Origin of the sequence: Kineosporia sp. R_H_3, assembly GCF_002198675.1 — a bacterium.
Classification (GTDB): Bacteria; Actinomycetota; Actinomycetes; order Actinomycetales; family Kineosporiaceae; genus R-H-3.
Map to the genome: position 1 here is coordinate 57672 of NZ_MWLL01000187.1, position 57671 is coordinate 115342.

Sequence of the window (57671 nt, forward strand, 5' to 3'; positions counted from 1 at the left end):
CGACCCTGGGGTCGTCCGCGGGGAGCGCGACGGTGGCGTGCCGCGCGGCGTAGTCGAACGACCGGAGCATCCCGGCGACGTCGCGCAGCGCGAGGTCGGGGGCGAGCCGCTCGGCGAGCGGCCGCAGCGGCTCGCCCTCGAAGTCGAGCAGCACCCAGCCGCGGGCGGGGGAGTGCAGCACCTGGCCCAGGTGGTAGTCGCCGTGCACCTGCTGGAGGAGAAGGCCGGGACGGGCCTGCCGGACGCCGTCCACCGCGGCCCGGGCCGCGGCCGCGTACGGCGCGAGGGCCGGTGCCTGGGCGACCGCCCAGTCGACCCTGGCCCGCAGCCCGTCGGCGAGCCCGGCGAGCAGCTCGGGGGTCGCGGGCCGGGTGGGGAGCACCTCCGCGAGCGTCGTGTGCACCTCGGCGGTCGCGGCGCCGAGCGCGCGCGCCTCCGCCTCGAAGCCGGCGCCCGCGTCGACGGCGCGGCAGGCGACCCGCCACGCGTCCTCGCTCCCGGCGAGGAACTCCGACGCGAAGGCGAGGTGCCCGTGCACCGGGGCGTTGCTGTCGGGAGTGCCGTCCGTGGCCCACCAGGTGCCCTCGATCCGGCCGACCGGCCGCGGCACCCGCTCGCAGCCCGCGGCGGCGAGCGCCGACTGGACGACGACGTCGGGGTTCTCGCCCGGCGCGAGCACGCGGAACAGCTTGACGATCGCCGGGGCCGGTCCGCCGGCGTCGACGACGACCGAGGTGTTCGACTGCTCGCCGGAGAGCACCTTCGCGGGGGCGTCCGGGTCGAGCGGCGCACCGCCGGGCTGCCGGACGCCGTGCACGACGGTGCCGTCCGCACCGGTCGCCGTCCCGCCGTCCGCGAGCAGCCGCAGCCAGGCGCGCACGAGCGCGGGATCGCGCAGCCCGTCGTAGACCCACCGGCCCCCGGGGCCGTCGCCGATCCGCCCGACGAGCGCCGCGGCGAGCGCGGGGTCCTCGACCGCGCGCAGCGACAGCGGCACCTGGTAGAGCGTCGCCGTGCCGTCCGCCGACGCGACCTCGACGAGCTCGACGGTCATGCCCGCACCGAGCACGGCGCGGCCGACCGGCCGGGGGACGACGGGCGCGCCGTCCCCCTTGGCCGCGAACCAGCGTTGCTGCGGCATCCATGCCGCGAGCACCCCGGCGAGCTCCGCCGGGTCGGCGTCCTGCCCGTGTCGCGTGCTCACGCCGGGGCGGTGCCCAGAGTGAGCCAGAAGAAGTCCCGGGAGCCGAGCGTGACCGGCAGCAGGCCGTCCGCCGGGACCGCCTCGAACCCGGTGCCGCCGAAGATGTCGGTGACGACGCTGCCCGCGTGCTCCGGCAGCGACAGCCGGGTGCCCTGCGGGGACCCCGAGAGGTTGTTCACGCAGAGCACCGTCTCCGGGGCCTCGCCGGGGACGTCGTCGCCGAGCACCCGCAGGAACGCCAGCACGTGCGGGTTGTCGGCCTCGACCGGCACGAACTCGCCGAGCCCGAAGACCGGGTGCCGGCGTCGGACGCCGAGCATCGCCCGGGTCCAGTGCAGGAGCGAGGCGGACGTCGCGAGCTGGGCCTCGACGTTGACCGCGGCGTAGTGGTTCGCGAGCGACTGGACGACCGGCAGGTAGAGCTTGCCGGGGTCGGCCGTCGAGAAGCCGGCGTTGCGGTCCGGCGTCCACTGCATGGGCGTGCGGACGGCGTCCCGGTCGGCGAGCCAGATGTTGTCGCCCATGCCGATCTCGTCGCCGTAGTACATGTACGGGCTGCCCGGCAGCGAGAGCAGGAGGGCGTTGATGAGCTCGAGCTCGGCGCGGCTGTTGTCGAGCAGCGTCGCGAGCCGGCGGCGGATGCCCACGTTGGCGCGCATCCGGGCGTCCGGCGCGTACCAGCCGTACATCGCGGCGCGTTCCTCGGTCGTCACCATCTCGAGGGTCAGCTCGTCGTGGTTGCGCAGGAACGTGCCCCACTGGGCGCCGGCGGGGATCTGCGGGGTCTCGCGGAGGATGTCGACGATGGGGGCCGCCTTCTCCTCGCGCAGCGCGTAGTAGATCCGCGGCATGACCGGGAAGTGGAACGCCATGTGGCACTCGGGCTCGGTCTCGGAGCCGAAGTACTCGACGACGTCCTTGGGCCACTGGTTGGCCTCGGCGAGCAGGATCCGCCCGGGGTACTTGTCGTCGACGAGGCGGCGGACCCGGCGGATGAAGTCGTGCGTCTGCGGCAGGTTCTCGCAGTTCGTCCCCTCCTCCTCGAAGAGGTAGGGGATCGCGTCGAGCCGGATGCCGTCGATGCCGAGGTCCATCCAGAACGTGATGACGTCGAGGATCGCCTCCTGCACGTCCGGGTTCTCGAAGTTGAGGTCCGGCTGGTGGCCGAAGAACCGGTGCCAGTAGTACTGGCGGCGCACCGGGTCGAACGTCCAGTTGCTCGTCTCGGTGTCGACGAAGATGATCCGCGCGTCGGCGTACCGGTCGTCGGTGTCGGACCACACGTAGAAGTCGCCGTAGGGCCCGTCGGGATCGCTGCGGCTGGCCTGGAACCACGGGTGCTGGTCGCTCGTGTGGTTCACGGCGAGGTCGGTGATGACCCGCAGGCCGCGCGCGTGCGCCTGCGTGACGAGCTCCTGGAAGTCCGGCAGCGTGCCGAACTCCGGGAGCACCGCGCAGTAGTCGCTGATGTCGTAGCCGCCGTCCTTGAGCGGCGAGGCGTAGAACGGCGGCACCCAGATGCAGTCGACGCCGAGCCACTGGATGTAGTCCAGCTTCGAGATGAGCCCGGTGAAGTCACCCGAGCCCGACCCGTTCGAGTCTGCGAAGGCGCGGACGAGCACCTCGTAGAAGACGGCCTTGCGGTACCAGTTGGGGTCGTTCTTGAGCCCCGGCCCGGTCAGCTCCAAGCCCTGCACCTAGATCCTCCTGAGGTGGAACACGTGGGCGGGCTGGATGTGCGGGTCCAGCCTCACGTAGTTGTACTCGCCCCACCGGAACGTGTCGCCGGTCATGAGGTCGTGGACCGTGAACGTGTCGCCGTAGTCCATCCCGAGCGCCGGCATGTCGATCTTCACCGTCGTCTCGCGGGCGCCGTGCGGGTCGAGGTTGACGACGACGACGAGGCAGTCCTCGCGCCCGTTCGGCGAGACGTCGGCGGTGAGCCGGCGGGAGTAGACGAGCGTGTGGTCGTCGTGGGCCTCGTGGAACGTCGTCCCGCGCAGCTGCTGCAGGGCGGGGTGGTCGCGCCGGGCCTGGTTGAGCCGCGTGATGTACCCGGCGATGGAGCGTCCCTCGTTGGCGCCGCCGTGCTCGTAGCTGGCCCAGTCCCGCGGCCGGTACTGGTACTTCTCGCTGTCGAGGTACTCCTCGCTGCCGTGCCGGACGGCGACGTGCTCGCACAGCTCGTACCCCGAGTACATGCCCCAGCAGGGCGACAGGGTCGAGGCGAGGACGGCGCGCAGCTTGAACGCGGCCGGCCCGCCGTACTGGAGGAACTCGTGGAGGATGTCCGGGGTGTTCGGCCAGAAGTTCGGCCGCATGTAGGCCGCGGACTCGCCCTGGAGCTCCTCGACGTACTCGGCGATCTCGGTCTTCGACGTCCGCCACGTGAAGTACGTGTACGACTGCTGGAAGCCGATCTTCCCGAGCGTGTGCATCATCGCCGGCCGGGTGAAGGCCTCCGCGAGGAACATGACGTCCGGGTGCCGGTCGTTGACGATCCCGATGAGCCACTCCCAGAACTCGACGGGCTTGGTGTGCGGGTTGTCCACCCGGAACACCTGCACGCCGTGCGAGATCCAGTACTCGACGACCCGCAGGATCTCCTCGCGGATGCCCACCGGGTCGTTGTCGAAGTTCAGCGGGTAGATGTCCTGGTACTTCTTCGGCGGGTTCTCGGCGTAGGCGATCGAGCCGTCGGCGCGCGTGGTGAACCACTCGGGGTGCTCACGGGCCCAGGGGTGATCCGGGGCGCACTGCAGGGCGAGGTCGAGGGCGACCTCGAGCCCGTTCTCCCGCGCGGTCGCGACGAAGTGGTCGAAGTCGTCGATCGTGCCGAGGTCCGGGTGGACGGCGTCGTGCCCGCCCTCGTCGGAGCCGATCGCCCACGGCACGCCCGGGTCCTGCGGGCCGGGGTTCAGGGTGTTGTTCGGGCCCTTGCGGTTGACCCGGCCCACGGGGTGGATCGGGGGCAGGTAGACGATGTCGAAGCCCATCGAGGCGATGACGGGCAGCCGCGCCTCGGCCTCGCGGAAGGTGCCCGAGTGCCAGGTCTGGGTCTCCTCGTCGAAGCGGGCGCCCTCGGAGCGGGGGAACAGCTCGTACCAGGAGGAGAAGAGCGCGAGCCGCCGCTCGACGCGCAGCGTGTACGTCGCGGACGCCGACACGAGGTCGCGCAGCGGGCTGCGGGTCAGCGCGAGCTCCACCTCGGGGGAGGTCCCGGCGGCGAGGCGGGCCTGCGCCGGGCGGTCGGTGTCGCGCAGCGCCGTGATGGCGTCCCGCAGGACGCGGGCGTCGCCGATCGCCGGGCCGGCCTCGTCGAGCGCGCGCTCGAGGACGCGGGCGCCCTCCTCGAGCATGAGCTCGACGTCCTGCTCGGCGGCGACCTTGATGACGGCGTTGTGCTCCCACGTGGCGTAGGGGTCGCTCCAGCCCTCGACGCGGAACGTCCAGACGCCCTGCCGGTCGGGGACGACGGTCGCGCCCCAGCGGTCGGTGCCCGGGGCGAGCGGGACCATCCGCACCCGGGCCGCCTCGGCGCCGTCCGGGTCGACGAGGACCGCCGTCGCGGCGACCGCGTCGTGGCCCTCGCGGAAGACCGTGGCCTCGACGGGGACCGGCTCGCCGACGACGGCCTTGGCCGGCCAGCGGCCGCCGTCCACGACGGGCGTCACCGCGAGCACGGGGATCCGGCCGACGACCGGGGTGCCGGGTGCGGTCGGGCGGACCGGGGACGCGACGGGGGCGGTCACGGGCGACGGCGCCGCGGTGCCCGACGTGGCCACGACGGGAGCGACCGTCCCCTGCATGCTCGCTACTGCCTCGGTCATGTCTCAACCTCACCACTGCTGTCGGCGGGGTGCAGCCGCACCCGCGCGTCGTCCTGCGGCCGTCGGGGCCGTCGCCGGAAACACTCGACACGTCCGGCCCGGAACTTCACCTGTCGCCCGGGCGGAGTCTTGACACCGCCGGGACGGGGTGCCCGACGCGGGGGCGTCGGGACCGGGATGGTCGTGGTGGAGAGGTCGGACGACAGCGAATTACGTTCCGTCGAAGTCTTCGATACTGATAGTCACGGATTGCGGTCGAGCACTCCTCGGGGCAGGGCCGTTCGGGGGCTCTCGACGCGCACCGTCACCGTCCCGAAACGTACCGGGTCCTGCGGTGTGGGCAAACGCTTACAGACAGCGAGTCTGAGGGGGGTCCGCGCGGTGCTCCCGGGGTGGCTCCGCCGGGCTCGTCGCGCTCCGTTCGCGGGCGTCACCTCCCGTACGCTGCGTGCCGTGAGAGCCATCCGTCGCTTCACCGTCCGTACCGTGCTGCCCGGGCCCATCGCCGCGCTCGGGGACCTCGCGAGCAACCTGCGCTGGTCCTGGCACCCGCCGACGTGCGACCTCTTCGCGTCGCTCGACCCGCAGCGGTGGGAGTCCTCGGAGCACGACCCGGTCGCGCTGCTCGGTGCGCTCTCGCCGGAGGAGCTCGACGCCCTCGCCGCCGACCCGCAGTTCGTCGCCCGGGTCGCCGCGGCCGCGCAGGACCTGCAGACCTACCTCACCGAGCCGCGCTGGTACCAGCGCCTCGGTGACGGCGTGCCGGCGTCCGTCGCCTACTTCTCGCCCGAGTTCGGCATCACCGCCGTCCTGCCGCAGTACTCCGGCGGTCTCGGCATCCTCGCCGGGGACCACCTCAAGACCGCGAGCGACCTCGGCGTCCCGGTCGTCGGCGTCGGCCTGCTCTACCGGCACGGCTACTTCGAGCAGTCGCTGTCCCGCGAGGGCTGGCAGACCGAGACCTACCCGGTGCTGGACCCGGACGAGCTGCCGCTCGCGCTGCTGCGCGAGGCGGACGGCAGCCCGTGCCACGTGACCGTGGGGCTGCCGGGCGGCCGGGTGCTCACCGCGCACGTCTGGAAGGCGCAGGTCGGCCGGGTGCCGCTGCTCCTGCTCGACTCGAACGTCGAGGAGAACGACGAGGCCGCGCGCGGCATCACCGACCGGCTCTACGGCGGCGGCGGGGAGCACCGGCTCCAGCAGGAGATGCTGCTCGGCATCGGCGGCGTGCGCGCCGTCCGGGTGTGGCAGCGGCTCACCGGGGCCCCGGCCCCGGCGGTCTACCACACGAACGAGGGGCACGCGGGCTTCCTCGGCCTGGAGCGGATCCGCGAGCTCGTCGGGTCCGGGCTGACCTTCGACGAGGCCGTCGAGGCCGTCCGCGCGGGCACCGTCTTCACGACCCACACCCCGGTGCCCGCGGGCATCGACCGGTTCGGCCGCGACCAGATGGAGATCTTCTTCGGCGGCGACAACTCGGTGCCGGGCGTGCCCGTCGACCGGATCCTCGCGCTCGGCGCCGAGGACTACCCCGGCGGCGACGCCGGCGTGTTCAACATGGCGGTCATGGGCCTGCGGCTCGCGCAGCGCGCCAACGGGGTGAGCCGGCTGCACGGCGTCGTGAGCCGCGAGATGTTCGACGGCCTGTGGCCGGGCTTCGACCCGGCCGAGGTGCCGATCGCGTCGATCACGAACGGCGTCCACGCCCCGACCTGGGTCGACCGCCGCGTCGTCGAGCTCGGCGAGAAGTTCATCGGGCCGCAGATCACCCAGGACGCGCGCGGCTGGGAGGGCGTCGACCAGGTGCCGGACGAGGAGATCTGGTCGGTGCGCCGGCAGCTGCGCTCCTCGCTCGTCGACGAGGCGCGGTCGCGCGTGCGGTCCTCGTGGCTGCGGCGCGGGGCGAGCCCGGCCGAGCTCGGCTGGGTCGACCAGGTGCTCGACCCCGACGTCCTGACGATCGGCTTCGCCCGCCGGGTGCCGACGTACAAGCGCCTGACGCTCATGCTGCGCGACCCCGACCGGCTGCGCCGCCTGCTGCTGCACCCGGACCGCCCCGTCCAGCTCGTCATCGCCGGCAAGTCCCACCCCGCGGACGACCACGGAAAGCGGCTCATCCAGCAGATGGTCCGCTTCGCCGACGACCCGGCCGTGCGGCACCGGATCGCCTTCCTCCCGAACTACGACATCGCCATGGCCCAGTCGCTCTACCCGGGCTGCGACGTGTGGCTCAACAACCCGCTGCGCCCGTTCGAGGCCTGCGGGACGTCGGGGATGAAGTCCGCGCTCAACGGCGGCCTCAACCTGTCGATCCTCGACGGCTGGTGGGACGAGTGGTACGACGGCGAGAACGGCTGGGCGATCCCCACCGCCGACGGCGTCGACGACCCGGAGCACCGCGACGACCTCGAGGCCGCCGCGCTCTACGACATCATCGAGGGCTCGGTCGCGCCGCGGTTCTACGACCGCGACGACCGCGGCATGCCGACCCGCTGGCTCGAGATGGTCCGGCACACGCTCGCCTCGCTCGGCCCGAAGGTGCTCGCGAGCCGGATGGTCGCCGACTACGTGACCCAGCTCTACGTGCCCGCTGCGGACGCCGCGCGCGCCACGACCCCCGAGGCCGCGAAGGCGCTGGCCGGCTTCAAGTCGCGGGTCCGGCAGCACTGGCCGTCGGTCCGGGTCGACCACGTCGAGTCGGACGGCGTGAGCGACAGCCCGCAGGTCGGTGACGCGGTCGTCGTCCGCGCCTTCGTCTCGCTCGGCGAGCTCACGCCGGACGACGTCGAGGTCCAGGTCGTCCACGGCCGCGTCACGCCGTCCGACACCCTCGTCGACACGGTCACCGCGACCCTGCGGCACGCCGAGACGTACGAGGCCGGCCGGCACCGCTTCGACGGGGCGCTCACGCTGCGCCGCACGGGCCCGTTCGGCTACACGGTCCGCGTGCTCCCGCGCACCGACCTGCTCGCCGGCCCGGCCGAGCTGGGCCTGGTGACGAACGCGGGCTGACCCGGGGCCTCAGCCCTGGCGCAGGTGGCGGTGCGAGGCGTAGACCCGCATGCTGCTCGCGCCGACGGTGACCGTGCTGCCGCCGAGGACCTCCGCGCCCTGCTCGGCCGCCGGCTGCGGGCGCTCGGTCGCGCTGTCCCACAGCAGGCGGTAGCGGCGGGCCCAGGGCCGGCCCGGGAGGACGACGTCGACCGGTTCGGGGGCGCCCTGGACGACGACGAGCAGCGAGCCGTCGGTGTGCTCGCCGAAGCCGTCGGGGACGACGGCGTGCAGGTACATGAGGAGCACCCGCTGGTCGGGGTCGTGCCAGCGCTCGTGCTCCATCTCGGTGCCGTCCGCGGCGAACCAGGCGAGGTCCTTGGTGCCCCAGGCGTGCACCGGCCGGCCGGCGAAGAACCGGTCCTGGCGCAGCACCGGGTACTCGCGGCGCAGGGCGAGCAGGTGCCGGGTCGTCGCGAGCAGGTCCTCCTGCCAGCCGGCGAGGCGCCAGTCGACCCAGGAGATCTCGTTGTCCTGGCAGTACGGGTTGTTGTTGCCGCCCTGGGTGCGGCCGAGCTCGTCGCCGGCCACGATCATCGGGACGCCCGTGGCGAGCAGCAGCGTGCCGAGCAGGTTGCGGGCCGCGCGGCGGCGGGCGGCGAGGACCGCGGGGTCGTCGGTCGCGCCCTCGACGCCGTGGTTCCACGACCGGTTGTCGGACGCGCCGTCCCGGTCGTCCTCGCCGTTGCCGAGGTTGTGCTTGACGTCGTAGGCCGTCGCGTCGTGCAGCGTGAAGCCGTCGTGGGCGGTGACGAAGTTCAGCGACGCCAGCGGGCCACGACCCGCCGAGAAGACGTCCGCCGAGCCGGCGAGCCGGGTCGCGAGGTCGCGGACGCCGCCGCCGGACTGGCCCTGGGCGACCCGCCGGCCGCCGGTCAGCCAGAAGTCGCGCACGCTGTCCCGGAAGCGGTCGTTCCACTCCGCGAACGGCGGCGGGAACTGGCCGGTCCGCCAGCCGTGCGGGCCGACGTCCCAGGGCTCCGCGATGAGCTTGGCCGCGCCGACGACCGGGTCGGCCCGCGCGGCGACGAGGAAGGGGTGGTCCGGGTCGTAGCCCTCGCGCCCGCGCGCGAGCGTCGTCGCGAGGTCGAACCGGAAGCCGTCGACGTGCATCTCCTGGAGCCAGTACCGCAGCGAGTCCAGCGTGAGCTGGACGACGCGCGGCTCCCGGAAGTCGAGGCTGTTGCCGCAGCCGGTGGTGTCGACGTGCGCGCCGTGGCCGTCGAGGCGGTAGTACGTCGCGTGGTCGAGGCCGCGGAACGACAGGCTCGGCCCGTCGTTGCCGGCCTCGCACGTGTGGTTGTAGACGACGTCGAGGACGACCTCGATGCCCGCCTCGTGGAGCAGCCGGACCATGCCCTTGAACTCGTCGACGACGTCGAGCGGGTCCTTCGCGGCGGCGTAGCCCGGGTGCGGCGCGAAGAAGCCGAGCGTCGAGTAGCCCCAGTAGTTCGGCAGGCCGCGCCGGGCGAGCTGGGGCTCGTCGCCGATCGCGTGCACGGGCAGCAGCTCGAGCGTCGTCACCCCGAGCGAGCGCAGGTGCTCGACCGTCGCCGGGTGCGCGAGGCCGGCGTACGTGCCGCGCAGGTGCTCGGGGACGCCGGGCAGCAGCCGGGTCAGCCCGCGGACGTGCGCCTCGTAGACGACGGTGTCGGCCCACGGCACCCCGGGCGGGGCGTCGCCGCCCCAGTCGAAGGGGTTCGGGCCGACGACGCCGAGCGGCGCGTACGGCGCGGAGTCGCGCGGGTCGGCGACGTCCGGCTCGCCCTCGAGGGTCGCGCCGACGGTGTGGCCGAACAGCTCCGGCACGAGCCGCAGCGGGCCGTCGACGACGCGGGCGTACGGGTCGAGCAGGAGCTTGGCCGGGTTGTGCCGGTGCCCGCGGGCGGGCTCCCAGCGGCCGTGCACCCGCAGCCCGTACCGGGTGCCGACGGGGACGTCCGGGACGAACGCGTGCCACACGCCGTGGGTCGTCCCGGTCAGGGAGACCCGGCGCTCGGTGACGGCGGGCGGGGCCCCCGGACCGGCGTCGGAGCGGTCGACGAGGCACAGCTCGACCGCCTCCGCGTGGAGCGCGACGACGGCCACGTCGACCCCGCCGCCGCGGGGGTGGACCCCGAGGCGGTGGAGGCGGGCGTGTGGCGTCGGCACGTGCGCAGTCTGCCGGAACGCCCCGACGACTGCGCCGCCGCGTCGCCCTCACGCGTGTCGGCGATAGGTTGGGGGCGTGAGCGACCCGACGTCCCTGCCCAGCTTCCCGCCGCCCATGGACGAGCACCCGCTGCGCGGCCGCGTGCTCGACGCGCTCCTCGACGAGGGCTTCCGCCCGTCGATCGACGAGGACGGCGACGTCGCGTTCAAGGCCCAGGGCCAGCAGGTCTTCGTCCGCTGCATCGACACCCAGCCGCCGCTCATGCGGGTCTTCGGGCAGTGGCTCGTCGGGGACGACGTCCCCGGTGACGAGCTCGACCGGCTGCGCGCCGCGAACGCCGTCACGGGTGCGCTCAACCTCGTGAAGACCACCGTCCACGACGGCCGGCTCGTCGTCGCCGTCGACCTCGTCGTCAGCGAGGGGCTCGACCTGCGCTCGCTGCTCGGCGCGACGATCGACGCGGTCCTCGGCTCGGTGCAGACCTGGCACGCGACGCTGCGGGAGATGACCGGCACGACCGGCGAGTGACCTACGTCGCACGATGCCGGCGGCGGCCGTGGAGGGCCGTCGGTAGGCTCGCCGGGACCGCGACGACGCGAGACGGACGGACGATGCTGTGAGCGACGAGGCTGTGAGCGACCAGGGTTCGGAGCAGGGCCCGTCGACCGTGTGGTCGGGCGATCTCGTCCGGCTGGAGGTCGAGGGCGGCATCGGGACGATCCGGCTCGACCGGCCGAAGATGAACGCCCTCGACGCGGCGATGCAGGAGGAGATCCGCACGGCCGCCGGGCTCGCGGGCGCGAACCCCGCGATCGCCGCCGTCGTCGTCTACGGGGGGGAGCGGGTCTTCGCGGCCGGGGCCGACATCAAGGAGATGCAGGCCATGTCGTACACCGACATGGTCGCGCGCTCGGGTGCGCTGCAGTCGGCCTTCACCGCGGTCGCCACGATCCCCAAGCCGACGGTGGCGGCGATCACCGGCTACGCCCTCGGCGGCGGCTGCGAGCTCGCGCTGTGCTGCGACTTCCGGGTCGTGGGGGAGTCGGCGAAGCTCGGCCAGCCGGAGATCCTGCTCGGGATCATCCCCGGCGCCGGCGGCACCCAGCGGCTGTCCCGGCTCGTCGGCCCGGCCCGCGCGAAGGACCTCATCTTCTCCGGCCGCTTCGTCGAGGCCGTCGAGGCGCTCGCGATCGGTCTCGCCGACGAGGTGGTCCCGGACGGCGACGTGTACGCCGCGGCCCGGGCCCGGGTCGCGCGCTACGTCGGCGGGCCGGCGTTCGCGCTGCGGGCCGCGAAGGAGGCGATCGACCACGGGCTCGACGTCGACCTCGCGACCGGCCTCGAGATCGAGCGGCAGCAGTTCGCGGGGCTCTTCGCGACGCGCGACCGGGAGATCGGCATGACGTCGTTCGTCGAGAGCGGTCCCGGGAAGGCCGTGTTCGAGGGCCGCTGAGACACTGGGAGGCGTCCGGTCCGTGGCGGCGGGAAAGGCTGCGCCGTGCGGGTGGATGCGTGCCGTGGGTCACAGCGTTCGGGTCGAAGCGGGAGCTACTCGTCGGTAACAATAGTCAGGTCTGCGCGGACGCCGGTCCGCCGTGACGAGACGTCGGTCCGCCGCCAGGCGGCCGTTGAGCCAGGAGGTCGGGCAGGAGCATGAAGATCGTCGTCTGTGTGAAGCACGTGCCGGACGCCCAGGGCGACCGTCGGTTCGCCGGTGACGGCACGGTGGACCGGGCCGGGGTCGACGGGCTGCTGTCGGAGCTCGACGAGTACGCGGTCGAGGAGGCGCTCAAGCTGTCGGAGGCGAACGACGGGTCGACGGTCACCGTGGTGACGGTGGGCCCGGACGGCGCGAGCGACGCGGTGCGCAAGTCGCTGCAGATGGGTGCGGACGCCGGGGTCCACGTCGTGGACGACGCGCTGCACGGGTCGGACGCGTTCGCGACGAGCCTGGTGCTCGCGAAGGCGATCGCGACGCTCGAGTACGACGTCGTGATCACCGGGATGGCGTCCACGGACGCGGGCATGAGCGTGGTGCCGGCGCTGGTCGCCGACCGGCTCGGGCTGCCGCAGGTGACGTTCGCCGGGTCGCTGTCGATCGAGGGTGACGGGCCGGGCGCGAAGGTCGTCATCGAGCGGGACGGTGACGCGTTCACCGAGGTCGTCGAGGCGGCGCTGCCGGCACTGGTGTCGGTGACCGACCAGATCAACGAGCCGCGGTACCCGTCGTTCAAGGGGATCATGGCGGCGAAGAAGAAGCCCGTGACGACCTTGTCCCTGGCCGACCTGGGCGTGAGCGCCGACGAGGTGGGTCTGGGGGCGGCGTGGACGTCGGTCGCCGGGGTCACGCAGCGCCCGCCGCGCGCGGCCGGCACGGTCGTGACGGACGAGGGTGACGGCGGCGCGAAGCTGGTGGAGTTCCTCGCCGGCGCCAAGCTGGTCTGACGAGAGCCTGGGACGAAGGAGAGATCTGACATGGCACAGGTTCTGGTGCTCGTCGACCACGTCGACGGTGCGGTGCGCAAGACGACGAGCGAGCTGCTGACGCTGGCGGCCCGGCTCGGTGAGCCGGCGGCGGTGTTCGTCGGCAACGGCTACGAGAACGCCGCGGGCGCGCTCGCCGAGTTCGGCGCGACCGCCGTGTACACGGTCGACGCGTCCGTGAACGACTACCTCGTGCTCGCCAAGGCCGAGGCCCTCGCGGCCGTCGTCGAGGCCGCCGGTGGCGCCTCCGCGCTCGCCGCGGTGCTCATCCCGAGCAGCGCCGAGGGCAAGGAGGTCGCGGCCCGGCTCGCGCTCAAGCTCGACTCCGGGCTCATCACCGACGCGATCGACGTCCGCGCGGGCGAGGGCGGCGGGGTCGCGACGACCCAGGCCGCGTTCGCCGGCGGGTTCGCGGTCGACGCGACGGTGACCAAGGGGCTGCCGGTCGTCACGGTGAAGCCGAACGCGGTCGAGCCGCAGCCGGTCGCCGGCGGGAGCGTCCCGGAGGCCACCGCGGTCGCCGTGGAGCTGTCGGACCTCGCGAAGGCGGTCAGGGTCGTCGAGCGCAAGGCCAAGGCCAAGTCGGGCCGCCCGGACCTCACCGAGGCCGCGATCGTCGTCTCCGGCGGCCGCGGCACGAACGGCGACTTCTCCAAGGTCGAGGCGTTCGCCGACTCGCTCGGTGCCGCCGTCGGCGCCAGCCGGGCCGCGGTGGACTCGGGCTGGTACCCGCACTCCAACCAGGTCGGGCAGACCGGCAAGCAGGTCTCCCCGCAGCTGTACGTGGCGTGCGGGATCTCCGGTGCGATCCAGCACCGGGCCGGCATGCAGACCTCGAAGACGATCGTCGCGATCAACAAGGACCCGGAGGCGCCGATCTTCGAGCTCGCCGACTTCGGTGTCGTCGGCGACCTGTTCGCCGTCCTCCCGCAGGCGACCGACGAGGTCACCAAGCGCAAGGGCTGAGCGCGGCCGGAAGTGCTGCGAAGGGGGCCGGTCCACCGCGGACCGGCCCCTTTCGCGCACCCGAACTAGACTCACCCGTCGTGACCGCCTACCTGGACCACGCGGCGACCACGCCGATGCGTCCGGAGGCGCTCGAGGCGCTGGTCGACGAGCTCGCGAGCCCCGGCAACGCCTCCTCCCTGCACACGAGCGGCCGGCGGGCCCGCCGGACCGTCGAGGAGGCCCGGGAGCGGCTCGCCGCGGCGCTCGGGTCCAGCCCGAGCGAGGTCGTCCTCACCGCGGGCGGCACCGAGGCCGACAACCTCGCCGTCAAGGGCCTGTACTGGGCCCGGCAGACGGCCCGGCGCCGTCCGGTCGTCGTGACGACGGCCGTCGAGCACCACGCCGTCATCGACCCCGTCGAGTGGCTCGTGGAGCACGAGGGCGCCGAGGCGGTCTACCTGCCCGTGGACGCCGTCGGCCGGGTCGACGTCGACGCGCTGCGGCCGGTGCTCGCCGCGCGCGCGGACGACGTCGCGCTCGTCAGCGTCATGTGGGCCAACAACGAGGTCGGCACGGTGCAGCCGGTCGCCGAGGTCGCCGGGGTGGCTCGCGAGCACGGCGTCCCGGTGCACACCGACGCCGTCCAGGCCGTCGGCTGGCTGCCGCTCGACTTCGCGGCGTCCGGTGTGGACTGCCTCACCGTGAGCGGGCACAAGGTCGGCGGCCCGGTCGGCGCCGGTGCCCTCGTCGCGCGGCGCGGGCTCGACCTCACGCCGGTGCTCCACGGCGGCGGCCAGGAGCGCGGGGCGCGGTCCGGGACGATCGACGCGCCCGCCGTCCGGGCACTGTCCGTCGCGGCGGCGCGGGCCGTCGCCGCCCGGGAGGCCGAGGCGGTGCGCGTCGCGGACCTGCGGGACGACCTCGTCGCCGCCGTCCTCGACGCGGTGCCGGACGCCGTCCTGCGCGGCGACCCCGACCCGGCCGGCCGGCTGCCCGGCAACGCCCACTTCACCTTCCCCGGGTGCGAGGGCGACTCGCTGCTCTACCTGCTCGACGCGCGCGGCGTCGAGTGCTCGGTCGGGTCCGCCTGCCAGGCCGGCGTCCCCAAGCCGAGCCACGTGCTCCTCGCGATGGGGGTGCCGCTGCACGACGCGCGCGGCGCCCTGCGGTTCTCGCTGGGCTGGACGTCGACCGCGGACGACGTCGCGGCGCTCGCCGACGCGATCGGGCCCGTCGTGCAGCGCGCCCGCCGGGCCGGGCTGTCGTCCGCCCGGGCCAGGGCGTGACGGCCGTGCGCGTGCTCGCCGCGATGAGCGGCGGCGTCGACTCCGCCGTGGCCGCCGCCCGCGCCGTCGAGGCCGGTCACGAGGTCGTCGGGGTGCACCTCGCGCTCGCCCGCGAGCCCGCGACGCAGCGCACCGGCGCCCGCGGCTGCTGCACCGTCGAGGACGCGGACGACGCCCGCCGGGCCGCCGACGTCCTGGGCATCCCGTTCTACGTGTGGGACCTCTCCGAGCGGTTCGAGGCGGACGTCGTCGAGGACTTCGTCGCCGAGTACGCCGCCGGCCGCACCCCGAACCCGTGCGTGCGCTGCAACGAGCGGATCAAGTTCTCCGCGCTCCTCGACAAGGCGCTCGCGCTCGGCTTCGACGCCGTCTGCACCGGGCACTACGCGCGGATCGAGGCCGACGCCCCCGGCGGTGCTCCCGCCCTGCACCGCGCCGCCGACCCGGGCAAGGACCAGTCCTACGTGCTCGCCGTGCTGCCGCCGGAGCGGCTCGCGCACGCGCTCTTCCCGCTCGGCGACACGGTCAAGGACGACGTCCGCGCCGAGGCGGCCCGCCGCGGCCTGCTCGTCGCCGACAAGCCCGACTCGCACGACATCTGCTTCGTCGCGGACGGCGACACGAAGGCCTGGCTCGGCGCGCGGCTCGGCGTCCGGCCGGGGCCGGTCGTCGACACCGACGGCGCCGTCGTCGGCGAGCACGAGGGCGCCTACGCGTACACGGTGGGCCAGCGGCACGGGCTGCGTCTCGGGCGGCCCGCCCCGGACGGCCGGCCGCGCTACGTGCTCTCGGTCGAGCCGGTCTCGAACACCGTGACCGTCGGCCCGCGCGCCGCGCTCGACGTCGACGAGGTCGTCGCGGACGGCGTGACGTGGTGCGGACCGGCGCCCGCCGTCGGGCAGCGGCTCGGGGCGCAGGTGCGGGCGCACGGCGAGGAGGTGCCGTGCGTCGTGACGTCCCTCGACGGCGCCGTCGTCGTCCGGCTCGGGCGGCCGCTCTCCGGGGTGGCACCGGGTCAGACGCTCGCGCTCTACGACGGCACGCGGGTCGTCGGCTCGGCGACGATCCGGACGGCGTACTCGTCCTTGACCTCGACCGGCACCATCCCCGCCGACCGGTAGAGGTGCGTCGCCCCGGTCCCGTTGCCGGCGTCGACGAAGAGCTGGGTGAAGGTCCAGCCCCGCCGGACGTGCTCGGCGAACGCGAGCCCGAGCAGGTGCCGGGCGATGCCGCGGCCCCGTGCGGCCGGGTCGACGCCGAGCGAGCGCACGTAGCCGCCGCCCAGGCCGGCGAGACGGGCGTCCCCGATGCAGTGCCCGACGGGCACGCCGTCGAGGTCGGCGACCCACCACTGCGTGAGGTCGGCGCCGCCGCGCCGCTCCCACCGTGCCCACCACTCGTCGAAGTCCAGCGGCTCGAAGCCGTGGTGGTCGGCGAACGACGTGAGCCACATCCGGTGGACGTGCCGCCGCCCCGCGTCGTCGCCGACCCGACGCACGACGACGCCCGGCGGTGCCACCGTGGTCGGGCCCGCGTCGGCGGCGGTGAGCGGGCGCTCCATCCGCCAGTAGGTGCGGTCGTGAGCGAGGCCGGCGGCGGCCAGGGCCGCGGTCGTCGCGAGGTCCTCGCGGTGCGGGTCGGTCTCGACCCGGACGGCCGGCCTGCCGTCGGTCGCCCGCCAGTCCCGTGCACGGTCGAGGCACCAGGTCACGAGCGCCGCCTCGAGCAGCCCGGTGTGCGCCGGTGCCACCCGGACGTCGAGACCGAGCTTCGGCTCCCGGTCGGCGTCGTGCGCGGTGTCCCGGACCTCGACCCACGCCACGGCGGCCGGCTCCGCGGTCCCGCCGTTCGTGCGCTCGACGAGGACGGTGCCGCCGCCGTCCGCCGCCGTGGTGCCGAGCCGGGCGAGCACCTGGTCGGGCGGCTGGGAGCGCGGTGCCCCGTACGTCGCGGCGAACCCGAGCAGGACGGCGCGCAGCGCGCCGGCGTCCGCCACGGGGTGCGGCGTCCGGGCGGTGTACCCGGTGGGCAGCGCCGGCAGCCGGCCGCCGCCCGTCACCCGCGCACGACCCGGGTGGCGTACGCGTCGATGACCTCGACCGGCTCCATGCCGACGGAGCGGTAGAGGTCCGTCGCACCGGTGCTGTTCTCGGAGTCGACCGTGAGCTGGCTCCAGGCCCAGCCGCGCCGGGTGTGCTCGGCGAAGGCGACCCGGAGCAGGTGCCGGGCGACGCCGCGACCGCGCGCCGCCGGCAGCACCCCGAGCGAGCGGACGTAGCCGCCGGCGTCGCCGTCGACGCCGCGGGTCTCGCCGACGCAGAAGCCGACGGGCTCGCCGTCGAGGTCGGCGAGCCACCACTGGTCGAGGTCGGCCCCGACCGAGCGGGTGAGCCGGGTCCACCACTCGTCGAAGGTCCGCGGCCGGTGCCCCCAGTGCTCGACGAACGAGGCCTCCCGCAGGCGGTGCGCGGTCTCGTGGTCGGCCCGGCCCTGCGCCTGCCGGACGACGACGCCCGGGGGAGCGGCGGGCGGGTGCGCCGTGCCCGCGCCGAGGGCGCGCTCCATCCGCCAGAAGGTGCGCTCCCGGGTGAACCCGTGGTCGCGGGCGCCCGCGCCGAGCGCCTCGTCCTCGCGCTCGACGCCGGTCTCGACCCGCGCCGCGGCCCGGCCGTCGGCCGCGAGCCAGGACCGGGCCGCGCGCAGCCCCCAGCCGAGCAGGTCGGTCTCGAGCCGCCCGGCCCGGTCGGGGCGGACGAACACCTCGACGAACAGCTCGGGGTCCTTGGCGCCGTCCTCCGCGCGGTCGCTGACCTCCAGCGCGGCCAGGGCGACGACCCGCCCGCCCGGGCCGGCGTCCCCCGCACCCGGCTCCTCGACCGCGACCGCGGTCCCGCCGTCCTCGACGACGCCGCGCAGGTACTCCAGCGCCGCCTCCGGCGGGTCGCTCGGGTGCCGGACGTACGCGGCGTCGAAGGCCCGGACGACGTCGCGGACGGCGTCGGCGTCCGCGTCGTCGGCGAGGTCGAGCGGGCGCGTCGTGAACGGTTCGGGCACGTGCGGGAGCTCCACGGCGGGGGCCGGGGCGGGGTCGACCGGTGGCATCCCCCGATGGTCCCCGTCCCTGCCCCGGCGTGCCACGACATTTCGGCGGTCGGCGGGCGGGTCGCGGAGCGCATAGGCTCGCAGCGTGCTGGATGCGGTGCCCGGGCGGGCGACGGGGATCGGGAGCTGGCCGGGCGGCGACGTCCTGGACACGATGCGGACGACGTTCGGCGAGCTCGGCGAGCCGCCGCACCTGCCGTACCTGCCCGAGCTGCCCGGTCGCGGGCCCGGTTCGGAGATCATCGGCCGCGGCGCCGTCCTGCTCGTGGACATGCCCGTGGACCTGCAGCCGTCCGGCTGGCGGCTCGTCGACCACCCCGGCCGGGACCTGAGCCGCGCCCAGGGCTACCTCCGGGAGGACCTCGACGTCCTCGCCGAGGTCGCCGACGGGTACGTGGGGCCGCTCAAGGTCCAGGTCGCCGGCCCGTGGACGCTCGCCGCGTCGCTCCACCTGCAGCGCCTCGAACGGGCCGTCGTCGACCCGGGTGCCGCCCGCGACATCACCGCGAGCCTCGCCGAGGGCGTGGCCCGGCACGTCGCCGAGGTGCGCCGGCTCGTCCCGGGGGCCGACGTCGTCGTCCAGGTCGACGAGCCGTCGCTGCCCGCCGTCCTGCTCGGGCGGCTCCCGACCGCGAGCGGCTTCGGCCGGCTGCGCGCCGTCGAGGAGAGCACCGCCGTCGAGGCGCTCGACGTCGTCCTCGCCGCCGCGGTCGGCGCGGGGGCCACGGCGACCGCCCTGCACTGCTGCGCCGACGACGTGCCGCTCGCCGTCCTCGTCCGGACCGCCGCGGACGCGCTCGCGATCGACCTGCCGCGGCTCGGTCTGGCCGGCTGGGAGGTGCTCGGCGAGGCCGTCGACCACGGCACCGCGCTGTGGGCCGGCGTCGTCGGCGCCGGCGCCGACCTCACCGCCCCGGCGTCGTCCGCAGGTGCCCTCGCCGACGTCGTGTGGACCCGCTGGCGCCGGATCGGCCTCGGGGCGGAGCACGCGGCGTCCGTCGTCCTCACCCCCGCGTGCGGGCTCGCCGGGACGACCCCGGCCGCGGCCCGCGCGACGATCGCCCGGCTGCGCGACGCCGCGGCCGCCCTCGCGGAGCGCGCCGCCGCGGACTGACCCGGCCGACCGTCCGTCGCCGAATGGTGGTGGTGGCACTACAGCCCCGGGGTGCACCCGGGTGCATGCGCCGCCGCCGGGCTCCGGCAGGGGTGGTGGTAGCACCACAAAACCGTTGCACGGCAACGAAAGACGCCGCGGCGTCCGTACGCTCGCGCTACCACGACGGCCGACCGGCGTGACGCGCGGGGCCCTCGGTGCGCATCCGGTCCGGAGAGCAGGAGCGCACCGTGTCCGGACATCGAACCCCTCACCGCCGACGGCGCGCCGCCGCCGTGGCCGCGGTCGCCGCCACGGTGCTCCTCGGCACCGTGGCACCCGCCTCGGCCACCGAGAAGGCACCCGGCGTCAAGCAGTCCACGCGGATCGCGGACCGGGCCTACCCGGGGATCCAGCTCATCTCGAACTACTACACCGCCGAGGTCGCCGTCCCCGAGGTCGTCGTCGACGAGGTCGCGCTGCAGCGGCTCGTCAGCCGGCTCGAGACCCAGGTCCTCGTCGGGGCCGTCGACAGCACGGAGGCGGCCGTCGTCGACGCGCTCGTCGACGAGATCGCCGAGAACACGACGACCTACTTCAAGCCCAGCAAGACGATGCGGACGACGAAGGCCTCGGTCGGCTACGTCGGCACCGGGTGGGTCGTCACGCCCGACGGCTACATGGTCACCGCGGCGCACGTCGTCGACACCCCGCAGGACGAGCTGGTCCGGGCGTTCGCGGCGTCCGCGCTCGATACCTTCGTCGAGCAGGACGTCAAGGAGCTGCAGTCCGGCGGCGGCATGCAGTTCACCGACAAGCAGGTCGCCAAGCTCGCCAAGGGCATCGAGGCCTGGGACGCCAAGTACCTCGAGCTCGGCGGCGTCCAGCAGCAGCTGAGCGCCCAGATCGGCGTCGCGCTGCCGGGCTTCGGCAAGGGCCAGAAGGGCGTGCCGGTCGAGGTCATCTCCAAGGGCGAGGCGTACCCGGGCAAGGACGTCGCCGTCCTCAAGGTCGACGGCCAGACCCACCTGCCGACGCTGCCCGTCGGGAAGGACGCCGACGTCACCGCGGGCTCGACGCTCTACGTCGCCGGGTACACCGGTGCGTCCACGTTCTACGCCGGGATGTCCGCCGACTCCGAGGTGCAGCCGGCGGTCACCGAGGGCCCGATCAGCGCGGTGAAGTCGAACACCGCCGGGGTGCCGTACTTCCAGACCCAGGCGCCCGCCGGGCACGGCAACAGCGGCGGCCCGGTCATGGACGAGGCGGGCGACGTCGTCGGCATCCTCGTGGCGGGCTCGATCGACCCGGGCACCGGGCAGACGGTCGAGGGCCAGCAGTGGGTGCTGCCGATCAGCGTCGTCACCGAGAAGCTCAACCAGAGCAACATCAAGCCCACGGCGAGCGACACGACGACGCTCTACAACACCGCGCTCGAGTCGTACTACCAGCACTACTACGAGCGGGCGCTGCCCCAGTTCCAGCAGGTCGCGAACCTGTACCCGGGCCACCCGTACGCGCAGGAGTTCGTCACCAAGTCGCAGACGGCGATCAGCTCCGGCCAGGACCGGACGCCGAGCGGGATGGGGATGCTCCTCGTGGTCGGGGCCGTCGGTCTCGTCGTCGTGGTGGGCGTCGTGGTGCTCCTGCTGCTGCTCCGCCGGGGTCGCACGGGCCGCGGCGGTGGCGGCGAGATCGGGCAGGCGCCGGTCCAGGCGGCTCAGCAGCAGCTCGTGGGGGCAGGGCAGGGGTACGCGCCGCAGGCGCAGCAGTACGCGCAGGCCGGGGCGCAGTACCAGCAGCCCGCGCAGCCCTACGCCCAGCCGCAGTACCCGCAGCAGCAACCGGTCCAGCAGCAACCTGCCCAGCAGCAACCGGTCCAGCCGCAGTACCAGCAGCCGCAGTACCCGGCGCACGCCCAGCCGCAGTACGAGCAGCCGCAGTACCAGCAGCCGCAGTACGCCCAGCCGCAGCAACCCCAGCAGCAGTACGCGCCGCAGCAGTACCCGCAGCCGGTCGGCCAGCAGTACGCACCGCAGCCCCCGGCCGGCCCGCAGTACCCGCAGCAGCCGGTCCAGCAGTACGCACCGCAGCCGCCGGCCCAGCCGGCCCAGCCGGTCCAGTCCGTGCAACCCGGGTTCGTCGCACCGCAGCAGGGCGACGCCGGCGGCCCCGCGCCGTCGCAGAGGCAGCCGCCCGCCTGAGACCGGTGCCGGGAACATCCCCGTGACCCGGCACCTGACCGGCCCGTCCCGCACCCGGGGCGGGCCGGTCGTCCGTTCCGGGCCCCCGGATCCGCGCCGCAGCGCGACCACGACCCCGCTCCAGCGGTACGGAAGGGCCCACGAGGGCGGTTGTCGTTGCGTCGTGGTCCGGGTCCCGTCCCTCCCCGGGGCTACCCGGAAGATCCCCGGCACGGGTGACGACGCCCGGTGGTCGCCGCAGGGAGGCTGAGGATCATGACATCGTCTGCTGTGGCCACCGCCGGGACCGGACCCCTGCCGGGGAGCGTGCAGAGCGCTCCCGTGCGCCCGCCAGACGGCGGGTGGCGCAGCCGTCTGCACCGGCGGCTGCCGGCCCGCGCCACCGCCCGCGCCGGCGTCGGCGCCTTCGTCCTGCTCGTCGTCACGGTCGGGATCGCAGCCAAGGTCCAGAGCCTCCCGGTCGCACCGCTGCGGGTCGCCGGGCTCGTGCTGGCCTGCTCGGCGCTCGGTCTCGCCGGCTGGGCGCCGCGCCCCGCGCTCGGTCTGGCGGCCGCCGGGCTGGCGGTGAGCGCCGCGACCGCGGTCGTCCCGGCGGGCACCTACCTGGCTGCCGTCTGGGCCTTCGTCCTCGTCGCCCGGACCGACCGCCGCGGGGGAGCGGCCGGCCTCGGCACGCTCGTCGCGCTGTTCGGTCTCGGCGCGCTGCTGCCGGCGACGAACCAGTGGGACGACCTGGAGATCCCGCTGCCCGGCGCGCCGGACACGGCCTGGCTGTACGCGGTGCCCGGGCTGCTCGCGGTGCTCGTGGGCCTCGCGGTGCCGCGGCGTCCGGTCCCGGAGGCGGCGCCCGCCCGGACCTTCCTCGGGCGGTCGCCGGTCGTCTCCCCGCCCGAGGCCCTCGTCGTCGCGTGCGTCGTCGGGGTCACCGCCCTGCGGTACGCCTCGCTGTTCTCCGGTCCGTGGCTGGGGCTGTCGACCGACCAGCAGGTCCTGCTGTCGGCCACCGGCACCGTGCTCGCGCTCGTGCTGCTCTGCGTCACCCTGGCGGCCTCGGCGCTGTCGCCGTGGTTCCCCCGGGCAGGCTTCACCGTCGCCGCCGCGGCGCACGGGCTGCTCGTCGGGTTCGCCCTGTACGACTCGCTCCTGTCCCTGCCCACCCTCACGGCGACCACCACGGCGTCGCTGTTCGTGCTCGCCCGTGCCCTGACCGCCCGGCCGGGCGCCGCGGCCGGGACCGGCGCCGCGTTCCGGCGGGCGGCGCCCGTCCTTGCCGCCGCCACGGCCGTCACCGCGGCGCTGGCCACCGCCGACGAGACCGCCGGGATGCTGAGGGACCTGAACCTGCAGTCCCGCCTGCTGGACGACGTCGGGTTCGGCCCGGCAGAGGCGCTCCGGGCGGTGCTGGCCCAGGGGCTGCCGGTCGCCGTCGTGCTGCCCCTCCTCGCGGTCACGGGGGCGTGGCTGGTCACCCGGTGGCTCGCCGACCGGGACCGGCTCGGGCTCGCCGTGAGCCGGGAGGCGGCGACCGCGGAGCGGAGCCGGATCGCCCGTGAGCTGCACGACGTCGTCGCGCACCACGTCTCGCTGGTCACGGTCCGGGCGGAGTCGGCGCCGTACGTCGTCCCGGACCTGCCGGACGCCGCCCGGGACGCCTTCGGCGAGATCGCGACCACGTCCCGCCGCGCGCTCGACGAGCTCCGGGACGTCCTCGGGGTGCTCGGCCGCCCCGACGGCACGGAGGCCGAGCGGGCACCGCAGCCGACCCTGGCCGACGTCGCCGGGCTCGTCGCCGCGGCCCGGTGGGCAGGGGCCCGGGTCGCCTTCGACCCGGCCGCCCTCGAGCGGCTCGTCGAGGTCGCGGACGTCCCCGCCGCCACCGGGATCGCGGCGCACGCCGTGGTCCGCGAGGCGCTGAGCAACGCCCGGCGGCACGCGCCGGGCCAGGAGGTCACGGTGAGCCTCACGACGGACGACGGGACGCTGCGGGTCGCGGTCTCGACGCCGCTGCCGACCACACCGTCGACCGGCTCCGTCGGCGACGGCCGCCCGGGGCTGGGGCTGGTCGGGCTGCGGGAGCGGGTCGACGCGGTCGGCGGGACCTTCACCGCGGGGCCGGCGGACGGCTGGTTCGTCGTCGTCGCCCTGCTGCCGCTGCGACGTCCGGGCGGGGTGCCCGCGTGATCCGGGTGCTCGTCGTCGACGACCAGCCGGTCGTCCGGGTCGGCTTCGCGGCAATCCTCGCCGCGCACGAGGGGATCGAGGTCGTCGGCGACGCCGCGGACGGCGAGCAGGCGGTCGACGCCGCCCGCCGGCTGCTGCCCGACGTCGTCCTCATGGACGTCCGGATGCCGGTCCTCGACGGCATCGAGGCGACCCGCCGGATCACCGGTGGCGACCCGGCGGCGGAGGGGGCCGCCAGGGCGCCGCGGGTGCTCGTGCTCACCACGTTCGACCTCGACGAGTACGTCTTCGCCGGGCTGCGGGCCGGCGCGAGCGGGTTCCTGCTCAAGGACTGCACGCCGGCCGCGCTCGTCGAGGCGGTCCGGGTGGTCGCGGCCGGCGAGGCGCTGCTCGCGCCGTCGGTGACCCGCCGGCTGGTCGCCGCGTTCGCCGCGCTGCCCGGGCCCGGCGGCTCCCCGGCCCGGCCGGTGCCCGCCGTGCTCGACGTGCTCACGCCGCGCGAGCGGGAGGTGCTCGTGCTCGTCGCCGAAGGGCTGTCGAACGCCGAGATCGCGGCCCGGCTCGTCGTCGGCGAGGAGACGGTCAAGACGCACGTCGGCCGGGTGCTCGCCAAGCTCGGGCTGCGCGACCGGGTGCAGGCCGTCGTCCTCGCCTACGAGTGCGGCCTCGTCGTCCCGGGCGGGGCCGGCCGCACGCCGGACCCCGCGCCGCGGGGTGACACCGCGCCGCGGGGGTGACGTCGCAGCCCGCGACCGGGCACAGTGGTGCGGTGGACGAGCCGGTCAGCGAGGGGGCGGCGGCCCTGCCGCACCCGGCGCTGCGCCCGTTCGTCGCCCACTACGCCGGGTACCGCGAGCGCGGCGTCGCCCCGGCCCTGCACCGCGGGCTGCCGTCGCCGCACCTGACGATGATCCTCACCCTCGACGACCCGCTCGACATGGCCGCGCACCCGGACCCGGCGCAGCCCGGCGCCCGGTTCGACGCCCTCGTCGGCGGGCTGCACACGGCGCCGGCGACGATCCGGCACGACGGCCGGCAGTCGGGCGTGCAGGTGGCGCTCACCCCGTTCGGCGCCCGGGCGCTGCTCGGGCTGCCGGCCGGCGAGCTCGCCATGCGGGACCTGGACGTCGACGCCGTCGTGGGCCGGGCCGGCGCGGGCGACCTGCTCGACGCCGTCCGCGGGCCGCGCACGTGGGCCGCGCGGTTCGCCGCCCTCGACGCCGCGCTGCTGCGCCGGCTCGCGGCCGGCCCGCGCGACCCGCTGCCGCCGCGGCAGGTCCGGCACGCGTGGCGGCTGCTCCAGGCGTCGGGCGGCCGGACGGACGTCGCCGCGCTCGCCGCGGCGGTCGGCTGGACGCCCCGCCACCTCGCGCACCGGTTCGGGCTGGACGTCGGCCTGTCGCCGAAGCAGGCGGCGCGCGTCGTCCGGTTCGACCGGGTCCGCCGGGCCCTGCAGGCCGGCGCCGCGGGCGGTGCCGGCGCGCCCCGCCTCGCCGACGCCGCCGTCGCGCACGGCTACTACGACCAGCCGCACCTGGACCGCGAGTTCCGCGCGCTCGCCGGCTGCGCGCCGTCCGTGTGGCTCGCCGAGGAGCTCCGAAACGTCCAAGTGCCGCACCCCGGCGACCCGGCAGGCTGAGGCCATGAGCGAAGCCACGGACGAAGCCACGAACCCTGCCCCTGCCCCCACCGTCTGGCCGACCCTGCGCTGCACCGACGCCCGGGCCGCGATCGCCTTCCTCGTGACGGCCTTCGGCTTCGAGGAGACCGCGGTCTTCGCGGACGGCGACCAGGTCTTCCACGCCCAGCTCACCTGGCCGGCGGGCGGCGGGGTCATGCTCGGCTCCGCGGGCGACCGCGGGGCGGACGACGACTGGTCGCGGCCGCCCGGGACCGCCGGCGTCTACGTCGTCACCGACGACGTCGACGCGCTCCACGCGCGGGCGACGGCGGCCGGCGCGAAGACGCTGTACGGGCCGCGGGAGACCGACTACGGCTCCCGCGAGGTCGCCTACGCCGACCCGGAGGGCAACTTCTGGTCCTTCGGCACCTACCGCGGCGAGCCGCGCCGGGGCTGAGCGGGCCTGCCCGCCCGTATCAGTACCAGGACCAGTAGAAGACCGGCCCGTAGACGAGCGGCTTCCACCAGTGCCGCAGGAGCCCGACGAGCCACCCGGCGGCGAGTGCCGCGAGCGTCCAGCCCCACGGCGTCCACCGGGCGGCGACCACGACCCCGGCGAGGACGGCGAGCGCGCTCACGACGCACTCGGCCAGGTAGAGCGCCCAGCCGAGGCCGTGCGCGGTGGCGCCCAGGGCGTCGACGACCTTGTCGAGGCGTGTCGTGAACGTGCTCACCGATCGATGATCGGCCCGGCCGCGGCGCATCCTGATCGGCCGTCCGGGCGCCGACCTGAGACTGTCCCCGGCATCGGGCAGGATGACGCCCGTGAGCCAGGTGAGCGAAGACAGCGACGTCGCGGCGGAGGCGGTCCCGGCGGGTGCGGCCGCGGCGCTACAGGCGCCCGTGCCGGACGACGCGCGCCACCGGTGGGCCGACCTCGCCGAGCAGATCCGCGGGCACCAGTTCGCGTACTACGTCCGCGACGCCCCGACGGTCTCGGACGCCGAGTACGACGCGCTGCTGCGCGAGCTGGAGGCGCTGGAGACGGCGCACCCGGGCCTGCGGACGCCGGACTCGCCGACCCAGAACGTCGGCGGCACGTGGTCGACGGAGTTCGAGCCGGTCGACCACCTCGAGCGGATGCTCAGCCTCGACAACGCGTTCAGCGCCGACGAGCTCCGGGCCTGGGCGGACCGGGCGATCCGGGCCTGCGGGCTCCCCGAGGGCGAGCAGCCGGCGTGGCTGTGCGAGCTGAAGATCGACGGCCTGGCGATCAACCTGCTCTACGAGAACGGCCGGCTGGTGCGGGCTGCGACCCGGGGCGACGGGCGCACGGGGGAGGACGTCACCCTCAACGTCCGCACGATCGAGGGCGTCCCGCAGGTGCTCTCCGCGGGGGAGGTGCCGCACCCCGAGCTCGTCGAGGTGCGCGGTGAGATCTTCTTCCCGACGGCGGCGTTCGCCGACCTCAACGCGAGCCTCGTCGAGGCCGGCCGGGCGCCGTTCGCGAACCCGCGCAACGCCGCCGCCGGCTCGCTGCGGCAGAAGGACCCGCGGGTCACCGCGACCCGGCCGCTGCGGATGCTCGTGCACGGCATCGGGGCCCGCCGCGGCTTCGACATCCTCAGCCAGTCGCACGCCTACGACCTGCTGCGCGCCTGGGGGCTGCCGACGAGCGACTCCTACCGCGTCGTGCGGACCGTCGACGAGGTCGTCGGGTACGTCACGAGCACGGGGGAGCACCGGCACGACCAGGTGCACGAGATCGACGGCGTCGTCGTCAAGGTCGACGACGTCGGCCTGCAGCGCCGGCTCGGCTCGACGAGCCGGGCGCCGCGCTGGGCGATCGCCTACAAGTACCCGCCGGAGGAGGTCAACACCCGCCTCCTCGACATCCGGGTCGGGGTCGGCCGCACGGGCCGGGTCACGCCTTACGGGGTCATGGAGCCGGTCCTCGTCTCCGGCTCGACGGTGGAGAACGCGACGCTGCACAACGCGAGCGAGGTCCGGCGCAAGGGCGTGCTCATCGGGGACACCGTCGTGCTGCGCAAGGCCGGCGACGTCATCCCGGAGATCGTCGGCCCGGTCGTCGAGGCCCGCGACGGCAGCGAGCGCGAGTTCGTCATGCCGACGCACTGCCCCGAGTGCGGCACGGAGCTGGCGTACGAGAAGGAGGGCGATGCCGACATCCGCTGCCCGAACGCCCGCACGTGCCCGGCGCAGCTGCGCGAGCGGCTGTTCCACCTCGCCGGCCGCGGGGCGTTCGACATCGAGGCGCTCGGCTACGAGGGTGCCGTCGCCCTGCTGCAGTCCGGCGTCCTGGCCGACGAGGGCAGCCTGTTCGACCTCGACGCCGAGAAGCTGCTCGGGGTGCCGCAGTACACCCGCAAGGACGGCGGGCTGAGCGCGAACGGCGCCAAGCTGCTCGCCAACCTCGAGGAGGCGAAGACCCGCCCGCTGTGGCGGGTGCTCGTCGCGCTGTCGATCCGGCACGTCGGGCCGAGCGCGGCCCGCTCGCTCGCCCAGGCGATGGGGTCGCTCGCCCGGATCCGGGAGGCCGAGGTCGCCGAGCTCGCGGCCGTCGACGGGGTCGGCACGGTCATCGCCGAGTCGATCAAGGACTGGTTCACGGTCGACTGGCACGTCGAGGTCGTCGACCGGTGGGCCGCGGCCGGGGTGCGCATGCAGGACGAGGCCGACACCTCGACGCCGCGCACCCTCGAGGGCGTCACCGTCGTCGTCACCGGCTCGCTCGAGGGCTTCAGCCGGGACGGCGCCAAGGAGGCGATCCTGTCCCGCGGCGGCAAGGCCTCCGGCAGCGTGTCGAAGAAGACGCACTTCGTCGTCGTCGGCGAGAACGCCGGCAGCAAGGCGGAGAACGCCGAGAAGCTCGGGGTGCCGATCCTCGACGAGGCCGGCTTCGTCGCGCTGCTCGCCGGCGGCCCGGATGCCGTCCGTCCGCCGGACGCCGAGGAGGGCTGAGCCCCCGGCCCACGCCGCCGGGTCCGCTCATGCTCGCGCCGGGTACCGGATCCGGGCTGTTCACGGGCCCGGAACGGTACCCACCGCGAGCATGAGCGGTGGGGCGGGGGGCTGGGTCAGCCGGCGGAGACGGTGCGGCCGGCGAGGGCGCGCACGGCCTCGGGCCGGGCGAGCGTCGCCCGGAGGGCGTTGACGTACTGGCCGTGCTGGAGCCGGCCGGGCCGCAGCCGGGTCGCCTCCTTGACCGCGCGGTGCACCCAGGTCAGCGCGAACAGCGGCTCGACGGCGGCGGCGGGCACCCCGACGGCCTCGCAGTAGCGGCGGGTCGTCCCGGCGAGGGCCGTGTGCAGCGGGCCCGGCTCGAGCAGGTCCCGGCGGAAGCCGCGGTCGTGGTCGCGGCCGGGGCCGGCGGAGAGCAGGGCGAAGGTCCGGACCAGGTAGAACAGGTCGAGCAGGGGCAGCCCGGCCGGCTCGATCGCCTCCCAGTCGAGGACGACGGTGCGGCCGGCCGCGTCGACGCGCAGGTTCCACGTGCCGAGGTCGCCGTGCTGGACGACGACCGGCACCGGCTGCGCACCCAGCGCCTCGGCGTGCCCGAGCAGGGCCGTGCGCTCGGCGGCGTCCGAGCCGTAGAGCGTGCAGAACCGCTCGGTGAGGTCGACGGCGGCGTCGCGGACGGCGTCCGGGGCGGTGCCGCGGGCCACCGTCCGGGTGCCGAGGGCGGTGACCCAGTCGACGGCGTCGAGGAGCCGGGGGCAGTCGGCGGCGCGCGAGGTGACGGCGTCGAAGGCGCGGCCGTCCATCGCGCTCTGGCCGAGCAGCGTCAGGCCCGCGTGCCGGCCGTGGAAGACCGCCCGCGGCACGTTCGCGACCTCGCGCTCGGCGAGCAGCCGCAGCCCGGCGAACTCGTTGTCCAGCCGGGGGTTGAGCACCGGGTCCCGGGTCAGCTTGACGACGCACTCCAGCGGGGCGTCCGGGCCCGGGCCGAAGAGCAGCACGAGGACCTTGCGGCTGCCGTACTCGCCCGGAGCGGCCAGCCCCCAGCGCATCCCGCGCACGTCGACGCCCGAGGCGGCCGCGACGTCGACGAGGTAGCGCGGCGGCCCGTCGCCGAGGACGTCCGCCGGTGCGCCGACGAGGGTGTGCCGGCGTCCGAGCCGCCCAAGCGGACCGCTGCCGACGACGACGCGCTCGGCCCGGTCGACGAGCCGCTGCGCGCCCTCGAGGGATCGCTGGGCCGGACCGCGCAGGGCGCCGAGCCGGCGCCCGCCGGGCGGCCGCGGCGGGGACGGTGCGGCCGTGACCGCCGTCGTGAGGACGGGGGTGATCGTCGGTTCCGCGGACAGCGGGCCGGCGCCCTCGGCCCGCTCGGTGAGCCGGCGGCGCAGCGTGCGCTTGAGGTCGGCGAGGTCGACGGAGCGGCCGGACATCCCCTGCTCGAGGAGGAACGTCGTCGCCGCGTCGTCCCCGTCGGGGGCCGCCGTCCGGACCTCGCCGCGCGACGGCGTCACCCAGGCGCGCCGGACCCCGCCGGTGATGCCGGCCAGGGCGGCCTCGAGCCCGTGCGGCGCGGGGCCGATCCCGAGGTCTGCGTGGACCAGACCGCCCGGGGCGAGCAGCCGCCGCAGCTGCGCGACCGGCCCGTCGGGGCGCCCGGCCCCGCGGCCGCCGTCCACCGCCACCCGGCGGGCCGCGGCCCGGCCGAGGACGACGAGCGCCGCGGCACCGTCCGGCACCCCGGCCGCCGTCGCGGCGACCTCGACCCGGCCGTCGGCGGCGTGCCGGCCCACCCAGGCGGTCGCCCGGCGCCGCTCACGGGTGTCCGGCTCGACGACGACGACGCGACCGGCCCGGCCGGCCAGACCGGTCAGGGTGGCCGAGCCGGGGGTGCCGAGGCAGACCACGCAGGACAGGTCGAGCGTGGGCAGCGCGTAGAGCCAGCTGGCCCCGGTCGCCACCGAGCGCAGGTTGGTGCCGGGCACGTACCTCGCCGCGCGGGTGACCTCGAGAACCATCGCCGCTCAGCTCGCCAGCAGCCGGCCGAGGACCGGCACCTTGAGGATCGCCGGGAACGTCTCGTCGACGGCCAGCCGGCGCCTGTTGAGCACGAACAGGGCGAGGACCACGACCGCGGTCGCGACGAGGGTGACCCAGATCGTCGGGCTCGTGAGGCCGTAGTCGTCGGGCAGCAGCCAGGAGAGCGCGAACAGCAGGCCGGCCCCGGTCACGATCGACACGTACGACATGAGGTAGCCGCCGTCGAAGAGCGAGACCCCGGTGCCGAGCAGCAGGCCCGCCTGCTTGAGCACGTTGTGCAGCACGAGCGCGGCGCACGTGCCGATCGCGGCGCCGAGCGGGCCGTACCGCGGGATGAGCAGCATGTTGAACGTCACGCACGCCGCGGCGGCCACGACGTTGATGCCGACGATGTACTTGAGCCGCCCGTAGACCTTGAGCGTCAACCCGTTGAACCCGAGCGCCGCGTTGAAGTAGTAGCCCACCGCGAGGATCGCGAGGATCGTCCACGAGGCCGCGTAGCGCTCGCCGAAGAGCAGCTCCGTCACCGGCTGCGCGAGCGAGAACGTCACGGCGAACACCGGGAACGTCAGCAGCGCCACCCACAGCGCGGTCCGCCAGTACAGCGCGTTGATGCCCTCGGTGTCGCCACGCGCGTAGAGCCGGCTCGCGGACGGCGTGAACAGGAGCGTGAAGCTCTGCAGCACGAACGTGTTGAGCAGCGCGAGCGGCACGACGGCCTTGTACGCGGCGACGTCCTCGGTGCCGCCGTACCGGGCGAGCAGGAAGGTGTCGGCCGTCGTCATGACGATCATGACGAGGTCGGACGACAGCAGGGGCAGCGTGAAGCCGAGGATCTCGCGGCGCGGCACGACGACCTCGCCGCGGCGGAACCGGGCGAGGATCCCGGTCTTGCGCAGCACCCGCAGCAGCGCCGACACGTAGATCAGGAAGCCGAGGACGCTCGCCACGAGGTACCCGACCGCGAGGTGGTGCGCGTCGCCGTCCGTCAGCACGAGGCTCAGCACGACCGACAGCCGCAGCGCCGGGGCGAGCACGTACTTGCGGAAGAAGATCACCTTGGCGCTCGCGAACACCGCGGTGACGCCCTCGATGAGGTCGTCGAGCGCCTCGATCGGGGCCATGAACGCCAGCACGAGCAGCAGCTGGACGGCGAGCACCCGGTCGGCGCCCTGGCCGCCGAGCAGGCCCGACTCGACCGTCCCCGACGTCAGGTGGACGACGGTCACGACGAGCGCGCCGAACGTCGCGACGCAGCCGAAGACGAGGAAGAGCGTGCCGAAGACCTTGCCCCACTCGCCGCGCTCGCTGTAGATCGGCAGGAACCGCGTCACCGCGCGGTCGAGCCCGAACGAGCTGAGCGTCTGGCCGAGCGTGACGAACGTGAGGGCGAACGCGAAGGCGCCGTAGTCGTTCTTCGTCAGGTGGTTGACGATCATCACCTGGATCGCGAAGGTGACGGCCATCGCCATCGCCTTGCCGACGAGCAGCAGGCTCGACCCGCGCAGCTGCTTGCGCGTGAGGGCGTCGGCCGAGGCGGGCCCCGTGGCGCCCGCCCCCGCCTGTGCGGGCTGCTCCGTGCCTGTCGTCGTCACGTCCTTGTTCTCCGGAGCCCGAGCACCACCCCCGACGGGCAACCACCGGACCCCCTCCTGACCGGCGAGAATAGGACGTTCGCCCCCAGGTCACCCCAGGTTCACCGAGATCGTCGTCCGAACGACCGGTTGTGCGCGGACGCTGCGCGATCACCGCGCTCCGGGGTGTAACCCCTGTTCGGCGGGGGACGCGGACGGAGCGACCGCCTGCGGGTTCTAGACTCGCGGTGTCATGCGGCGTCGCCGCCGCAGCCCCCCAACCGTTACTCGGGAGAGTGCATGTCCGCCATCTCGCGCGAGGAGGTCTCCCACCTCGCGATGCTGGCCAGGATCGACCTGCAGCCCGACGAGCTCGACCGGCTCGCCGCCCAGCTCGACGTCATCCTCGACGCGGTGGCGACGGTCACCCAGGTCGCGGGTGAGGACGTCCCCGCGACGAGCCACCCGATGCCGCTGACGAACGTGACCCGCCCCGACGAGCCCCGGCCCTGCCTCACGCAGGAGGAGGCGCTCTCCGGAGCGCCCGCCGCCGAGGCCGGCCGGTTCCGCGTCCCGCGCATCCTCGAGGAGGACTGATGACCGGCACGACGCTCCCGGCCGACCTGACCCGGGCGACCGCCGCCGGGCTCGCGCAGGCGCTCGCCGCCGGTGACGTCTCCGCCGTCGAGGTCGCGCAGGCGCACCTCGACCGGATCGCCGCCGTCGACGGCACCCGCGACGCCGACGGGGTCGCCACCGGCCGCGCGGTGCACGCCTTCCTCCACGTCTGCGCCGAGAGCGCGCTGGCCGACGCGAAGGCCGTCGACGACGCGCGCGCCGCCGGGCAGACCCTGCCGGCGCTGGCCGGCGTCCCGATCGCCGTCAAGGACGTCATGGCGACCCGGGGCCTGCCGACGACGTGCGGCAGCCGGATCCTCCAGGGCTGGGTGCCGCCCTACGACGCCACCGTCGTCGCGAACATCCGGGCCGCCCGGATGGTCGTGCTCGGCAAGACGAACATGGACGAGTTCGCGATGGGCTCCTCGACGGAGCACTCGGCGTACGGCCCGACCCGCAACCCGTGGGACCTCGACCGGATCCCGGGCGGCTCCGGCGGCGGCTCGGCGGCGTCGCTGGCGGCGTTCGAGACCCCGCTCGCGACGGGCACGGACACCGGCGGCTCGATCCGGCAGCCCGCGTCGGTCACCGGCACGGTCGGGGTCAAGCCGACCTACGGCGCGGTGAGCCGCTACGGCCTCGTCGCGCTCGCGAGCAGCCTCGACCAGGCCGGGCCGTGCGCCCGGACGGTCCTCGACACCGCGCTGCTCCACCAGGTGATGGCCGGGCACGACCCGATGGACTCGACGTCGCTGACGGGCGAGTACCCGGACGTCGTCGCCGCCGCCCGCGCCGGTGCGACCGGCTCGCTCGACGGCGTCACCGTGGGCGTCGTCCGCGAGCTGTCCGGCGACGGCTACCAGGCCGGCGTCCTGCGCCGGTTCGAGGAGTCGCTCGCGGTGCTCACCGAGGCCGGCGCCAAGGTCGTCGAGGTGAGCTGCCCCAGCTTCACCGTCGCGCTCGCGGCGTACTACCTGATCCTCCCGAGCGAGGCGAGCAGCAACCTCGCGAAGTTCGACGCCATGCGGTACGGCCTGCGGGTCGAGCCCGGCGGCGTCGCGGTCCCGACGGCCGAGCAGGTCATGGGTGCGACCCGGGCGGCCGGCTTCGGCGACGAGGTCAAGCGCCGGATCATCCTCGGCACGTACGCGCTGTCGTCCGGCTACTACGACGCCTACTACGGCAGCGCGCAGAAGGTCCGCACGCTCATCCAGCGCGACTTCGCCGCGGCGTTCGGCCAGGCGGACGTGCTCGTCTCGCCGACCTCGCCGACGACGGCGTTCCCGCTCGGGGACAAGCTCGAGAACCCGCTCGCGATGTACCTGCAGGACGTCGCGACCATCCCGGCGAACCTCGCGGGCGTGCCGGGGATGTCGCTGCCCAGCGGCCTCGCGGACGAGGACGGGCTGCCCGTCGGGCTGCAGATCCTCGCGCCCGCCGGGGCCGACGACCGGCTCTACCGGGTCGGCGGCGCGCTCGAGGCGATCCTCACCGCGCGCTGGGGCGGGTCGGTCCTCGACCGCGTCCCGGACCTCTCGGCAGCACTGGCCACCGCGGCGAACGGAGCGACCCGATGACCGTCACCGACACCACCGAGGCCGTGCTGGCCTACGACGACGTCGTCGCGGCCTACGACCCCGTCCTCGGGCTCGAGGTGCACGTCGAGCTCAACACGGCGACGAAGATGTTCTGCGGCTGCCCGACCGGGTTCGGCGCCGAGCCGAACACCCAGGTGTGCCCGGTCTGCCTCGGGCTGCCCGGCGCCCTGCCGGTGCTCAACGCCCGCGGCCTGGAGTCGGCGATCCGGATCGGCCTCGCGCTGAACTGCGAGATCGCGTCGTGGTGCCGCTTCGCGCGGAAGAACTACTTCTACCCGGACATGCCGAAGAACTTCCAGACGTCGCAGTACGACGAGCCGATCGCGTTCAACGGCTTCCTCGACGTCGAGCTGGACGACGGCAGCACCTTCCGGGTCGAGATCGAGCGCGCCCACATGGAGGAGGACACCGGCAAGTCGACCCACGTCGGCGGCGCCACCGGGCGGATCCACGGCGCCGACTACTCGCTCGTCGACTACAACCGGGCCGGCATCCCGCTCATCGAGATCGTCACCAAGCCGGTCGAGGGTGCGGGGGAGCGGGCGCCGGAGATCGCGCGCGCCTACGTCGCGGCGCTGCGCGACCTGCTGCGCGCCCTCGGCGTCAGCGACGTCCGCATGGAGCAGGGGTCGCTGCGCTGCGACGCGAACCTCTCGCTGCGCGCGAAGGTCCCCGGCGCCGCGCCGGGGTCGGCCGAGCAGCGCGCCGTCCCGCTCGGCACCCGCAGCGAGACGAAGAACGTCAACTCGCTGCGCAGCGTCGAGCGCGCCGTCCGGTACGAGATGACCCGGCACGCCGCGCGGCTCGCCGCCGGGCTGAAGATCGTCCAGGAGACCCGGCACTGGCACGAGGACACGGGCATCACGACGTCCGGCCGGGAGAAGTCCGACGCCGAGGACTACCGCTACTTCCCCGAGCCCGACCTCGTGCCGATGTCGCCGGACCCGGCCTGGGTCGACGAGCTGCGGGGCACCCTCCCCGAGCCGCCGCCGCAGCGCCGCCGGCGCCTGCAGGCCGAGTGGGGCTTCGCCGACCTCGAGATGCGCGACCTCGTCAACGCCGGGGCGGTCGAGCTCGTCGAGGCGACCGTCGCGGCGGGTGCGGCCCCGGCCGCGGCCCGCAAGTGGTGGAGCGGCGAGCTGGCCCGCCGGGCCAACGCGGACGGCGTCGAGCTCGCGGCGATGCCCGTGACCCCGGCCCAGATCGCTGCCCTCCAGGGCCTGGTCGACGCCGGCACGCTCACCGACTCGCTCGCCCGGCAGGTGCTCGAGGGCGTCCTCGCCGGTGAGGGCGAGCCCGCGGAGGTGGTCGAGAGCCGCGGGCTCCAGGTCGTGTCGGACGACGGCGCCCTGGGTGCCGCCGTCGACCGGGCGATCGCCGAGAATCCGGACGTTGCGGACAAGGTACGCAGCGGCAAGGTCGCGGCGGTCGGCGCGCTCGTCGGAGCCGTCATGAAGCAGATGCGTGGCCAGGCCGATGCCGCTAAGGTCAAGGCACTCTTGACCGAGCGGTTGGCCCCCGCTGACAGCACGACGGACGTGTCGACGAGCTGATCCCGCGGGTCCCGCCGGGAGAGGTGGGGGATTCTGTGGCGTGGCCGAGCAGCGTGACCCTTCGCCGGGTCAGGGTGCTGGTGCCGCTCGCCTCCGCGCCCCTCGCGCTCGTCCCGCTCGCCGTCGTCGCGGCGGCCCTGGTCGGTCTGCTCGGCCTGGCCGGGTCGCCGTTCGCGACGCCGGTCGGCACCTCGACGGCAGGGCTCACCGCCCTGCTCAGCGGTCCGGTGCTCCTCGTCCGCTCGTGGGGCGCCGGGCCGCACCAGGCGTTCCGGCGCTGGCTCGGCTGGGCGGTCACCGTCTGGGGGGTCGGTCAGGCGGTCCAGGGGATCATCGCGATCAACGGGACGCCGTCGTTCCCCACGGCGGGGGACCTGGTGTCCCTGCTCGCGGCACCGCTGGCGTTCGTCGGGGCGCTGCTGATCCCCCGGCGCGGCGCGGGGTGCCGTCCGATGTCGGACCCGGCCGCCCGCTGGCGGCTGCCGGTCGACTCCGCCCTCATCTCGGTGACCGCGGCCCTGCTCGTCTGGCAGTTCGCCTTCCTGCACATCTTCTCGACGGACGGCCGGGTGGCCCTGCGCCCGGACACCGTCACGGCGGTCGTCGTCATGCTCGCGGACGTCGGGGTCACGGCGCTGTCGTTCCTCATCGGGATCCGTGACCTCGACCGGAACATGCTGCTCGTGTCCGTCGGGGTCGGCTGCTACACCGTCGGCGACCTCGTGACCCTCCACACGATCCTGCACGGGCAGCCCTGGCCCTGGCAGGGGGCGATGCTGTGGTGCCTGGCCTGGCCGTTGCTGGCCCTCGGCCTGCTGCGCTACCGGCCCGAGGACGCCGGGGCGTCCCGGGCCCGCGCGGGCACGGTGGCCGAGCTCGAGCCGGACGCCCGCGTCGTCGTCGTGACCACCTACACCGCGCTCGGCCTCCTCGCGCTCGGCGTCGTCCTCGTCATCGTCTCCACGACGCTGCAGGCCGACCCGGTGTCGCTGTGGTTCGTCGTCCTCGCGCTGCTCGTGCTGGCCGGCCGGGAGTGGCTCAACACCCGGATGCGCAGCCGCCTCGTCGAGCGGCTCCACGAGGAGGCGACGACGGACCCCCTCACCGGGCTGCCGAACCGGCGCACGCTGGAGCTGCGGCTCGCGGCCGTCAGCCCGCACGAGGAGTGGTCGCTGCTGTCCGTGGACCTCGACGGCTTCAAGGAGGTCAACGCCGTCCTCGGGCACCCGACCGGCGACCGGCTCCTCGAGGCCGCCGCCCTCCGGATCGGCGCCGCCGTCCCGCCGGGCTCGCTCGTGAGCCGGGCCGGCGGCGACGAGTTCGCCGTTCTCGTCGCGGCGGACGTACGGACGGCGCAGACGGTCGGCGGGCGGCTCGTGGCCGCGGTCCGGCAGGCCGCGGGCGACGTCCCCGGGGTGGACCGGCTCAACGTCTCGGCGAGCGTCGGCATCGCCGCGGTCGCCGGGCCCGGGGTCGCGCCGGGCTCCGCGGTCGAGTCGTCCGACCCGCTCGCGGCGCTGTCGTCCGCGGGGGCCGCGCTCCGGACTGCCAAGCGGCTCGGCCGGGACCGCGTCGAGGTCTTCGACGCCGAGGCGGCCCGGGTGCGGCACCGCCGGCTGCTCGTCGAGGAGCGGCTGCGGGCCGCGATCTCGCAGGAGCGCATCGACGTCGCCTTCCAGCCGATCGTCGACCTCCACTGCGACCGGATCAGCGGTGCCGAGGCGCTGGCCCGCTGGAACGACCCCTCGCTCGGCGTCGTCGACCCGGGCGAGTTCATCCCCGTGGCGGAGGAGTCCGGCCTCGTCGTCGCCCTCGGCGAGCTCGTCCTGCACCGCACCCTCGCTGAGGTCGCGCGGCACGACCTGCACGGGCTCGGGATCCGGGTCAGCTGCAACGTGTCGCCGCTGCAGCTGCGGGTGCCGGGCTTCCACCAGGTCGTCGCGGAGGCGCTGTCCGCGCACGGCGTCCCGCCCGCGGCGCTCGTCGTCGAGGTGACCGAGGCGGTCTTCATCGAGGAGGACTCGCCGGCCGTACGCACCCTGCGCCGGCTCGCGGACTCGGGCGTGACGATCGCGATCGACGACTTCGGCACCGGCTACTCGGCGCTCGGCTACCTGCGCCGGCTGCCCGTGCACGTGCTGAAGATCGACCGGTCCCTGACCGCCTCGCTCGTCGAGGAGCCGCAGGCCCGGGCCATCACGACCGCCGTCCTCGAGCTGGGCCGCAGCCTCGACGTCCAGGTCGTCGTCGAGGGGATCGAGTCCTCCGTCGTGTCCGAGCTCGTGACCCGGCTGGGCGCCGGCTTCGGCCAGGGCTCGATGTACGGCGGAGCCGTCCCGGCCGCCGAGCTCGTGGCCGCCGCCACCCGCGCCGTGGCCGTCGTCCCGCCCGGCAGCCCGGGGCTGGGCCGGCGCAGCGCCTGACGCCGGCGGGCCCGCTCAGCCCTCGTGGCGGACGGCCTCCCGCCACTCGCGGAACCACAGGGTCTCGTAGCCGACGACGGCGACCACGCCGAGGGCGAGGACGGCGACCTGCAGCGTCGCCGACAGCTCCCCGACGACGGGCACGAGCGCCAGCAGCAGGCCGGCGAGCGCCAGCCGCTGCCGGTTCAGCGAGCCGATGTTGCGCAGCCGGAACGCGACGTGCGCGAGGAGGTAGAGCGCCACGCCGCCGTACAGCGACCACAGCGGCATGCCGTGCAGGCCCTTGCCGCCGACGAGCACCTCGAGACCCTTCCCGGCGTCCTCGCCGACGTAGCCGAGGGCCTTCTTGAGGCCGAGGGCGAGGAAGACGATGCCGACGACCATCGGGAAGTGCAGGTACGTGTACGAGTCGCGGGCCAGGGCGACCCGCTCGACGCCCTGTGCGGCCGCCAGCCGGCGTTCGGCGACGAGCGCGACGACGTCGAAGTACATCCACCACAGGCTCACGAGCACGGCGAGGGCGAGGTTGGCGCCGATGACGATCGGCCAGGTGAGCGGCAGCCCGTCCGCACCGACGCCGATCGCGACGATCGACTCGCCGAGCGCGATGATGATGACGAGCCCGTGCCGCTCGGTGAAGTGCCCGGGGGAGTCGACCCGCCAGCCGCCCGGGCCGATGAGGTAGACGAGCAGGTAGTCGAGGCCGAGCGCGAGCGCCCAGAGCGTCGTCTGGAGCAGCCCCGAGGTGAACGACGCGGCGACGAGGGTGCCGGTGCCGACGGCGAACGGCACGGTGAACCGGACGACGGTCGCGCGCAACGCGGGGTCGTCGCGGGACACGAGGGCGAAGAGCACCACGTGCAGCGCCCGGACGGCGAAGTAGGCGGCGGCGAAGACGAGCGGCCCGGAGAGGGTGGTGTCGCCGCTGTCCCCGAACGCCTCGGGGATCGCCATGCTCCCGACGAGCATCGCGCCCATGACGGCGACGAGCGCGATCCGGACGCCGCCCTCGTCGGCCCGCACGACGTTCCCGAGCCAGGCGAACCCGGTCCAGGACCACCAGAGGATGCCGAGGACGAGCACCCCGCGCAGCGCCCCCTCGGCGTCCGGGGAGTCGGCGAGCAGCGCGGTGACCTGGGTCAGCGCGAAGACGAAGACGAGGTCGAAGAACAGCTCCAGCGTCGTGACCTTGTGGGTGGCGTCCGTCGTGCGGGGGCGCCCGGTGCGTGCGTCGGCCATGGGCAGGACAACATCACGACGGGCCCCGGATCTTCCACCCGAACCGCGCGACGCGCCGGACGCCGGCCGAGCGTGCAGTCTCACCGTGCCGAACCCGCGACGGCCCCGGCCACAGCCCGGGTCCGGGGGTGCCTTCGCGCATGCTTTGCTCTGCCCTCGCTACTGAGGGTGCGCCGGACGACGCGCGCCACAGTTTCGTCGTTCCTGAGCGACATGCCGGGGGCTGACCGGCGAGTCGCCTGGTGTTGACGACGCTGTGGCGCGGCTGTCGCGCGGCACCCTCACTACTGAGGGCAGAGCAAAGCATCGGTGCAGCAGGGTGCCGGGGTCCTCGCCGGGGCGGACGAGGTCGGCCCGCGGGTGGCCTTCCGGGCTCAGCCGGCCTGGGTGAGCGTCGTGCGGACGACGCGGTCGTCGCCGTCCTTCGGGTCGCCGCGGCCGTCGGTGTTGGACGTCGTGAGCCACAGCGTGCCGTCGGGCGCCTTCTCGACGGTGCGGATCCGGCCGAGCACGCCGTCGAGGGCCGCGACCGGCTCGCCGGCGCGGCCGTCGGTCAGCGGCACGACCCAGACCTTGCGGCCGCGCAGCGCCGCGACGTAGGCGACGTCGTCGACGATCGCCAGGCCGCTCGGGGACGCGTCCGAGGTGCGCCAGACGACCTGCGGGTCGACGAAGCCGTCCCGGCCCTCCTTGCCCTCGACCTCGGGCCAGCCGTAGTTGCGGCCCTTCTCGACGAGGTTGAGCTCGTCCCAGGTGTTCTGGCCGAACTCGGTCGCCCACAGCCGGCCGGCGGAGTCGAAGGCGAGGCCCTGCACGTTGCGGTGCCCGAGCGACCACACCGGCGAACCGGGGAACGGGTTGTCGGCCGGCACCGAGCCGTCGAGCGCGATCCGCAGGATCTTCCCGCTGAGGGAGTCCCGGCGCTGGGAGAGCGAGGTGTCGCCCGCGTCGCCCGCCCCCACCCACAGCATGCCGTCGGGGCCGACGACGATCCGGCCCCCGTTGTGCCGGCCCGCGTTCTCGATGCCGGACAGCAGCACGCGCGGGGCGCCGAGGCCGCGGCCCGGCTCGCGCGGGGCGGGGTCGAGGGCCATCGCGACGATCCGGTTGTCGTCCCGGGTCGTGAGGTAGGCGTAGAGCGTCTTCTCGTCGCCGGGGGCGAGCGCGAGGCCCAGCAGGCCGCCCTCACCGAGGTCGGCGACGCCGGGCACCCGGCCGACGGCGACCGGGTCCGCGCCCGGCCGGACGCGGACGACGTCCCCCGTCGTCCGCTCGGCGACGAGCGCCGAGCCGTCGGCGAGGAAGGCGACGCCCCACGGCACGGACAGCCCGGTGGCGACGTCCCCGGCGAGCTCCGGCACCGCCGGCGCACCGCCGTCGGCGGACGGCTCGGGGGTCGGGGCCGCCGCCGGCNCCCCTGGCCGGTCCCGGCGGACGACGCCCCCGAGCACCCGGCGAGGGCCAGCGTCAGGGCGAGGGCGGGGGCCAGGGCCCGCGCGGGGACGACGGTCGCGGCCCGTGCTGGGCGGCGTCCGGACTGGTCAGTGGTCGGCTGCGGCACCGTTCGACGGTACGACGGCGGCCACCGGGTCCGCGCGTCGAGACCCGGGCGCGGGCGCGTCGGCGGGCTGCAGGTCGAGCCGCCAGCGCTCGCGCACGCTCGCGGGCACGGCCTCGCGCAGCGCGGGGACCGGCTCGAGCCGCGCGTAGCCCTGCGCCTGCTCCGGCCGCGGGTCGGGGTCGCCCTTGCGCGGCCACAGCGACATGGCCCGCTCGGACATCGCCGTGATGCTCAGCGACGGGTTGACGCCGAGGTTCGCCGACAGCGCCGAGCCGTCGACGACGTGCAGCGTCGGGTAGCCCCAGACCCGCTGGTACGGGTCGAGGACGCCGCGCTCGGGGGTCGAGCCGATCGCGCAGCCGCCGATGAAGTGCGCCGTCATGGGGATGTCGACGAGGTCGGTCACCGGCGCGCCGGTCGCGGTCGCCATCCCGGTCCGCGCGGAGAGGATCCCGCCGAGGATGCGCATGGTCCGGTGCCCGGTCGGGATCCAGCGCGGGCTCGGCGTCCCGTGACCCGGGCCGGACGACAGCCGCCACCCGCGACGGAGCCGCTTCTTCGCGGGGGCGACCGTGATCGAGTTGTCGACCGGCTGCATGACGAGGCCGATGATCGCGCGCTGGGAGAACTTCCAGGCGAGCGGCGGCAGGAGGAAGCGGACGACGAACGGGTTGCGCCGCAGCTCGGCGAGCAGCCCGCGCCACCGGAACGAGCGCTTGCCGGGGGCCGCCGCGTCGGGCGGGCCGCCGTCCGCCATGAGCATGACGAGCGCGCCCATGGTGTTGGACCCCTTGCCGTAGCGGCAGTTCTCGACGTGCGTGCTGTCGTCGGGGTGGAAGGACGACGTGATCGCCAGTCCCCGGGTGAGGTCCTCCTTCGGCACCCAGCGGGTCATCGTGCCGAGCAGCGCCTCGCTGTTCGTCCGCGTCAGGGTGCCGAGCCGGTCGGAGATCGCCGGGAGCGTGCCGTCCTGCTTGAGGTTGTGCAGCAGCGTCTGCGTGCCCCAGGTGCCCGCAGACACGACGACCTGGGCGCAGGTCACCGTGCGCCGGTCCTTGCGGACCCACGCGCCGGTGCGCTCGCTCGTGACCCGCCAGCCGGCGTCCGGGTCGCGGGGGTCGACCGGGCGGACGTCGACGACCGTGCGCAGCGGCTCGACCCGGACGCCGAGACGCTCGGCGAGGGCGAGGTAGTTCTTCACGAGGGTGTTCTTCGCGCCGACCCGGCAGCCGACCATGCAGTTGCCGCACTCGGTGCAGCCGGTCCGGGCCGGTCCGGCGCCGCCGAAGTAGGGGTCGGGCACGGTGACGTCCGGCTCCTGCGCGTCGTCCCGGCCGAAGAAGACGCCGACCGGCGTCTTGCGGAAGGTGTGGCCGCGGCCCATGGCCTCGGCGGTCTCCTTCATCATCTCCTCGACGGGGCCCCAGACCGGGTTCTCCTCGACGACGCCGAGCATCCGCTTCGCGACGGCGTAGTGCGGCCGGAGCTCGGCCTGCCAGTCGGTGATGTCGGCCCACTGCGGGTCGGTGAAGAACGGCGCGGGGGGCACGTAGAGGGTGTTCGCGTAGACGAGCGACCCGCCACCCACGCCCGCCCCGGCCAGGATGAGGACGTCGCGCAGCAGGTGGATCCGCTGGATCCCTGTGCACCCCAGCTTCGGCGCCCAGAGGTACCTGCGGACGTCCCAGGACGTCTTCGCGAAGTCGGCGTCCTCGAAGCGGCGGCCGGACTCCAGGACGAGGACGTCGTAGCCCTTCTCGGCCAGGCGCAGCGCGCTGACGCTGCCCCCGAACCCGGAGCCGATGACGACGACGTCGTGGTCGTGCGCGAGGGTCATGGACGCATTGCACTACACCAACAGGCGTTGACTCAATACTCGGCAGTAACTTTACAGAAATACTTTGTCTGTCAAGCGGGCTGTCACGCCGCGTCCGGGTCCTCGGCGGGCCGGGGGCGCGCCGTCCGCCCGGCTCGGTAGCCTGCGGCGGTGCCCGGAACCAGCGCTGCCCGCAAGGTCGTGACCGTCCCCGACGAGCGCTGGGAAGGGCTGTGGCCCGACGGGCAGGCCCCGCTCGACGTCGTCCGGTGGCCCGTCGAGGGCGACCTGCCCGACGGGCTCGACGGCCGCGCGCCCGGGCTCGTCGTCCTGCCGTACCTGGACTCCTCGCGCGCGATCCCGCGGCTGGCGTCGATCGAGGGGCTCGAGGTCGTCCAGACGCTCACCGCCGGCTACGACAACGTGCTCGCGCACCTGCCGGACGGCGTGACCCTCTGCAACGCGGCGGGCGTCCACGACGCCTCGACCGCCGAGCTCGCGGTCGGCCTCGCGATCGCCGCGCTGCGCGGGATCGGTGACTTCGCCCGCGCCCAGGTGTCGGGGCAGTGGCTGTCCGGCTACCGCCCCGCGCTCGCCGACCGGCGGGTGCTCGTCATCGGCACGGGCAGCGTCGGCAGCGCGGTCGTCGACCGGTTCGCGCCGTTCGAGGTGCACCTCACCCGGGTCGCGAGCCGGGCCCGGGACGACGCCCGCGGGCACGTCCACGGCGTCGACGAGCTGCCCGCGCTGCTGCCGGACCACGACGTCGTCGTCCTCGTCGTGCCGCTCAGCGACTCCACGCGCGGGCTCGTCGACGCGGCGTTCCTCGCGGCGATGCCGGACGGCGCGCTGCTCGTCAACGTCGCGCGCGGGCCCGTCGTCGACACCGACGCCCTCGTCGCAGAGGTGTCCACCGGCCGGATCGCGGCGGCCCTCGACGTCACCGACCCCGAGCCGCTGCCCGCCGACCACCCGCTGTGGCGGCTGCCCGGCGTCCTCGTCAGCCCGCACGTGGGAGGGGACACGGCGGCGTTCCCGCCGCGGGCCCGAAAGCTCCTGCGCGCCCAGTTCGAACGGTGGGCGGCCGGGGAGCCGCTCGCCAACGTCGTGGCCGGTCCGCAGCGCTGAAAGTCGTCTCAACGCCGGGTCGCGGGGCGGCGTCTTGAGAGGTGGGCCCGGACGGCGGGCCCGCCCGGCCAGCGGTCCGGGTGAAGGTCTGCGGTGGGGGTGGGCGGTGCCCGACGTGGCGGCCGAGCCGGCAGCCGGCGACGTGCTCGACGAGGACGCCGCGGGCCCGGACGGCGGTGACTTCCACGCGTTCGTGCAGTCCCGCTGGTCGGCGCTCGTCCGGTACGCGTACCTGCTGACGGGCGACCTCGGGCACGCCGAGGACCTCGTCCAGGTGGCGCTCGAGGGCACCTGGCGGCGGTGGCGGCACGTCCGGGCGGTGCGCCCGGAGGTCTACGTCCGGACGGCGATCGCGCGGCGCGCGGTGTCCCGTGGCCGGATGCTGCGGCGCCGGGTCCGCGAGGCCGAGCTGACGAGCCGGGTCGAGCCGCCCGCGCCCGACCCGACCGAGGCGTCCGCCGCCCGGGAGGCGGTCTGGCGCGAGCTGCGCTCGCTGCCGCCGCGGATGCGGGCGGTCGTCGTCCTGCGGGTCTGGGAGGACCTGTCGGAGGCCGAGACGGCGGCCCTGCTCGGGTGCTCGACCGGAGCGGTGAAGAGCCAGCTGTCGCGGGCCGTCGACCGCCTCGCCGGGCGTTCGGCGCTGCGCGAGGCCGTGGGGCTGCCGGGAGCCGTCGACCCGCGGACGGCCGGCCCGATGACGAAGGAGGACCAGTGATGGACGAGCTGACGATGGTCCGCGAGGCGCTCGCCGACGTCGCCGACCGGGTGTCCAGCCGGCCCCCGGACCGCGCGCAGATCGACCGCGGGCTGCGCCGGGTGCGGCGGCGGCGTCGGGTGGCCCGCGCGGGCAAGGGGCTGGGAGCTCTCGGCGGCGTGGCGGCGGTGCTGGGCGCCGTCCAGCTCGGGGTGGTGCCGGTGCCGTCGTGGGCACCCGTCGTCCCCATCACCTCGCCCGCCGCCTCGGCGCTCGCCAACGGGCCGACGCGGGGGTCGCTCGCCGGCGACGCGGCCTGGCTGCAGGCGCTGCGCGAGAAGGTCGCGACGTTCGACCAGGCCGAGAGCGGCGGCGAGCGGTGGCGCGCCCCTTCGGCGGACCGGGTCGACGTCATCTACGCCGGGGACCTCGGTGACTTCCGGGTCGCCGTCGTCGAGACGCCGCTGCGCTGGGGGGCGATCGAGGCGCGCCAGCAGCTCTGGTACCTCGGCCCGAGGGGGTCGGCGGCGGCGGCCATGGAGCAGGGACGTAGCGAAGGGCCGACGGACCTCGTGTCGGAGACGTTCGGTCCGGGCAGTGTCCCGGCCGGCCCCACGACGCGGGGTGCGGCGCTCGTCCTCGGCCCGGCGCGCGACGTCGAGCAGGTCGGCCCGGTCCGGATCGCCGCCGACGGCACGGTGTCGTGGCCCGCGGTCCCCGTCCGGGCGACCGAGCCGGGCGTCTGGGAGCTGGTCCTGCCGGCCGGGTCCGGCCGGGTGTTCCTGCGGGCCGCGGGCCTCGACGTCGTCGCTGTCGGGGACCGGGGCTGGGGCGGGGAGACGGACGCCGAGCGGGCGGCGCTCGTCCGCGGCGCGACGCCCGCGGTGCGCACCGGGTCCGTGCCCGCGCGGGTGGTGTCGTCCGTGCCGGGGGCCGAGCGTCTCGCCGGGGCGCTCGCCGCGGCGCAGTACGCGTCGGCGCTGGACGTCGCGACGTCCGGGCGTCGTCTCCTCTGGAGCGGCACCGTCGACGGCACGACGGTGGACGTCGTCGAGGTCACGGCACCGTCCGGTGGTCGGGTGCTCGTCGCCGTCCAGGACGTGTTCGCGCCCGTCATGGCGGGCGGCGGCAGCGGGCAGCCGGTCGCGGTCGGGACGTCCGGTGCGGACGACGGCCCGGCGCTCGCCTGGGTGTTCCAGGAGCCGGAGGTGCTCGCCGACGGCGGGTACACCACCAGCGGGGCGCAGCACGTCGTCCTCGTCGGCCCGCAGCAGGCGGTGGCGGCCCGGGTCACGACGGCGGACGGCACCGAGCACCCGGTCGACCTGCCGGGAGGCGGTCCCGGCGTCCTGACCGTCGAAGGTGCGCGGTCCGTGCGGTTCGTCGACGCCGAGGGCCGGACGGTGGCGGAGACGACGGTCGTCCAGCCGGACGCCGCCGGGTCCGGGCTGCAGCCGCCGCAGGCGCCGTGAGCCGGTCCGGAGGCCGGTGAGTCCTGGGCCGGACGGCGGTCACAGCTGCGTGGGGACCGGTCGGACCCGTTCGGGCCCGGCCGGCCCCTGGCGATCTGTCGGTGCCCAGGACTTGGATGTGACCCATGACACTCGTACTCGCCATCGGCACCCGCAAGGGGCTCTTCCTCGCCCGGAGCACGGACGGCGCGGCCTGGACGGTCGAGGGCCCGCAGTTCCTCATGCAGGAGGTGGCGGCGGTCGGCTTCGTCACCGCGCCCGGCGGGGGTGGTGCGCCCCGGTTGCTCGCCGGCGTCCGCAGCGAGCACTGGGGGCCGGGCGTCTCGCACTCGGACGACCTGGGGGAGACCTGGGTCGAGGCCGAGGCCGGCTCCGTCGTGTTCCCGGACGACACCGACACGGCGCTCGAGCGCGTCTGGCAGCTCCACGGCGACCCGGTGCGGCCGGGCGTCGTCTGGGCCGGCTGCGAGCCGACGTCGCTGTGGCGCAGCGACGACGCGGGCGAGACGTTCACGCTCGTCCGCGGCCTGTGGGACCACCCGCACCGGCCGTGGGCGCCCGGCTTCGGCGGGGCCGCCGTCCACACCGTCGTCACCGACCCGCAGGACGACGGCCGGGTGCTCGTGGCGATGAGCAGCGGCGGCGTCTACGTCACCGGTGACAGTGGCGGCACCTGGGCGCCGAGCAACAAGGGCATCTCGGCCTACTTCCTGCCCGACCCGTACCCGGAGTACGGCCAGTGCGTGCACAAGGTCGCCGCCGACGCCGCCGGCCCGGCCGTGCTCTACGCGCAGAACCACCACGGCGTCTACCGCTCGGACGACGCGGGGGCGACGTGGACGTCGATCGCCGACGGCCTGCCGAGCGACTTCGGCTTCGTCATGCTCGCCCACCCGCAGCGCCCCGGCACGGTGTGGGTGCTCCCGCTCGAGGCGGACGGCCGGCGGGTCCCGCCCGGCGGCCGGCTGCGCCTGCACCGCACGGGGGACGGCGGCCGCACCTGGTCCGAGGTCGGCTCCGACCTGCCCGACGAGTCGTGGACCTCGGTCCTGCGCGACGCCGCCGACGTCGTCGGCACCGGCGACGGCACCGCGCCGCTGCTCGCCTTCGGCACCCGCGACGGCTGCGTCTGGGCGAGCACCGACGAGGGCGCGACGTTCGTCGAGGTCGCCACCCACCTGCCCGACGTGCTCTCGGTGCGGGCCACGGTGGTGGCATGACGGAGCCCGGACCCGTTGCGGTGCAAGGGGTTGGCGGGGTGGCACCGCCGCCGGACCGGTCCGTCGTCGTCGTGCTCCCCGCCGCCCTGCGCGACGAGGCCGACGGCCGCTCGACGGTGACGGTCTCCGTCACCGCGGCCCCTGTGAGCGCGGCGGTGACGGTCGGCCGCGTCCTCGACGCCCTCGCCGCGGCCCACCCCCGCCTCGAACGTCGCCTGCGCGACGAGCGCGGCACGCTCCGCCGGCACGTCAACGTCTTCGTCGCCGGCGACGACTGCCGTGCGCTCCTCGGCCAGGACACCCCGGTGCCGGACGGCGCCGAGGTCGTCGTGCTGCCGAACATCGCGGGCGGTTGACGAGTCGGGCGACTTCTCCGCCCCGACCCGGCACCGTGCAGCCATGGGTGCAGCGTTTCGGGTGCGGGAGCGCCCGTTCTCATGCACCCACGGGTGCACGGCCGGCCTGTCAGCGGCCGTGGACCGATGGGTGCGTCGCCCCGGGGGCGGGACCACCCGCTTTCATGCACCCACGGGTGCACGGCCGCCCCGACCCGGCACCGTGCAGCGATGGGTGCAGCGTTTCGGGGGCGGGACCACCCGCTTTCATGCACCCACGGGTGCACGGCCGGCCTGTCAGCGGCCGTGGACCGATGGGTGCAGCGCTGCGGGTGCGTCAGAGAGTGCGCCCGGGTCAAGCAGACGGGCTTGTCAGCGAGCGCCGAGGGCCGACCGGCACAGCGTCGGCACGGCCACCGCGCAGACGGCCCCGTGCAGGCGATCGACGTCGACCCGTCCACAGGAAGCGATCCCGTCCCGCTGTCCACAGGAGCGATCGCGCGTGGTGGCGGCTTCACTGCCTGGGCGGTCACCCTGCACGGCATGCAGCTGCCGGACTCGCTCGCGCCTCAGCTCAAGGCCCAGCTCGGACTCGTCCGCCGCGACGAGCTCCTCGCCCACGGCGTCTCGCGTGACGCCATCCGCTGGGCGCTCAGCCGGACATGGCGCCTGGTGCTCCCCGGTGTCGTCGCGACCTTCACCGGCGCACTGTCCCCGCGCCAGGAGCTGATCGCGGCGGCGCTGTGGGCCGGCGAGGATGCGGTGCTCACCGGGATCTGCGCCGCCCGGTGGCACCAGGTCGGGCCGCTCAACCGGTGGCGGCCGTACTGGTTCCTCACCGACGTGCAGCACGCCGCCCGCTCGAGCCGTGGCGTCCGGGTCACACGGACCAGACGGCCGGACGTCAGACCGTGGCAACGACCGCCGTTGCTCGTCGCGCACCCGGCCCGGGCCCTTGCGGATGCGGCGCGGGAGCTCCGCTACACGGCTGGGGCGGACGCCCTCGTGATCGAGGCGGTCCAACGGGGCATCGTGTCGGCGGACGACCTCCGGCACGAGGCCGAAGCGGGTCCTCGCCGTTGGAGCGCCGGCCTGCGGCGCGCCCTCGACGCCGTGGACCGGCACGCCTGGTCGTTCCCCGAGGCGGCGCTGCTCGACATCTGCGACCGGAGCCGGACCCTGCCGCGGCTCTGGGCGAACCCGCTCCTGCAGGCGGCGGACGGGACGGCGTTGCCGACGCCCGACGGCTGGCTGGACGACGTGGGGCTCGCCATCCAGGTGCACTCCGTGATGTACCACGCGCTCAGCGACGAGTGGGACGGGACGCTCGTCAACGACGGCGTCTACGCCGAGTACGGCATCTGCATGATCCCGTTCACGCCTGCGCGGCTGCGCGACGACCCCGTCTGGGCCCTCGAGCGCATCGAGCGTGCTCACGCGACGTTGCTCGGCCGGCCACGCCCGTCCGTGCGGGCGACCGAGCGCTCCGGTCTGCTCATCGGTTGACAGGGTCTCCTGCTGGATCGCGGATCACGGTGGCCGACGTGCGCCGAGCCAGGACGATCGGCGCAGCGAGTCACAACGGCACAGCGCCTTGCCCTGCAGCGCAAGCCGTGCAGCGATGGGTGCATGGATGTGGGTGCTGGGACCCCTGCATTCATGCACCCACGGGTGCACGCCGCCGCCCTGAACGTTCTCGTCGGACGTCGCGACCGACAGGTGATCTACTGACCCCGGGCCCGCGGACCCGACCCGCCGACGCAGACGGGCGCCCCGCAGCCCCGACCAGCACCGATCCCAAGGAGCCCCCGTGCGACGACGCTCGACCGCCGGCCTCGTCGTGGCGATCACCGGAGGGGCGAACGGCATCGGCCGGGAGACCGCCGAGCGGTTCGCCCGGGCGGGCGCGCTCGTCGCGGTCGGCGACCTCGACGGCCCGGCGGCGCAGGCCGCGGCGCAGGCGCTCGGGGCGCCCGCGATCGGGCTCGCGCTCGACGTCACCGACGAGCGGTCGTTCACCGCGTTCCTCGACACCGTCGAGCAGCAGCTGGGCCCCGTCGACGTGCTCGTCAACAACGCCGGCGTCATGTGGGTCGGTGCGTTCGAGACGGAGCCGGAGCGGGTCGCGGAGCGGCAGGTGGCCGTGAACCTGCTCGGCGCGATCCGCGGCGTCCGGCTCGTGGCCCCGCGGATGGTCGCGCGGGGGAGCGGGTGCATCGTCACGGTCGCGTCCGCCGCGAGCCTCGTCGCGCCGCCGGGGGAGTCCACGTACGCCGCCACGAAGCACGGGATCCACGGCTACCTCAAGGGTGTCCGCCGCGAGCTGCGCGGCCGCGGCGTCGACGTCTGCGCGGTCATGCCCGCCGTCGTCGACACCGCGCTCGCCGCCGGCACGAGCACCGGGGCGACCCCGATGCTCACGACCGCGGACGTCGCCGCAGCGGTGGTCCGGGCCGTCGAGCGGCCGCGCTTCGAGGTGTTCGTCCCGGGCCGGCTGGCGGCGCTCGCCGTCCTGCTCGCCGTCCTGCCCCGCCCGGTCCGCGACCTCGCGGAGCGGCTCCTCGTGCCCGACCAGCTGAAGCGGCTCGCGGCCGGCGCCGCGACCCGCAGCGGCTACGAGGCGACCCACTTCGGCGGTCCGACGCCCTGACGCCGCAGCACCGCGGACGACACGACGGACGGCGGCCGCCCCTCCCCGGGGCGACCGCCGTCCGCCGGCACCGCGACCTGCTCAGTCCGTGTCGTCGTCCACCCAGTCGAACGTCCGGGTGACGGCCTTCTTCCACTGCCGGTACTTCTTGTCGCGGACGCCGTCCTCCATGTCCGGCTCCCAGCGCCCGCCCTCGGACCAGTTCTTGCGCAGGTCGTCCTCGCCGCTCCAGTACCCGACGGCGAGGCCCGCGGCGTACGCCGCACCGAGCGCCGTCGTCTCGTTGACCTTCGGGCGCACGACGGGCACCCCGAGGATGTCCGACTGGAACTGCATGAGCGTCTCGTTGACGACCATGCCGCCGTCCACCTTGAGCTCGGTGAGCTCGACGCCCGAGTCGGCACGCATCGCGTCGACGACCTCCCGGGTCTGGAAGGCGGTCGCCTCGAGCGCGGCCCGGGCGATGTGGCCCTTGTTCACGTACCGGGTCAGGCCGACGAGCGCGCCGCGGGCGTCCGAGCGCCAGTACGGCGCGAACAGGCCCGAGAACGCGGGCACGAAGTACGCGCCGCCGTTGTCCTCCACCGACTTGGCGAGCGTCTCGATCTCGGGCGCGGACGTGATCATCCCGAGGTTGTCGCGCAGCCACTGGATGAGCGAGCCCGTGACGGCGATGGAGCCCTCGAGCGCGTAGACCGGGGCCGCGTCGCCGATCCGGTAGCAGACCGTCGTCAGCAGGCCGTTCTCGCTCTTCACCCGCTCGGTGCCGGTGTTGAGGAGCAGGAAGTTGCCGGTGCCGTAGGTGTTCTTCGCCATGCCGACGTCGAAGCAGACCTGGCCGAACGTCGCGGCCTGCTGGTCGCCGAGGTCGCCCGCGATCGGGACGCCCTCGAGGAACCCGCCGCGGCGGCCCTTGCCGTACTCCTCGGACGACGACCTGATCTCCGGGAGCATCGACATCGGGATGCCCATCTCGGCGGCGATGTCCTCGCTCCAGTCGAGCGTGCCGAGGTCCATGAGCATCGTGCGGGACGCGTTCGTCACGTCGGTGACGTGCCGGCCGCCGTCGACGCCGCCCGTCATGTTCCACAGCAACCACGTGTCGGTGTTGCCGAAGAGCAGGTCGCCGCGCTCGGCGGCCTCCCGGGCACCGTCGACCGTGTCGAGGATCCAGCGCACCTTCGGCCCGGAGAAGTACGTCGCGAGCGGCAGGCCGACGGTGTCCTTGTAGCGGTCCGCGCCACCGCCGAGGGACGCGAGCGAGTCGCAGATCTTCTGGGTCCGGGTGTCCTGCCAGACGACCGCGTTGTAGACCGGCTTCCCGGTCGTCCGGTCCCAGACGACGGCGGTCTCGCGCTGGTTCGTGATGCCGACGGCAGCGATGTCCGTCGCCGTGACGTTGCCCTTCGCGAGTGCGCCGGCGACGACCCTGCGGGTGTTGTTCCAGATCTCCGCCGGGTCGTGCTCGACCCAACCGGCCCTCGGGAAGATCTGCTGGTGCTCCATCTGGTCGACCGAGACGACGGTCCCGGCCCGGTCGAAGAGCATGCAGCGGGTGCTCGTCGTTCCCTGGTCGATGGCGGCGACGTAGTCGGACATCCTCGTCCTCTCGGTGGTCGGGCGGTCGGCTCGAACAGCTGACGTCGAACCGGTGAGCGGAGTGCTCGTGAGCCTATTGCGGAACGGGTCGGGCGGCGGGTCCGGACGGCGTCACGTGAGGACGCGGAAGAGCAGGCCGGCGAGGACGGCGCCGAGCACCGGCCCGACGACCGGGACCCACGCGTAGCCCCAGTTGCTGCCGCCCTTGCCGGCGATCGGCAGCAGGGCGTGCGCGATCCGCGGGCCGAGGTCGCGGGCCGGGTTGATGGCGTAGCCGGTCGGGCCGCCGAGGCTCGCGCCGATGCCGACGACGAGGAAGGCCACGGCGGCCGGCCCGAGACCGGACGGCGTCCGGCCGAACAGGAGCACGACGAGGACGAGCACGAAGGTGCCGATGACCTCGGTGAGCACGTTCCACGCCGGCGCCGGGATCGCCGGCCCGGTGCAGAAGACGCCGAGCTTGTCCGCGGCGCCCGCCGGGGTGCTGCGCGGGGCGCCCGTCGGCTCGCCCGAGCCGGCGCGCTCGGCGGTGACCGTCTCGACCCGGGACGTCGTGCTGAGCGCCTCGCGCTCCTCGAGCGCCGCCGTCCGTCGTCCGCCGTCGGGCCCGCCCGACGCCCCCGCGCGCAGCGGCCAGTCGGACGACGTCGCGCTCCCGCCGCGCTCGGACCCGGCGCCGCGGCCGCGCGGCGACGACCCGTCGCGCAGGTCGATCGTCGTCCCGTCCGTGCCGTCCGCGACCTCGTCGGCGCCCGTGTGCTCGTCGAAGTGCTTCTTGTACGCCAGCCATGCGGCGACCGCCCCGAGGAACGCCCCGAGCATCTGGGCGGCGAAGTAGGTGACCGTCGAGCCCGCCGTGACGGCGACACCGGGTGCGTACTCGTCGGCGCCGCTCGTGAGGATCCCCACCGTGACGGCGGGGTTGATGTGCGCGCCGGAACGGAACGCCGCGTAGACGCCCGCGAGCACCGCGAAACCCCAGCCCACGTTGACGAGCAGCCAGCCGCCGGCGTTGCCGAGGGTCTTGGTGAGGACGACGTTCGCGACGACGCCGCAGCCGAGGAGGGTGAGCAGCCCGGTCCCGACGACCTCGGAGCCGAAGACCTCGGCGAGCGGTACCGGTGCGGACGTGGCGGCCTGCAGGGCGGTGGACAGCATGCGGTTGCTCCCGTCGTCGGCGGCACTGCCGCGTGCAGCCTAAAGCCGCAAACAAGGCATACAACCCGAAAGGTACCGATCGCCCGGCGAGAAAGATCGACGGACGAGGCAACCTCGCGTGCGGAACCGGTGCTCTGTGGTGGTGCAGCGGCCGTACGGTCGCGGCAGGCGGGGCCGGCGGCGACCGGCGGGGAGGACCACGATGGACGCGAGAGACGAGGCGGACTTCAGGGAGTTCGTCGTCGGCCAGTGGCACGCACTGGCCCGGACGGCCTACCTCCTCACCGGGGACCGCGGGGACGCCGAGGACCTCGTGCAGTCCACGCTCGTACGGGTGCACCGGCACTGGACGCGGATCGAGCGCACCGACGCCCCGTACGTCTACGCCCGCCGGGTCATGGTCAACCTCAACACCTCGATCTGGCGTCGCACCCGGATCTCGCACCACCTCACGGACGCCCCGCCCGAGCCCGCCCGGCCCGGCGCACCGGACGACACGACGACCGTGGACCAGCGGGACGAGCTGCTCCGGGTCTGCCGGACGCTGCCGCCGCGGATGCGCGCCGTCCTCGTCCTGCGCTACTTCGAGGACCTGCCCGAGGCCGACGTCGCCGCCGCGCTGGGGATCAGCGTCGGCACCGTGAAGAGCCAGACGAGCAAGGCCCTCGACCGGCTGCGCACCGAGCTCGGCGTGCTGCCGGGCACCTCCCGAACGACCGCCCCGACGACCAACGGGAGCCCGGCATGACCACGAACCTCACCCCCCGCCCGCTCGGTGACGACGACCTCGAGCAGGCCCTGCGCGGCGCCTTCCACCACGGCGCCGACGCCGCCCCGGCCGCCGCGGACCCCTGGGCCCGCACGACCCGTGCCGTCCGGCGGGCCCAGGTCCGGCGCCGGACGGCGGCCCTCGCGGTCGCTGCCTCCGTGGCCCTCGTCGGGGTGGTCGGGACGGCCACCGGAGGAGTGCCGTTCCTGCGGGCCGACCGGCCGGACGTCGCGGGCCCCGACACGGTGCAGGTCACGGCGGACGACGTCGCGACCTGGCCCACGCGCGGTGACCGGGCCGGCGACCCGGCGTTCGTCGCCGAGGTGCGCGAGGCCCTAGCCGTCCAGGGCGAGGTCCTCGGGCTCGTCTACGCAGGCGGTCTCGGTGGCGAGTCGGTCGGCATCGGCGTCGTCGCGCGGCCCGACCAGGCGGCAGCCGGCGAGGCGCCGCCGCGCGAGCTCGTCGCGGTCGTCGAGCCCCGCGGCGGCACCCCGCGGCCGTGGGAGGTCGTCGGCAGCCCGCAGCCGCGGGACGGCGTCGTCTCGGCCGTGTTCCAGGCCGCGGACGGTGCGATGGACCTGCTCGTGCTCACCCGGACCGACACCCCGGTCGTCGCCGTGTCGGCCCGGCCCGGGTACGACCGGGCCGGGGTCCCGAGCCGGCGGTTCGAGCGGCTGGGCACCCGGGACGGCGTCGCGCGGACGACGCTGCCGCCGGGCACGTGGAGCCTCGTCAGCGTGCTCACCGGCAACGAGCCCGCGCCGGTCGCCGGCAGCGTCCAGCTCGTGCGGTCCCTGCTGCCCCGGTACGAGCCGGACCAGGCGTCGATGCAGACCCTCGCGGCGGATCCGCGCTGCCGGGGCACCGTCGGGCCGTTCGACGTGCGCAACGCCGTCGCCAACGTCGTGCTGAACCGCGACGCGACGCACGGGCCGACGTCGGTCGTCCCGCTCTGGTGCCGGGACGTCGACGGCGGTTCGGCGGCCCTCTTCGCGGTGACGCTCCAGGACGGCACGACGTTCGTCACCGGCGTGCTCATCGGCCGGCGGGGCAGCACCGACGCCACCACGACGGACTTCGGCCGACCGGTCGCCGGTGACGGGACGTCGGACCCGGTCGTGCTCGCCGACCTCCCCGAGACCGGGGTGACGCAGGGCTCGCGGTTCTTCGTGCACGCGCCGGGCGCCGCCTCGCTCCGGCTCGTCGTCCCGGGGACCGACCGCACCCTCGCCGTCGCCGCCCGCCCGGACGCCGACGGGTTCGTCGAGCTGCGGCTCGGGGTGGCGGACACGGTCGTCTACGGCCAGGACGGCGTGGTCGTCCTGCTCGACGGGGACGGCCGCGAGACCGGCCGGGTGCCGCTCGCGTCGGCGTCCGAGGAGGACCCGCTCGCCCAGGACCTGGAGGGGCCGGTCAGCTGACCGGCCACCCGGCCGCCGCCGCGGCGACGTCGTAGCGGCGCAGGGCGAGGCCGGCGAGGAGCGGGTGCGGCGCGAGCGGGTCGGTGACCCGGACGCCGTACCCGCTCCCGTCGTCGCCGGGGGAGGCGAGCCGGGAGAGCCGGTCGGCGAAGAACCCGGGGGAGAGCAGGTAGCTCGCCACGGTGACGCGCCGCCCCGAGGCCCGCAGCGCGTCGACGACGTCGGCGGCCCGCGGCTGCGCGGCGGACAGGTACGCCGTCGTCACGGGCACGCCGACCCGTTGCGCGAGAAGCGATCCGACCTGCTCGACGTCGTCCAGGGCGCGCCGGTCGCTCGACCCCGCGGCGGCGAGCACGAGCGCGTCACCCGGCTCCTCGTCGCCGGTCGCAGCGCGGAACCCCTTCTCCCGCAGCCGGTCGACGAGCACGTCGACGAGCGCGTCGTCGGGCCCGAGCGCACCGGCGGCGACGGCGAGCCCGCCGGACGCCGCCACGGCCTGCGCGACGTCCGTGTGCACGTGGAACCCCGCCGAGAGCAGCAGCGGGACGACGACGCACCGGCGGCCGTCGGCGGCCAGCCGTGCGACGACGTCCGGCAGCCCCGGCTTCTGGACGTCGACGCTCGCGGCGACGACCTCGAGCCCTGGGCGCAGCGCCGCGACGTCCAGGCGCAGCTGTGCGGTCGCCCGGCGGCCGGCGGCGTCCCGGGTGCCGTGCCCGCAGCCGACAAGGACAGGCCGGAGGTCGGCGTTCGCGGCGGTCACCACGCCATCATGCCGCCGGACCTTGCCGCTCGTGCTCGCGACAGGTACCGTTCGGCGCCCTTCCGGGCCCGCGGAAGGGTACGCGGCGCGAGCATCAGCGGTCGACGACGGCGAGCCGGTAGCCGCGCTTGACGACGGTCTCGACGACACCGGCGCGGCCGATCCCGGCCCGCAGGCGGGCGACCGCGACCTCCACGGCGTGCAGGTCGCTCGCCCCCGGCATCGTCGCGAGCAGCCGGTGCCGGTCGACGACCTCGCCGGGGGAGCGGGACAGCGCCCGCAGCAGCGCCATCGGGACCGGCGAGAGCTGCAGCGGGGCACCGTCCAGGCGGACCTCGTGGCCGCGCACCTCGAGGAGCCCGGCCTGCGTGCGGACGCGGCGCAGCCGGGTCGCGAGGAGGTGCTCGGCCACCGCGCGGGCCACGGCCCCGGCGTCCGCGCCGGCGTCGGCGCCGACGGGGACCAGCGGGACGAGCCCGGCACCCGTGAGGTGCTGCGCCGCCCCGGCGTCCGTGCACGCGACGACCACGTCGTCCGGTCGCAGCGGCGGGACGCCGCCGAAGGGGGCGGCCCGGCACGCCTCGACGACGACGCGCGCACCGGCGAGGTCGCCGACGACGACGGCGTCGACGTCCCACCGGGGGCCGGGTGCGGGGCCGGCCGGCCGCGGGTCCGGCCCGGTGCTGGTGCGGGCGCCCAGGACCGCGAACGCGTCGACGAGGGCGTCACCGGCGTCGGCGCCGAGCGCCATGACGGAGAAGCCGGCGAGCGGCGGCCTCGTCACCCGGCACCACCCTCTCCGCCCGACGGTGGCCGACCGCCCTGACCGGGACCGACCGGTCCATCGTGCGGGGGCAGCCGCCCTCCCGTGTCTCAGGGGCGTTTCGGCGGTGTTGCGGCCGTGCCGCGCGGTCGCGCCCGCGGGACGCCTCGCCGGGTGGTGGACCGGGCGCCGGGCACCGCCCGCGCCGTCCTAGACTCGCGACGTGACCGAGACGACACCGGACCTCAAGCCCCGCAGCCGCGACGTGACGGACGGCCTCGAGAAGGCCGCCTCGCGCGGCATGCTCCGCGCCGTCGGCATGGGCGACGAGGACTTCGCCAAGCCGCAGATCGGCGTGGCCAGCTCGTGGAACGAGATCACCCCCTGCAACCTGTCGCTGGACCGGCTCGCGAAGGCGAGCAAGGACGGCGTCCACGCCGCGGGCGGGTACCCCCTGGAGTTCGGGACGATCAGCGTCAGCGACGGGATCTCCATGGGCCACGAGGGGATGCACTTCTCCCTCGTGAGCCGCGAGATCATCGCCGACAGCGTCGAGACCGTCATGCAGGCCGAGCGCCTCGACGGCTCGGTGCTGCTCGCCGGCTGCGACAAGTCCCTGCCCGGGATGCTCATGGCCGCCGCGCGGCTCGACCTCGCGAGCGTCTTCCTCTACGCGGGCTCGATCCTGCCGGGCCTGGCCAAGCTCACCGACGGCACCGAGAAGGAAGTCACGATCATCGACGCCTTCGAGGCCGTCGGTGCGTGCGCCCGCGGGCTCATGAGCCGCGAGGACGTCGACATCATCGAGCGGGCGATCTGCCCCGGCGAGGGCGCCTGCGGCGGCATGTACACCGCGAACACGATGGCGAGCGCCGCCGAGGCCCTCGGCATGTCGCTGCCGGGCAGCGCCGCGCCGCCCGCCACCGACCGCCGGCGGGACGGGTACGCCCGCAAGTCCGGCGAGGCCGTCGTCAACCTGCTCCGGCAGGGCATCACGGCCCGGCAGATCCTCACCCGCGAGGCCTTCGAGAACGCGATCGCCGTCGTCATGGCGTTCGGCGGCTCGACGAACGCCGTGCTGCACCTGCTCGCGATCGCGAACGAGGCGGAGGTCGACCTGACGCTCGCCGACTTCACCCGCA

Annotated in this window: 43 protein-coding genes and 2 pseudogenes (2 of these 45 cut by a window edge); 28 read left to right on the forward strand and 17 right to left on the reverse strand. The window is 75.0% G+C overall.

Annotated features, from left to right (window positions below; all coding sequences use genetic code 11):
• The 3 genes in view from ECOMGDLI_RS21385 to ECOMGDLI_RS21395 are tightly spaced (each overlapping or abutting the next) and all read right to left on the reverse strand, a layout consistent with a single transcriptional unit that may run on beyond the window.
• On the reverse strand, positions 1-1204 hold the 5' portion of the coding sequence (locus ECOMGDLI_RS21385) for an aminoglycoside phosphotransferase (protein WP_088318883.1). 218 nt of this gene lie to the left of the window's left edge; 1204 of the gene's 1422 nt are visible here — the first part of the coding sequence; the start codon lies at positions 1202-1204; its stop codon lies beyond the left edge, outside the window.
• The gene (treS, locus tag ECOMGDLI_RS21390) at positions 1201-2901 is read right to left on the reverse strand and encodes a maltose alpha-D-glucosyltransferase (RefSeq protein ID WP_088318884.1); all 1701 of its coding nucleotides are present in this window, start codon (positions 2899-2901) and stop codon (positions 1201-1203) included. The genes ECOMGDLI_RS21385 and treS overlap by 4 nt, the downstream gene beginning before the upstream one ends.
• Entirely contained in the window at positions 2902-5034 is a 2133-nt protein-coding gene (locus ECOMGDLI_RS21395) for an alpha-1,4-glucan--maltose-1-phosphate maltosyltransferase (RefSeq protein ID WP_233153573.1), read from the reverse strand. It abuts the gene before it with no gap.
• A gap of 453 nt (positions 5035-5487) precedes the next feature.
• Here ECOMGDLI_RS21395 and glgP point away from each other — a divergent pair, with 453 nt between their 5' ends.
• A complete protein-coding gene (gene glgP, locus ECOMGDLI_RS21400; protein ID WP_088318886.1) occupies positions 5488-8046 on the forward strand; it encodes an alpha-glucan family phosphorylase in 2559 nt (852 codons plus the stop codon).
• Between the two features lie 9 nt (positions 8047-8055).
• On the opposite strand, the gene glgX is transcribed toward glgP, so the two are convergent.
• Complete coding sequence (glgX, locus tag ECOMGDLI_RS21405; protein WP_088318887.1) at positions 8056-10236, reverse strand: glycogen debranching protein GlgX; 2181 nt, start codon at positions 10234-10236, stop codon at positions 8056-8058.
• Positions 10237-10312: 76 nt separating this feature from the next.
• On the opposite strand from glgX, the gene ECOMGDLI_RS21410 reads away from it, so the two are divergent.
• From ECOMGDLI_RS21410 to mnmA, 6 genes are all read left to right on the forward strand, one after another.
• The gene (locus tag ECOMGDLI_RS21410; RefSeq protein ID WP_088281961.1) at positions 10313-10765 is read left to right on the forward strand and encodes a hypothetical protein; all 453 of its coding nucleotides are present in this window, start codon (positions 10313-10315) and stop codon (positions 10763-10765) included.
• A gap of 139 nt (positions 10766-10904) precedes the next feature.
• On the forward strand, positions 10905-11690 hold the full coding sequence (locus ECOMGDLI_RS21415) for an enoyl-CoA hydratase/isomerase family protein (RefSeq protein WP_369812776.1): 786 nt from the start codon (positions 10905-10907) through the stop codon (positions 11688-11690).
• 200 nt (positions 11691-11890) lie between these two features.
• A complete protein-coding gene (locus ECOMGDLI_RS21420) occupies positions 11891-12682 on the forward strand; it encodes an electron transfer flavoprotein subunit beta/FixA family protein (protein WP_088318888.1) in 792 nt (263 codons plus the stop codon).
• Between the two features lie 30 nt (positions 12683-12712).
• Complete coding sequence (locus tag ECOMGDLI_RS21425; protein ID WP_088318889.1) at positions 12713-13687, forward strand: electron transfer flavoprotein subunit alpha/FixB family protein; 975 nt, start codon at positions 12713-12715, stop codon at positions 13685-13687.
• 116 nt (positions 13688-13803) lie between these two features.
• Positions 13804-14955 (forward strand): cysteine desulfurase family protein, encoded by a 1152-nt coding sequence (locus tag ECOMGDLI_RS21430; protein ID WP_369812777.1) that lies wholly within the window; start codon positions 13804-13806, stop codon positions 14953-14955.
• 5 nt (positions 14956-14960) lie between these two features.
• A complete protein-coding gene (mnmA, locus tag ECOMGDLI_RS21435; RefSeq protein ID WP_369812778.1) occupies positions 14961-16076 on the forward strand; it encodes a tRNA 2-thiouridine(34) synthase MnmA in 1116 nt (371 codons plus the stop codon).
• Here the strand turns inward: mnmA and ECOMGDLI_RS21440 are convergent.
• On the reverse strand, positions 15986-17014 hold the full coding sequence (locus tag ECOMGDLI_RS21440) for a GNAT family N-acetyltransferase (protein WP_088318891.1): 1029 nt from the start codon (positions 17012-17014) through the stop codon (positions 15986-15988). The genes mnmA and ECOMGDLI_RS21440 overlap by 91 nt on opposite strands.
• Positions 17011-18057 (reverse strand): GNAT family N-acetyltransferase, encoded by a 1047-nt coding sequence (locus ECOMGDLI_RS21445; protein ID WP_088318892.1) that lies wholly within the window; start codon positions 18055-18057, stop codon positions 17011-17013. Before ECOMGDLI_RS21445 ends, ECOMGDLI_RS21440 begins: the two co-directional genes overlap by 4 nt.
• An 85-nt stretch (positions 18058-18142) precedes the next feature.
• Between ECOMGDLI_RS21445 and ECOMGDLI_RS21450 the strand changes: the two genes are divergently transcribed.
• The 6 genes from ECOMGDLI_RS21450 to ECOMGDLI_RS21475 all read left to right on the forward strand — a co-directional run bounded on the left by ECOMGDLI_RS21450 (position 18143) and on the right by ECOMGDLI_RS21475 (position 25613).
• Positions 18143-19171 carry a methionine synthase gene (locus ECOMGDLI_RS21450; protein WP_198955070.1) on the forward strand — a complete coding sequence of 343 codons (1029 nt, stop codon included), beginning with the start codon at positions 18143-18145 and terminating at the stop codon, positions 19169-19171.
• A 230-nt stretch (positions 19172-19401) separates the two neighbouring features.
• On the forward strand, positions 19402-21354 hold the full coding sequence (locus ECOMGDLI_RS21455) for a serine protease (RefSeq protein ID WP_143447833.1): 1953 nt from the start codon (positions 19402-19404) through the stop codon (positions 21352-21354).
• Positions 21355-21675: 321 nt separating this feature from the next.
• Positions 21676-23535 carry a sensor histidine kinase gene (locus ECOMGDLI_RS21460; RefSeq protein WP_158221098.1) on the forward strand — a complete coding sequence of 620 codons (1860 nt, stop codon included), beginning with the start codon at positions 21676-21678 and terminating at the stop codon, positions 23533-23535.
• Positions 23532-24272 (forward strand): response regulator transcription factor, encoded by a 741-nt coding sequence (locus ECOMGDLI_RS21465; RefSeq protein ID WP_088318895.1) that lies wholly within the window; start codon positions 23532-23534, stop codon positions 24270-24272. Before ECOMGDLI_RS21460 ends, ECOMGDLI_RS21465 begins: the two co-directional genes overlap by 4 nt.
• A 32-nt stretch (positions 24273-24304) precedes the next feature.
• Positions 24305-25174 (forward strand): AraC family transcriptional regulator, encoded by an 870-nt coding sequence (locus ECOMGDLI_RS21470; RefSeq protein ID WP_088318896.1) that lies wholly within the window; start codon positions 24305-24307, stop codon positions 25172-25174.
• A gap of 4 nt (positions 25175-25178) precedes the next feature.
• The gene (locus tag ECOMGDLI_RS21475; protein ID WP_088318897.1) at positions 25179-25613 is read left to right on the forward strand and encodes a VOC family protein; all 435 of its coding nucleotides are present in this window, start codon (positions 25179-25181) and stop codon (positions 25611-25613) included.
• Positions 25614-25632: 19 nt separating this feature from the next.
• Here the strand turns inward: ECOMGDLI_RS21475 and ECOMGDLI_RS21480 are convergent, their stop codons facing one another.
• Positions 25633-25890, reverse strand: coding sequence for a hypothetical protein (locus ECOMGDLI_RS21480; protein WP_088289570.1), 258 nt, complete (start codon positions 25888-25890; stop codon positions 25633-25635).
• A 100-nt stretch (positions 25891-25990) separates the two neighbouring features.
• Here ECOMGDLI_RS21480 and ligA point away from each other — a divergent pair, with 100 nt between their 5' ends.
• Positions 25991-28138, forward strand: coding sequence for an NAD-dependent DNA ligase LigA (gene ligA / locus ECOMGDLI_RS21485; RefSeq protein WP_369812779.1), 2148 nt, complete (start codon positions 25991-25993; stop codon positions 28136-28138).
• A gap of 116 nt (positions 28139-28254) precedes the next feature.
• Here the strand turns inward: ligA and ECOMGDLI_RS21490 are convergent, their stop codons facing one another.
• Both ECOMGDLI_RS21490 and ECOMGDLI_RS21495 read right to left on the reverse strand, forming a co-directional pair.
• Complete coding sequence (locus ECOMGDLI_RS21490) at positions 28255-30153, reverse strand: phosphotransferase (protein WP_088318899.1); 1899 nt, start codon at positions 30151-30153, stop codon at positions 28255-28257.
• A 6-nt stretch (positions 30154-30159) separates the two neighbouring features.
• On the reverse strand, positions 30160-31770 hold the full coding sequence (locus tag ECOMGDLI_RS21495) for a flippase (protein ID WP_088318900.1): 1611 nt from the start codon (positions 31768-31770) through the stop codon (positions 30160-30162).
• Positions 31771-32049: 279 nt separating this feature from the next.
• Between ECOMGDLI_RS21495 and gatC the strand changes: the two genes are divergently transcribed.
• The 4 genes from gatC to ECOMGDLI_RS21515 are packed head-to-tail and all read left to right on the forward strand — an operon-like array spanning position 32050 to position 37941.
• Positions 32050-32346: an Asp-tRNA(Asn)/Glu-tRNA(Gln) amidotransferase subunit GatC gene (gene gatC, locus ECOMGDLI_RS21500; RefSeq protein WP_088289574.1), complete on the forward strand. Its 297-nt coding sequence runs from the start codon at positions 32050-32052 to the stop codon at positions 32344-32346.
• A complete protein-coding gene (gene gatA / locus ECOMGDLI_RS21505; RefSeq protein ID WP_088318901.1) occupies positions 32346-33944 on the forward strand; it encodes an Asp-tRNA(Asn)/Glu-tRNA(Gln) amidotransferase subunit GatA in 1599 nt (532 codons plus the stop codon). The genes gatC and gatA overlap by 1 nt, the downstream gene beginning before the upstream one ends.
• Positions 33941-35518 (forward strand): Asp-tRNA(Asn)/Glu-tRNA(Gln) amidotransferase subunit GatB, encoded by a 1578-nt coding sequence (gene gatB, locus ECOMGDLI_RS21510; RefSeq protein ID WP_088318902.1) that lies wholly within the window; start codon positions 33941-33943, stop codon positions 35516-35518. Before gatA ends, gatB begins: the two co-directional genes overlap by 4 nt.
• 35 nt (positions 35519-35553) lie before the next feature.
• Entirely contained in the window at positions 35554-37941 is a 2388-nt protein-coding gene (locus tag ECOMGDLI_RS21515; RefSeq protein ID WP_143447835.1) for a bifunctional diguanylate cyclase/phosphodiesterase, read from the forward strand.
• A 15-nt stretch (positions 37942-37956) separates the two neighbouring features.
• On the opposite strand, the gene ECOMGDLI_RS21520 is transcribed toward ECOMGDLI_RS21515, so the two are convergent.
• From ECOMGDLI_RS21520 to ECOMGDLI_RS21530, 3 genes are all read right to left on the reverse strand, one after another.
• Entirely contained in the window at positions 37957-39180 is a 1224-nt protein-coding gene (locus ECOMGDLI_RS21520; protein ID WP_088318904.1) for a low temperature requirement protein A, read from the reverse strand.
• 374 nt (positions 39181-39554) lie between these two features.
• Positions 39555-40593: PQQ-dependent sugar dehydrogenase (locus ECOMGDLI_RS21525; RefSeq protein ID WP_143447838.1), on the reverse strand; the 1039-nt coding region annotated here is incomplete at its 5' end.
• 128 nt (positions 40594-40721) lie between these two features.
• Positions 40722-42578, reverse strand: a complete 1857-nt coding sequence (locus ECOMGDLI_RS21530) for a GMC oxidoreductase (protein ID WP_088318906.1) — start codon at positions 42576-42578, stop codon at positions 40722-40724.
• 150 nt (positions 42579-42728) lie between these two features.
• Here ECOMGDLI_RS21530 and ECOMGDLI_RS21535 point away from each other — a divergent pair, with 150 nt between their 5' ends.
• From ECOMGDLI_RS21535 to ECOMGDLI_RS21565, 7 genes are all read left to right on the forward strand, one after another.
• The gene (locus ECOMGDLI_RS21535; RefSeq protein WP_233153577.1) at positions 42729-43685 is read left to right on the forward strand and encodes a 2-hydroxyacid dehydrogenase; all 957 of its coding nucleotides are present in this window, start codon (positions 42729-42731) and stop codon (positions 43683-43685) included.
• 106 nt (positions 43686-43791) lie between these two features.
• Positions 43792-44400 carry a SigE family RNA polymerase sigma factor gene (locus tag ECOMGDLI_RS21540; RefSeq protein WP_198955071.1) on the forward strand — a complete coding sequence of 203 codons (609 nt, stop codon included), beginning with the start codon at positions 43792-43794 and terminating at the stop codon, positions 44398-44400.
• Positions 44400-45851, forward strand: coding sequence for a hypothetical protein (locus ECOMGDLI_RS34805; RefSeq protein ID WP_088318908.1), 1452 nt, complete (start codon positions 44400-44402; stop codon positions 45849-45851). Before ECOMGDLI_RS21540 ends, ECOMGDLI_RS34805 begins: the two co-directional genes overlap by 1 nt.
• 125 nt (positions 45852-45976) lie before the next feature.
• A complete protein-coding gene (locus ECOMGDLI_RS21550) occupies positions 45977-47071 on the forward strand; it encodes a sialidase family protein (protein ID WP_088318909.1) in 1095 nt (364 codons plus the stop codon).
• A 38-nt stretch (positions 47072-47109) separates the two neighbouring features.
• Entirely contained in the window at positions 47110-47427 is a 318-nt protein-coding gene (locus tag ECOMGDLI_RS21555) for a MoaD/ThiS family protein (RefSeq protein ID WP_198955072.1), read from the forward strand.
• Between the two features lie 522 nt (positions 47428-47949).
• Positions 47950-48912: a hypothetical protein gene (locus ECOMGDLI_RS21560; RefSeq protein WP_088318911.1), complete on the forward strand. Its 963-nt coding sequence runs from the start codon at positions 47950-47952 to the stop codon at positions 48910-48912.
• A gap of 304 nt (positions 48913-49216) precedes the next feature.
• The gene (locus ECOMGDLI_RS21565; RefSeq protein WP_088318912.1) at positions 49217-50056 is read left to right on the forward strand and encodes an SDR family NAD(P)-dependent oxidoreductase; all 840 of its coding nucleotides are present in this window, start codon (positions 49217-49219) and stop codon (positions 50054-50056) included.
• Between the two features lie 81 nt (positions 50057-50137).
• On the opposite strand, the gene glpK is transcribed toward ECOMGDLI_RS21565, so the two are convergent.
• The 3 genes and pseudogenes from glpK to ECOMGDLI_RS36930 all read right to left on the reverse strand — a co-directional run.
• Positions 50138-51655: a glycerol kinase GlpK gene (gene glpK, locus ECOMGDLI_RS21570; protein ID WP_088318913.1), complete on the reverse strand. Its 1518-nt coding sequence runs from the start codon at positions 51653-51655 to the stop codon at positions 50138-50140.
• Between the two features lie 111 nt (positions 51656-51766).
• A pseudogene (locus ECOMGDLI_RS36925) lies at positions 51767-52123 on the reverse strand (MIP/aquaporin family protein); the annotation flags it as partial.
• A gap of 270 nt (positions 52124-52393) precedes the next feature.
• Positions 52394-52813, reverse strand: a pseudogene (locus tag ECOMGDLI_RS36930) (MIP/aquaporin family protein); the annotation flags it as partial.
• A gap of 202 nt (positions 52814-53015) precedes the next feature.
• Here ECOMGDLI_RS36930 and ECOMGDLI_RS21580 point away from each other — a divergent pair.
• Positions 53016-53561 carry a SigE family RNA polymerase sigma factor gene (locus ECOMGDLI_RS21580; protein ID WP_088318914.1) on the forward strand — a complete coding sequence of 182 codons (546 nt, stop codon included), beginning with the start codon at positions 53016-53018 and terminating at the stop codon, positions 53559-53561.
• Entirely contained in the window at positions 53558-55003 is a 1446-nt protein-coding gene (locus tag ECOMGDLI_RS21585) for a hypothetical protein (RefSeq protein WP_088318915.1), read from the forward strand. The genes ECOMGDLI_RS21580 and ECOMGDLI_RS21585 overlap by 4 nt, the downstream gene beginning before the upstream one ends.
• Here ECOMGDLI_RS21585 and ECOMGDLI_RS21590 read toward each other — a convergent pair.
• On the reverse strand, positions 54996-55766 hold the full coding sequence (locus ECOMGDLI_RS21590) for a sirohydrochlorin chelatase (protein WP_088318941.1): 771 nt from the start codon (positions 55764-55766) through the stop codon (positions 54996-54998). The genes ECOMGDLI_RS21585 and ECOMGDLI_RS21590 overlap by 8 nt on opposite strands.
• Before the next feature lie 94 nt (positions 55767-55860).
• Positions 55861-56550: a winged helix-turn-helix domain-containing protein gene (locus ECOMGDLI_RS35430; RefSeq protein WP_198955073.1), complete on the reverse strand. Its 690-nt coding sequence runs from the start codon at positions 56548-56550 to the stop codon at positions 55861-55863.
• 202 nt (positions 56551-56752) lie between these two features.
• Here ECOMGDLI_RS35430 and ilvD point away from each other — a divergent pair, with 202 nt between their 5' ends.
• Positions 56753-57671 carry the 5' portion of a dihydroxy-acid dehydratase gene (gene ilvD / locus ECOMGDLI_RS21600; RefSeq protein ID WP_088318916.1) on the forward strand. It continues 782 nt past the right edge of the window, so only the first 919 of its 1701 coding nucleotides appear in the window; the start codon lies at positions 56753-56755; its stop codon lies off the right edge, out of view.

Bases quoted from the DNA above. Each gene is read 5' to 3' on its own strand.
- ECOMGDLI_RS21585 (WP_088318915.1), top strand. From the start codon at position 53,558: ATGACCACGAACCTCACCCCCCGCCCGCTCGGTGACGACGACCTCGAG.
- ECOMGDLI_RS21395 (WP_233153573.1), bottom strand. From the start codon at position 5,034: ATGACCGAGGCAGTAGCGAGCATGCAGGGGACGGTCGCTCCCGTCGTG.
- ECOMGDLI_RS21530 (WP_088318906.1), bottom strand. From the start codon at position 42,578: ATGACCCTCGCGCACGACCACGACGTCGTCGTCATCGGCTCCGGGTTC.
- ECOMGDLI_RS21430 (WP_369812777.1), top strand. From the start codon at position 13,804: ATGCGTCCGGAGGCGCTCGAGGCGCTGGTCGACGAGCTCGCGAGCCCC.
- ECOMGDLI_RS21445 (WP_088318892.1), bottom strand. From the start codon at position 18,057: ATGCCACCGGTCGACCCCGCCCCGGCCCCCGCCGTGGAGCTCCCGCAC.
- ECOMGDLI_RS21520 (WP_088318904.1), bottom strand. From the start codon at position 39,180: ATGGCCGACGCACGCACCGGGCGCCCCCGCACGACGGACGCCACCCAC.
- gatA (WP_088318901.1), top strand. From the start codon at position 32,346: ATGACCGGCACGACGCTCCCGGCCGACCTGACCCGGGCGACCGCCGCC.
- glpK (WP_088318913.1), bottom strand. From the start codon at position 51,655: ATGTCCGACTACGTCGCCGCCATCGACCAGGGAACGACGAGCACCCGC.
- gatB (WP_088318902.1), top strand. From the start codon at position 33,941: ATGACCGTCACCGACACCACCGAGGCCGTGCTGGCCTACGACGACGTC.
- ECOMGDLI_RS34805 (WP_088318908.1), top strand. From the start codon at position 44,400: ATGGACGAGCTGACGATGGTCCGCGAGGCGCTCGCCGACGTCGCCGAC.
- ECOMGDLI_RS21490 (WP_088318899.1), bottom strand. From the start codon at position 30,153: ATGGTTCTCGAGGTCACCCGCGCGGCGAGGTACGTGCCCGGCACCAAC.
- ECOMGDLI_RS21560 (WP_088318911.1), top strand. From the start codon at position 47,950: ATGCAGCTGCCGGACTCGCTCGCGCCTCAGCTCAAGGCCCAGCTCGGA.
- ECOMGDLI_RS21420 (WP_088318888.1), top strand. From the start codon at position 11,891: ATGAAGATCGTCGTCTGTGTGAAGCACGTGCCGGACGCCCAGGGCGAC.
- gatC (WP_088289574.1), top strand. From the start codon at position 32,050: ATGTCCGCCATCTCGCGCGAGGAGGTCTCCCACCTCGCGATGCTGGCC.
- ECOMGDLI_RS21475 (WP_088318897.1), top strand. From the start codon at position 25,179: ATGAGCGAAGCCACGGACGAAGCCACGAACCCTGCCCCTGCCCCCACC.
- ECOMGDLI_RS21580 (WP_088318914.1), top strand. From the start codon at position 53,016: ATGGACGCGAGAGACGAGGCGGACTTCAGGGAGTTCGTCGTCGGCCAG.
- ECOMGDLI_RS21425 (WP_088318889.1), top strand. From the start codon at position 12,713: ATGGCACAGGTTCTGGTGCTCGTCGACCACGTCGACGGTGCGGTGCGC.
- ECOMGDLI_RS21550 (WP_088318909.1), top strand. From the start codon at position 45,977: ATGACACTCGTACTCGCCATCGGCACCCGCAAGGGGCTCTTCCTCGCC.